Annotated in this window: 49 protein-coding genes and 5 tRNA genes (2 of these 54 running past the window's edge); 25 read left to right on the plus strand and 29 right to left on the minus strand. The window is 39.3% G+C overall.

Annotated features, from left to right (window positions below; translation table 11 throughout):
* The 4 genes from C4F40_RS08815 to dinB form a co-directional block, all read right to left on the minus strand.
* On the minus strand, positions 1 to 1,556 hold the 5' portion of the coding sequence (locus tag C4F40_RS08815; RefSeq protein ID WP_196938960.1) for a glycoside hydrolase family 97 protein. It extends 355 nt beyond the left edge of the window; 1,556 of the gene's 1,911 nt are visible here — the first part of the coding sequence; it begins with the start codon at positions 1,554 to 1,556; its stop codon lies beyond the left edge, outside the window.
* A 141-nt stretch (positions 1,557 to 1,697) separates the two neighbouring features.
* A complete protein-coding gene (locus tag C4F40_RS08820) occupies positions 1,698 to 3,662 on the minus strand; it encodes an alpha-L-arabinofuranosidase C-terminal domain-containing protein (RefSeq protein ID WP_196938961.1) in 1,965 nt (654 codons plus the stop codon).
* Positions 3,663 to 3,884: 222 nt separating this feature from the next.
* A complete protein-coding gene (locus C4F40_RS08825; protein WP_196938962.1) occupies positions 3,885 to 5,429 on the minus strand; it encodes an alpha-N-arabinofuranosidase in 1,545 nt (514 codons plus the stop codon).
* Between the two features lie 76 nt (positions 5,430 to 5,505).
* Entirely contained in the window at positions 5,506 to 6,552 is a 1,047-nt protein-coding gene (dinB, locus tag C4F40_RS08830) for a DNA polymerase IV (RefSeq protein WP_196939304.1), read from the minus strand.
* A 197-nt stretch (positions 6,553 to 6,749) separates the two neighbouring features.
* Between dinB and C4F40_RS08835 the strand changes: the two genes are divergently transcribed.
* From C4F40_RS08835 to C4F40_RS08855, 5 genes are all read left to right on the plus strand, one after another.
* On the plus strand, positions 6,750 to 7,625 hold the full coding sequence (locus C4F40_RS08835; protein ID WP_196938963.1) for a carbon-nitrogen hydrolase: 876 nt from the start codon (positions 6,750 to 6,752) through the stop codon (positions 7,623 to 7,625).
* Between the two features lie 40 nt (positions 7,626 to 7,665).
* Positions 7,666 to 8,712, plus strand: a complete 1,047-nt coding sequence (locus C4F40_RS08840) for an agmatine deiminase family protein (RefSeq protein ID WP_196938964.1) — start codon at positions 7,666 to 7,668, stop codon at positions 8,710 to 8,712.
* A 17-nt stretch (positions 8,713 to 8,729) separates the two neighbouring features.
* A complete protein-coding gene (locus tag C4F40_RS08845; RefSeq protein ID WP_196938965.1) occupies positions 8,730 to 9,932 on the plus strand; it encodes a porin in 1,203 nt (400 codons plus the stop codon).
* A gap of 128 nt (positions 9,933 to 10,060) precedes the next feature.
* Positions 10,061 to 11,176: a lipid-A-disaccharide synthase gene (lpxB, locus tag C4F40_RS08850; protein WP_196938966.1), complete on the plus strand. Its 1,116-nt coding sequence runs from the start codon at positions 10,061 to 10,063 to the stop codon at positions 11,174 to 11,176.
* 112 nt (positions 11,177 to 11,288) lie between these two features.
* Positions 11,289 to 11,924 carry a hypothetical protein gene (locus C4F40_RS08855; RefSeq protein ID WP_196938967.1) on the plus strand — a complete coding sequence of 212 codons (636 nt, stop codon included), beginning with the start codon at positions 11,289 to 11,291 and terminating at the stop codon, positions 11,922 to 11,924.
* An 89-nt stretch (positions 11,925 to 12,013) separates the two neighbouring features.
* On the opposite strand, the gene mnmA is transcribed toward C4F40_RS08855, so the two are convergent.
* A complete protein-coding gene (mnmA, locus tag C4F40_RS08860; RefSeq protein ID WP_196938968.1) occupies positions 12,014 to 13,105 on the minus strand; it encodes a tRNA 2-thiouridine(34) synthase MnmA in 1,092 nt (363 codons plus the stop codon).
* A gap of 181 nt (positions 13,106 to 13,286) precedes the next feature.
* Here mnmA and C4F40_RS08865 point away from each other — a divergent pair.
* The 4 genes from C4F40_RS08865 (at position 13,287) to C4F40_RS08880 (ending at position 15,095) form a co-directional block, all read left to right on the plus strand.
* Positions 13,287 to 13,362: transfer RNA gene (locus C4F40_RS08865), tRNA-Phe, on the plus strand.
* Positions 13,363 to 13,400: 38 nt separating this feature from the next.
* Positions 13,401 to 13,476, plus strand: a tRNA-Phe gene (locus C4F40_RS08870).
* A 289-nt stretch (positions 13,477 to 13,765) separates the two neighbouring features.
* Positions 13,766 to 14,119 carry an ISAon1 family transposase N-terminal region protein gene (locus C4F40_RS08875; protein ID WP_196937956.1) on the plus strand — a complete coding sequence of 118 codons (354 nt, stop codon included), beginning with the start codon at positions 13,766 to 13,768 and terminating at the stop codon, positions 14,117 to 14,119.
* Entirely contained in the window at positions 14,112 to 15,095 is a 984-nt protein-coding gene (locus tag C4F40_RS08880; RefSeq protein ID WP_196937955.1) for an ISAon1 family transposase, read from the plus strand. The genes C4F40_RS08875 and C4F40_RS08880 overlap by 8 nt, the downstream gene beginning before the upstream one ends.
* Positions 15,096 to 15,130: 35 nt before the next feature.
* On the opposite strand, the gene C4F40_RS08885 is transcribed toward C4F40_RS08880, so the two are convergent.
* The 7 genes from C4F40_RS08885 to C4F40_RS08915 form a co-directional block, all read right to left on the minus strand.
* A complete protein-coding gene (locus tag C4F40_RS08885; RefSeq protein ID WP_196938969.1) occupies positions 15,131 to 16,090 on the minus strand; it encodes an MBL fold metallo-hydrolase in 960 nt (319 codons plus the stop codon).
* On the minus strand, positions 16,090 to 16,674 hold the full coding sequence (gene coaE / locus C4F40_RS08890) for a dephospho-CoA kinase (RefSeq protein WP_196938970.1): 585 nt from the start codon (positions 16,672 to 16,674) through the stop codon (positions 16,090 to 16,092). The genes C4F40_RS08885 and coaE overlap by 1 nt, the downstream gene beginning before the upstream one ends.
* Before the next feature lie 4 nt (positions 16,675 to 16,678).
* The gene (locus C4F40_RS08895) at positions 16,679 to 17,626 is read right to left on the minus strand and encodes a YbbR-like domain-containing protein (RefSeq protein WP_196938971.1); all 948 of its coding nucleotides are present in this window, start codon (positions 17,624 to 17,626) and stop codon (positions 16,679 to 16,681) included.
* 168 nt (positions 17,627 to 17,794) lie between these two features.
* Positions 17,795 to 18,121, minus strand: a complete 327-nt coding sequence (gene yajC / locus C4F40_RS08900) for a preprotein translocase subunit YajC (RefSeq protein WP_390881627.1) — start codon at positions 18,119 to 18,121, stop codon at positions 17,795 to 17,797.
* A 20-nt stretch (positions 18,122 to 18,141) separates the two neighbouring features.
* Positions 18,142 to 18,603, minus strand: coding sequence for a DUF1573 domain-containing protein (locus tag C4F40_RS08905; protein ID WP_196938973.1), 462 nt, complete (start codon positions 18,601 to 18,603; stop codon positions 18,142 to 18,144).
* A gap of 75 nt (positions 18,604 to 18,678) precedes the next feature.
* Positions 18,679 to 19,626, minus strand: coding sequence for a transcription antitermination factor NusB (gene nusB, locus C4F40_RS08910; RefSeq protein WP_196938974.1), 948 nt, complete (start codon positions 19,624 to 19,626; stop codon positions 18,679 to 18,681).
* A 46-nt stretch (positions 19,627 to 19,672) separates the two neighbouring features.
* Positions 19,673 to 20,740 (minus strand): Leu/Phe/Val dehydrogenase, encoded by a 1,068-nt coding sequence (locus tag C4F40_RS08915; RefSeq protein WP_196938975.1) that lies wholly within the window; start codon positions 20,738 to 20,740, stop codon positions 19,673 to 19,675.
* A gap of 426 nt (positions 20,741 to 21,166) precedes the next feature.
* On the opposite strand from C4F40_RS08915, the gene C4F40_RS08920 reads away from it, so the two are divergent.
* The 4 genes from C4F40_RS08920 (at position 21,167) to C4F40_RS08935 (ending at position 27,052) form a co-directional block, all read left to right on the plus strand.
* Positions 21,167 to 22,945: an ABC transporter ATP-binding protein gene (locus C4F40_RS08920; protein ID WP_196938976.1), complete on the plus strand. Its 1,779-nt coding sequence runs from the start codon at positions 21,167 to 21,169 to the stop codon at positions 22,943 to 22,945.
* Positions 22,946 to 23,013: 68 nt separating this feature from the next.
* Positions 23,014 to 24,993 (plus strand): DUF3857 domain-containing protein, encoded by a 1,980-nt coding sequence (locus tag C4F40_RS08925; RefSeq protein ID WP_196938977.1) that lies wholly within the window; start codon positions 23,014 to 23,016, stop codon positions 24,991 to 24,993.
* The gene (locus C4F40_RS08930) at positions 24,986 to 26,899 is read left to right on the plus strand and encodes a DUF3857 domain-containing protein (protein ID WP_196938978.1); all 1,914 of its coding nucleotides are present in this window, start codon (positions 24,986 to 24,988) and stop codon (positions 26,897 to 26,899) included. Before C4F40_RS08925 ends, C4F40_RS08930 begins: the two co-directional genes overlap by 8 nt.
* Positions 26,900 to 26,978: 79 nt before the next feature.
* Positions 26,979 to 27,052, plus strand: a tRNA-Ala gene (locus C4F40_RS08935).
* 85 nt (positions 27,053 to 27,137) lie between these two features.
* On the opposite strand, the gene C4F40_RS08940 is transcribed toward C4F40_RS08935, so the two are convergent.
* The 5 genes from C4F40_RS08940 to folB all read right to left on the minus strand — a co-directional run bounded on the left by C4F40_RS08940 (position 27,138) and on the right by folB (position 30,281).
* On the minus strand, positions 27,138 to 28,418 hold the full coding sequence (locus C4F40_RS08940; RefSeq protein WP_196938979.1) for a DEAD/DEAH box helicase: 1,281 nt from the start codon (positions 28,416 to 28,418) through the stop codon (positions 27,138 to 27,140).
* A 151-nt stretch (positions 28,419 to 28,569) separates the two neighbouring features.
* Entirely contained in the window at positions 28,570 to 28,833 is a 264-nt protein-coding gene (gene rpmA / locus C4F40_RS08945) for a 50S ribosomal protein L27 (protein WP_136820188.1), read from the minus strand.
* 43 nt (positions 28,834 to 28,876) lie between these two features.
* Positions 28,877 to 29,188, minus strand: coding sequence for a 50S ribosomal protein L21 (gene rplU / locus C4F40_RS08950; protein WP_196938980.1), 312 nt, complete (start codon positions 29,186 to 29,188; stop codon positions 28,877 to 28,879).
* A 145-nt stretch (positions 29,189 to 29,333) separates the two neighbouring features.
* Positions 29,334 to 29,777: an Hsp20/alpha crystallin family protein gene (locus C4F40_RS08955; RefSeq protein ID WP_196938981.1), complete on the minus strand. Its 444-nt coding sequence runs from the start codon at positions 29,775 to 29,777 to the stop codon at positions 29,334 to 29,336.
* Positions 29,778 to 29,918: 141 nt separating this feature from the next.
* Positions 29,919 to 30,281 carry a dihydroneopterin aldolase gene (folB, locus tag C4F40_RS08960; RefSeq protein ID WP_196938982.1) on the minus strand — a complete coding sequence of 121 codons (363 nt, stop codon included), beginning with the start codon at positions 30,279 to 30,281 and terminating at the stop codon, positions 29,919 to 29,921.
* Positions 30,282 to 30,614: 333 nt separating this feature from the next.
* Here folB and C4F40_RS08965 point away from each other — a divergent pair, with 333 nt between their 5' ends.
* Positions 30,615 to 31,355 (plus strand): 3-keto-disaccharide hydrolase, encoded by a 741-nt coding sequence (locus tag C4F40_RS08965; RefSeq protein WP_196938983.1) that lies wholly within the window; start codon positions 30,615 to 30,617, stop codon positions 31,353 to 31,355.
* 44 nt (positions 31,356 to 31,399) lie between these two features.
* Positions 31,400 to 33,571, plus strand: coding sequence for a S9 family peptidase (locus C4F40_RS08970; RefSeq protein ID WP_196938984.1), 2,172 nt, complete (start codon positions 31,400 to 31,402; stop codon positions 33,569 to 33,571).
* 47 nt (positions 33,572 to 33,618) lie between these two features.
* Here the strand turns inward: C4F40_RS08970 and C4F40_RS08975 are convergent, their stop codons facing one another.
* Together C4F40_RS08975 and C4F40_RS08980 are read right to left on the minus strand one after the other, a co-directional pair.
* Positions 33,619 to 35,313: a protein-disulfide reductase DsbD family protein gene (locus tag C4F40_RS08975; RefSeq protein ID WP_196939305.1), complete on the minus strand. Its 1,695-nt coding sequence runs from the start codon at positions 35,311 to 35,313 to the stop codon at positions 33,619 to 33,621.
* A 127-nt stretch (positions 35,314 to 35,440) separates the two neighbouring features.
* A complete protein-coding gene (locus C4F40_RS08980) occupies positions 35,441 to 36,508 on the minus strand; it encodes a PLP-dependent cysteine synthase family protein (protein WP_196938985.1) in 1,068 nt (355 codons plus the stop codon).
* A gap of 184 nt (positions 36,509 to 36,692) precedes the next feature.
* Here C4F40_RS08980 and C4F40_RS08985 point away from each other — a divergent pair, with 184 nt between their 5' ends.
* Entirely contained in the window at positions 36,693 to 37,151 is a 459-nt protein-coding gene (locus C4F40_RS08985) for an Lrp/AsnC family transcriptional regulator (protein WP_196938986.1), read from the plus strand.
* A 270-nt stretch (positions 37,152 to 37,421) separates the two neighbouring features.
* Here C4F40_RS08985 and C4F40_RS08990 read toward each other — a convergent pair.
* A tRNA-Pro gene (locus C4F40_RS08990) sits at positions 37,422 to 37,495 on the minus strand.
* A gap of 302 nt (positions 37,496 to 37,797) precedes the next feature.
* Between C4F40_RS08990 and rplS the strand changes: the two genes are divergently transcribed.
* Positions 37,798 to 38,145 (plus strand): 50S ribosomal protein L19, encoded by a 348-nt coding sequence (gene rplS, locus C4F40_RS08995; RefSeq protein ID WP_196938987.1) that lies wholly within the window; start codon positions 37,798 to 37,800, stop codon positions 38,143 to 38,145.
* Between the two features lie 90 nt (positions 38,146 to 38,235).
* Here the strand turns inward: rplS and C4F40_RS09000 are convergent, their stop codons facing one another.
* Positions 38,236 to 39,222 carry a potassium channel beta subunit family protein gene (locus C4F40_RS09000; RefSeq protein ID WP_196938988.1) on the minus strand — a complete coding sequence of 329 codons (987 nt, stop codon included), beginning with the start codon at positions 39,220 to 39,222 and terminating at the stop codon, positions 38,236 to 38,238.
* 694 nt (positions 39,223 to 39,916) lie between these two features.
* Here C4F40_RS09000 and C4F40_RS09005 point away from each other — a divergent pair.
* Together C4F40_RS09005 and yidC are read left to right on the plus strand one after the other, a co-directional pair.
* The gene (locus C4F40_RS09005; RefSeq protein ID WP_196938989.1) at positions 39,917 to 41,521 is read left to right on the plus strand and encodes a CTP synthase; all 1,605 of its coding nucleotides are present in this window, start codon (positions 39,917 to 39,919) and stop codon (positions 41,519 to 41,521) included.
* Between the two features lie 41 nt (positions 41,522 to 41,562).
* Complete coding sequence (gene yidC, locus C4F40_RS09010) at positions 41,563 to 43,362, plus strand: membrane protein insertase YidC (protein WP_196938990.1); 1,800 nt, start codon at positions 41,563 to 41,565, stop codon at positions 43,360 to 43,362.
* Between the two features lie 46 nt (positions 43,363 to 43,408).
* On the opposite strand, the gene C4F40_RS09015 is transcribed toward yidC, so the two are convergent.
* The 3 genes from C4F40_RS09015 to C4F40_RS09025 form a co-directional block, all read right to left on the minus strand.
* The gene (locus tag C4F40_RS09015; RefSeq protein WP_231389974.1) at positions 43,409 to 44,389 is read right to left on the minus strand and encodes a pectinesterase family protein; all 981 of its coding nucleotides are present in this window, start codon (positions 44,387 to 44,389) and stop codon (positions 43,409 to 43,411) included.
* A 79-nt stretch (positions 44,390 to 44,468) separates the two neighbouring features.
* A complete protein-coding gene (locus tag C4F40_RS09020; protein WP_196938992.1) occupies positions 44,469 to 46,091 on the minus strand; it encodes a glycoside hydrolase family 43 protein in 1,623 nt (540 codons plus the stop codon).
* Between the two features lie 175 nt (positions 46,092 to 46,266).
* Positions 46,267 to 47,619, minus strand: coding sequence for an acyl-CoA dehydrogenase family protein (locus tag C4F40_RS09025; protein WP_196938993.1), 1,353 nt, complete (start codon positions 47,617 to 47,619; stop codon positions 46,267 to 46,269).
* A 236-nt stretch (positions 47,620 to 47,855) separates the two neighbouring features.
* Between C4F40_RS09025 and C4F40_RS09030 the strand changes: the two genes are divergently transcribed.
* The 4 genes from C4F40_RS09030 to C4F40_RS09045 all read left to right on the plus strand — a co-directional run bounded on the left by C4F40_RS09030 (position 47,856) and on the right by C4F40_RS09045 (position 52,081).
* Complete coding sequence (locus tag C4F40_RS09030; RefSeq protein ID WP_196938994.1) at positions 47,856 to 48,068, plus strand: hypothetical protein; 213 nt, start codon at positions 47,856 to 47,858, stop codon at positions 48,066 to 48,068.
* A gap of 196 nt (positions 48,069 to 48,264) precedes the next feature.
* Positions 48,265 to 49,614 (plus strand): adenylosuccinate lyase, encoded by a 1,350-nt coding sequence (gene purB / locus C4F40_RS09035; protein ID WP_196938995.1) that lies wholly within the window; start codon positions 48,265 to 48,267, stop codon positions 49,612 to 49,614.
* A 66-nt stretch (positions 49,615 to 49,680) separates the two neighbouring features.
* Positions 49,681 to 50,235, plus strand: coding sequence for a NifU family protein (locus tag C4F40_RS09040; RefSeq protein ID WP_196938996.1), 555 nt, complete (start codon positions 49,681 to 49,683; stop codon positions 50,233 to 50,235).
* Between the two features lie 196 nt (positions 50,236 to 50,431).
* Positions 50,432 to 52,081 (plus strand): amidohydrolase, encoded by a 1,650-nt coding sequence (locus tag C4F40_RS09045; RefSeq protein WP_231389975.1) that lies wholly within the window; start codon positions 50,432 to 50,434, stop codon positions 52,079 to 52,081.
* A 9-nt stretch (positions 52,082 to 52,090) separates the two neighbouring features.
* On the opposite strand, the gene C4F40_RS09050 is transcribed toward C4F40_RS09045, so the two are convergent.
* From C4F40_RS09050 to C4F40_RS09060, 3 genes are all read right to left on the minus strand, one after another.
* Positions 52,091 to 52,708 carry a hypothetical protein gene (locus tag C4F40_RS09050; RefSeq protein WP_196938997.1) on the minus strand — a complete coding sequence of 206 codons (618 nt, stop codon included), beginning with the start codon at positions 52,706 to 52,708 and terminating at the stop codon, positions 52,091 to 52,093.
* Positions 52,709 to 52,724: 16 nt separating this feature from the next.
* Positions 52,725 to 53,606 carry a lipoyl synthase gene (lipA, locus tag C4F40_RS09055; protein WP_196938998.1) on the minus strand — a complete coding sequence of 294 codons (882 nt, stop codon included), beginning with the start codon at positions 53,604 to 53,606 and terminating at the stop codon, positions 52,725 to 52,727.
* Positions 53,607 to 53,734: 128 nt separating this feature from the next.
* Positions 53,735 to 54,361 carry a porin family protein gene (locus C4F40_RS09060; protein WP_196938999.1) on the minus strand — a complete coding sequence of 209 codons (627 nt, stop codon included), beginning with the start codon at positions 54,359 to 54,361 and terminating at the stop codon, positions 53,735 to 53,737.
* Between the two features lie 308 nt (positions 54,362 to 54,669).
* Between C4F40_RS09060 and C4F40_RS09065 the strand changes: the two genes are divergently transcribed.
* Positions 54,670 to 54,740: transfer RNA gene (locus tag C4F40_RS09065), tRNA-Cys, on the plus strand.
* 35 nt (positions 54,741 to 54,775) lie between these two features.
* Positions 54,776 to 54,955, plus strand: a complete 180-nt coding sequence (locus C4F40_RS09070; protein ID WP_196939000.1) for a spore protein — start codon at positions 54,776 to 54,778, stop codon at positions 54,953 to 54,955.
* Between the two features lie 120 nt (positions 54,956 to 55,075).
* Here C4F40_RS09070 and C4F40_RS09075 read toward each other — a convergent pair whose 3' ends face one another.
* On the minus strand, positions 55,076 to 56,266 hold the full coding sequence (locus C4F40_RS09075) for a phosphoglycerate kinase (protein ID WP_270049217.1): 1,191 nt from the start codon (positions 56,264 to 56,266) through the stop codon (positions 55,076 to 55,078).
* 60 nt (positions 56,267 to 56,326) lie between these two features.
* Positions 56,327 to 57,671 carry the 3' portion of a signal peptide peptidase SppA gene (gene sppA, locus C4F40_RS09080; protein WP_196939001.1) on the minus strand. It continues 419 nt past the right edge of the window, so only the last 1,345 of its 1,764 coding nucleotides appear in the window; its start codon lies off the right edge, out of view; the stop codon is at positions 56,327 to 56,329.

Genomic DNA, 57,671 nt, shown 5'->3' on the forward strand with positions numbered 1-57,671 from the left:
GATTGAAATAATACAGCTGTTGCCAGTTCAAAAGCAGAACTCGTTCTACGTGTTACATGGGTAGGAATTTTATATAAATTCATTGGCGTGAAATCCATTGGATCATACAGGTTGCGAGTGAAAGGCAGCATGGTACTATGTTTAGCCTGCCGATCCGCTTCTTTTTGCTCAAATGTCACCATCTCAAACCCCTTCACGGCTTCTACAGTTACTAAATTTGGATAGGTTCTAGACCATGACCTAGGCAACGTAGCGCCATGAAAATTTACCAGAATATTGTATTTAGCCGCATCTTTCAGAATTTCGTGATAGTAAGCAATCACACGTCGTCCATCACCACCGAAAAAATCTATTTTAACACCTTTCACTCCCATCTCTTTTAGCAAAGCGAATTCCTTTCTACGAACCTTGGAGGTGAGCATTTTATTTTTAGGAGAATATTGAACCGTGTTCCAATCACCTGCTGAATTATACCAAAGAATCAGATCTACATTTTTCGTCTTACCATATTCGGCCAACTCTTTTATCTTATCATACCCTATTTTAGTATCCCAATTAACATCGATAAGACAATATTCCCAGTTCATGGCGTGTGCAAAATCTATATATTTCTTTTGCTCGTCGTAAACTATAAAATTATCTTTTGAATTAATCCAGCTCCAAGAAGCCTTCCCCGTTTTCACAAAAGACGTATTTTTTACGCGAGAAGGAGCTGCTAAATCCGAACCAATACTTGATTCTACAATATTTGCGAGCGATCCTACTCCAATTACACGCCAAGGCGAATAAAATTTCTTGCTTGATTTTGGATTGATCCGTTCGCCACCCATAGTTTCCCTCTCATCAGGAAAAGCGATAGCATAAACCCCATTTGGAGATAAATGAGATAAACGTGTAGCACAGTAATCCCCTTCAAGACCGGATTCTGTTATGGAGACCCAGGTATCTTTGTGTTGAAAGAGTGCCGGATACACCCATCCTGATTTCGTTCTCTCGAGCTCTCCTACAGCAACACCGTACACATAATTTTCTTCGTAAGAAGGATTAGTTTGTTCCCAACCGGATTTCGCTACCGCAACTGGTTGCAGCCACGCTTTTGTTTCGCCGTGGAAATGATAAGACGTTATCTCACGTTCTACATAAGTTTCTTTCTTAATATCCGGGAAGAAATACCTAAAGGCCAACCCATTGTCCGACAATTGAAAAGTGACATCCAATAACCTACCACTTTCATTTTTCAAGTGGATGATTTGCTTACGCGCGCTGTATACATTGTGAAAACGCTTTCCGTTGATATAATCATAGGTATCCAACACATCTTGAGGTCTCATCGTCTTTATCACCTGAAGGCTCTGCGACAAATCTGTATCGGATAACACAACACCCAATTTCGATTCCTTAATAACGCTATTGCCTAATCTATAAAGTTCATATACTAATGTACCATTTTTAACTTCATACCGAAGCTCTAATGAATTGTCTGGGCTCCAAAGTGAGTTGGCTATAGCGAGCTGACTAACCCATATTCCTAAAATTAAAATGCTGACCCTTTTCATCTAGTTATTATTCATTAACGATTTAATCTCTTAAAGCACTATTCCTTTTTACTTTCAAAAAATAATGCTTTATGTAAATAATTTCAATGCATCGTTTGCATGAGACTTATCCCATTTAAAACATCCGCTTCACTATTTCTATTATTTAACCGGAATTTTAATAACGGTAAAAGAATAGGGCAAGAAAGATTCCTTAATTACCTTTCCGGAGTAATTCACTGCCGATTCCTGCGGCTTTATTTTCAACGGATCCGCTATGCTATTATAGGCAGTCATATCATTGCTGTTTATTGTAATTTTAACAGCTTTCCCATTTATTTTTTTCTTCGAATCAAGCTGAAAAGCTGCGTTTACAACGGTGCTATTGTGATTGACAAACTTGAGGATGAGTTCGTTTGACGCCTCGTCATACACGGTTGAAGCGTATAAACTATCTTGACCGACAACATTGCTATCGTTCCGTTTTACTGGGATAATATCGGTTCCTTTGTTCGTTGAATATAATTTTTGAACGTGATAGCTCGGTGTACCGTATACATTCAGGTTATCTACCCAAATGAGATCTGGTGTCCACTGCCATCCGTCTACATGTCCAAATAGTGGCGCGTAAGATGCCATCGTCACCACATCTCCATTACGTTCCAAGCCAGTCAAAAAAGCAGCTTCTGAAAGTGCCGCATCCCACGAGTTTTTGTTAGGTCCATTCGGACGGGTGGTATGCGATGCGTACTCACCCGCAAATATTTTTGGCCCGTTCCGGTCGTAATCATCATAGCGCGCGGCACTAGACAAAAACCAGGAAGGTGGACGATAGTAATGCTCATCGATAACATCAATCTTCAACTCTCTTAGCTTTTCGTCTAGGTAGTCAAACCGTTCGCCATCCGGCCCTGTCCCTGAACTCGCTATAATTGCAATTTCAGGATGTTTTGATTTTAAAACATCTTTAAATGCGGCTAGTCGTTCAATGTACTGCGGACCCCAATTTTCATTTCCGACGCCCAACATCTTAAGATTAAATTTTGCAGGATGCCCCATATCTGCGCGTAATTTACCCCACCGCGTATGGACCTCACCATTCGCAAATTCAATCAGATCTAATGCGTCTTGAATATAGGTATCCAGTTGGTCTAAGGGCACTACTTCTCCTGTATTAAACTGACATGCCATTCCACAATTTAAGATGGGCAAGGGTTCAGCGCCGATATCTTCGGACATCAAAAAATATTCGTAAAATCCCAAACCGAAAGTTTGAAAATAATCGGGCGTTAAACGATGATTAAATTCGGTATTCCACCGATTGATAATCAACTCTCTTTCTTCGATAGGTCCTACCGTTTTTTTCCATTGAAAGCGATTTGCTAGGTCCCGACCTTCTACAATGCATCCTCCCGGGAAACGGATAAATCCAGGTTTCATATCGGCTAAAATTTGAACCATATCTTTCCGTAATCCTTTGGGCCTTCCCATCCAGGTATCTTCGGGAAATAAAGAGAGCATATCTACTTCTGCGTGCCCCGTCCCTTGTATCCAAATATTGAGCTTACCATTTTTGGTTTCGCCAACGGATTCAAATTTAACAGTTCCATATTTCCATGTTGCGGTTTGAGTCAAACTTAAGTTAGAGCTACCCAATACCTTATCCGTCTCATCGAGTAGTTCCACATGGAGAGTTAAACCGGGTTTGGTAGTCCTAAATAAAAGAGAAAATTCATATGCTATTCCGTTCTTAATCCCCATACCTCTAAACCCTTCATTTTGTAACCCCAATGAAAAGTCGGTTAATTTATTAATTAGTAAAGAGCGTGCGTTTCCTTTTCTTTTCGAATCATTTTGGATGATCAACGTTCCCTCTGGCACATTTTTACCTAGTGTTTTCCACCCCATAAAGGGAGTACTGAATTCGAAAGAGCGATTTTTAACCAACTCTGCATATACACCACCGTCCGCTCCGAGATTAATATCTTCGAAAAAGATCCCCCACATGCTGGACGAAATTTTACCAGAAGGATTGTCCAAACCAACTTTAAAAGTAGGTATACTTTGCGCCATAGAAATGGAGCAGCATATCGTCAGAATCGTGCACAGAGAAAATAGTTTTTTCATATGTATATAATTTATCTTTTAACGGCCATATGGAATATCCAAACTATACTCATTCGTGTTTGTGTAGCCATTGCTACATGGATATTTCATATATAAATACTTTGTGAGCTCGCAAGCTCGGTTATTCATTAATAGTTACCTCATCGATATTTATTCGTACGTACCTATTTCAAAAGCATCATGAGATCGCTTCGCCAAATTTTATGAACGCGCGTATTACGATTAATTCACTTGTAACACAATAACAGAGAATGGCGGAATCTCAACTTCTATCTTTCCGCCGTTTAATACTGCTGCGGTAAACTGCTGCGGGGAAATCTTTTGAGGTTCCAGAAATGAATTATAATCGCGCAATTTTTTAGCGGTGAGTATACGTCCGTTAACAGCTTTCGCGTTAATTTCACCCATATCTACACTTATTTTCTTAGCAACTTTAGGGTCGATGTTAACCAATGAAATATGCGTTTGTCCAGACGAATTCTGGGAAGCAGACACCGATACTGCCGGAATATGTTCATCTTTAAATGTAAAGTCTTCTGATGTAAGTTTTAGTGGGATAAGCGTTGCATCCTGGTGTACTTTATACATCTCCATTACATGATACGTAGGTGTTAAAAGCATCTTTTCCCCTTCAGTAAGGATTACGGCCTGTAGCACATTAATTGTCTGAGCAAGGTTAGCCATCTTAACCCTACGCGCATGATTATTAAAAATATTTAGGGTCATTCCAGCGATCATTGCATCACGCATTGTATTTTGTTGGTACAAAAACCCTGGATTAGTCCCTGGTTCCACCTCATACCATCCCCCCCATTCATCTACCACAAGATCGATTTTCCCCTTAGGATCATATTTATCCATTATAGCGGAATGCTTTTCCACGAGTTCATTCATAAACCAAGCCGATTTCATTGTTTTAAAATATTGCTCCTCGGTAAAGTCGATCGAAGGCCCCTTTTTACTCCAATCGATGACAGCATAATGGTGTAACGCAACTCCTTTCATGAGGCTGCTTGGAATTTTCTTCATTAACGTCTCAGTCCAGTTATAATCATCGCTACTCGCTCCCGAAGCCACACGATATAAACCTCCACTATTGCCCCAATCCGACATAAACGTCGCGTACTTGCGATAAATGTCCGAATAGTAATCCGCTGTCATATTCCCACCGCATCCCCATGCCTCATTTCCTACTCCCCAAAACTTTACACTCCACGGCTCTTGGCGGCCATTTAATTTCCTGAGATCGGACATAGGTCCTCGGCCTGAAAAATTGACGTACTGTACCCAATCTGCCAATTCCTGTACTTCGCCACTACCAACATTTCCTGCTAGATAAGGCTCGGTCTCCAGTAACTCGCACATGTCTAAAAAATCGTGCGTGCCAAAAGAATTATCTTCAGTTACTCCTCCCCACCAATTATTCACAATAGTGGGACGAGATTCCTTTGATCCTATTCCATCCTTCCAATGGTAGGTATCCGCAAAACAGCCTCCCGGCCATCTCAAATTAGGTATTTGCAGTTTTTTCAACGCTTCCACCACATCGTTTCTAATGCCCTTAGTATGAGGCACAGTGGTATTACTTTCTCCCACATAGAAGCCTTCATAAATACATCGGCCGAGATGCTCGGCGAAATGCCCATAGATATGCTTATTAATGACGATGGTTTGCTTGGAATCGAATTCCAATTGAACTGTGTTTTGCCCTATGCAAAGAATACTTGCAGACAGTAGGATACTTCCTAAGAAAAATTGTTTTATCATATTATAACTGGTTATTACAGCTCTAAATTACAAATAAATGTTACGATAACAATTAAAAAAGAAAAAAAACTAAATTTTAGAACAACGACAACTGGTTGCTTTCCAGTCGTTTTACATCTTCTTCATAAAAATTGGAAAGGGAGATACCAAGAAGTCTGATTTTCTTATCATCCAAATGGAGACTATCGAATAATTTCTCGGCTTGCAGATAAATATCTGCATATGAGTTTATGTAATAAGTTGAAGTATGACTACGGGTGATCTGGGTAAAGTCTGAAAACTTGACTTTTAAAGTCACTGTCCGTCCCATTTTAGATTTGCTACCTATTCTCCTTTCCACTTTTAGCACCAGACTTTGCAACTCAGATTTTAGCAACATGATATCCGACATATCTGTTTCAAAGGTATCTTCTGATCCGATGGATTTACTGATCCGGTTAGGTTGAACCGGTCTATTATCTTCACCTCGTACAATATGGAAATAAAACTTACCAGACTTCCCAAATTGCCGGATGAGTTCCTCCTCCGAGTATTTTTTTAGATCACTACCATAATGAATCCCCTTTCCTTTCATTTTTTGCGCAGTAACTTTTCCTACTCCGAAAAATTTATCAATAGGTAATGCGTCCATAAACGGAATTATTTTAGACGGCCCGATGAAGGTGAGTCCGTCAGGCTTGTTGTAATCCGACGCAATTTTCGCAATAAATTTATTGGTCGATACACCTGCCGAAGCGGTAAGATTTAATTCTTTGCGAATAGCTTCTTTTATTTGCTTCGCGATTTCTATAGCTGACCCTATTTTTAATTTATCTTCTGTAACATCCAGATAAGCTTCATCCAAAGACAAGGGTTCGATCATATCCGTATAACGCTGGAAGATAACACGTATGTGAGCAGAAACATCTTTATATATATCAAAACGAGGTGGAGTAAACAACAAATGAGGACATAGCTGAAGAGCGTGCCGTGACGACATCGCCGACCGTACACCATACTTACGCGCTTCATAGCTTGCAGTAGCAACTACCCCTCTCCCATCTGGAGATCCCCCAACCGCTAACGGGAGGTTGCGGAATTTTGGAAAATCACGTTGCTCCACCGAAGCATAGAACGCATCCATGTCGATATGTATAATTTTACGCAAAATGAATGTTATGGTTTATTTTGCAACTAACTACTATTTTGCGGGTATTGATTAACATAACTACTGTTTTAGATATGTAAATTTATACAATAAATAGTGGAGTTTATACCCCCTTTAGATATAATTAATGCAATAATCTTATCTTTGCATCGTACAATCATAATTCAGGAAAAATGAGCAAAGTAAACATTGGTATAGTCCAAATGTCGTGTGTAAAAGACAAGCAGCAAAATTTGGACAAAGCAATAAATAAGGTTAGAGAAGCTGCTGCCAAAGGAGCGCAAATCATATGTCTTCAAGAATTATTTACTTCGTTGTATTTTTGTGACGTCGAAGATTATAACAACTTCGACTTGGCAGAACCTATCCCCGGCCCATCGACAGATGCGTTATCAGCTGTTGCCAAAGAATTGAATGTTGTTATAATTGCCTCCTTATTCGAAAAACGCGCACAGGGTTTATATCACAACACCACTGCTGTACTAGATGCCGATGGCAGCTATTTAGGAAAATATCGGAAAATGCATATTCCCGATGATCCGTCGTTTTATGAAAAATTCTATTTTACCCCGGGCGATTTAGGTTACAAAGTATTCCCTACTAAATTCGGGAAAATAGGTGTATTGATTTGTTGGGATCAATGGTATCCAGAAGCCTCACGTATTACAGCTTTAATGGGTGCTGAAATTTTATTCTACCCCACCGCAATTGGCTGGGCAACGGACCAAGATGAAGAAACGAACCAAGATCAGTACGACGCTTGGCAAACTATCCAACGCTCTCACGCAATAGCTAATGGCTTACCAGTTGTATCGGTAAATCGTGTTGGATTTGAACAAGATGGTGCCATGAAATTTTGGGGAGGAAGCTTCGTTACAAATCCTCAAGGTAAACTATTATATCTCGCCTCACATGATAGCGAAGAAGTGGACGTGGTAGAGGTCGATCTACAACAATCGGATTACTTCCGTAAGCACTGGCCCTTTTTACGAGACAGACGTATCGAAACCTATGCGCCAATAACAAAGCGATTTTTGGATGAAGATTGAAATATCAATAGCACATTAGAATCACTAAACACGCGATAAATTGAATAATTTAAATACACCAAAAGAGGAGGGTTTCAGCTTCCCTGCGGAATGGGAAAAACAGGATGCGATGTGGCTTAGTTGGCCGCACAAAGAAGGATCGTGGCCGGGCAAAATTGAATCGATTTTCAAACCTTATTCTGAGTTTATTAAAGCTGTAGCTGAAGGTCAAAAAGTACGAATTAATGTAAGAGACGAAGAGATGAAATCTTTTGCATTAAAATACCTTACAGAAGTATCTACACATTTAGAAAACATTGAATTCTTTTTTCTTCCGACTAATGACGCCTGGTGTAGGGATCACGGCCCCGCTTTTTTATTGAATAAACAAACTGGAGAAAAGGCCGTGGTAGATTGGGGTTATAATGCTTGGGGGGATAAATACCCTCCTTACGACTTAGACGATGTTATTCCGACTAAAATAGCCGATTATTTTGGACATAAACTCTTCACACCTCCTGTTGTTATGGAGGGCGGCTCTGTCGAATTTAATGGCAGTGGAACAGTTATGACAACTACTGCTTGTCTGCTTAACAAAAATCGGAACCCTCATTTGAATCAGCAGCAAATTGAAACTTATTTAAAGGAATATTACGGACAAAAACAAGTGCTATGGCTCGGAGATGGCATAGTGGGAGACGATACGGATGGCCATATTGACGATATCACACGTTTTGTGAACGAAGACACCGTATTGACTGTTGTAGAAGAAAATCGGGAAGATGAGAATTACATCATTCTCCAGCACAACCTCGCAATGCTGAAAAGTATGCGGTTATTGGATGGACGCCCTCTAAATATTATCGAACTGCCTATGCCCCGCCCCATCGTTTATGACGAAACGAGACTTCCGGCTTCATATGCAAATTTTTATATCGCTAATAAAGTAGTGATAGTTCCTACTTTTGCAGATCAAAATGATCGAAAAGCTTTGGATATTATTCAAAGCTGCTTTCCCGACAGAAAAGTTGTTGGTATCAATTCGGTAGATATCATATGGGGATTAGGAAGTTTCCATTGTTTAAGCCAACAAGAACCATCTATTTAAACCTACGAATTACACCCATGAAGCGAATTAAAAAGGCGTCAATAGCCCTACTTTCCATATTAAGTTTATCGGATTTTGCAAAAGCCCAAGAACGTGATGATCGCGCCACTATCTTGAATTTCAAAGGTATTCAATACACTTCTAAAGACTCGTTATTCTATACAAACTTTAGGTTTAGAATGCAAAATCGCTTAAAGTTCACCAATGTTCTCGATGGCGAATCCAACAACGATATAGAAGCTCGGATCAGAAGACTTCGTATGCGTATGGACGGCTATATTTATACCCCAAAAATTTCGTATACAGTACAGTTGGCTTTTACACGCGGTGACCAAGATTTTGATGATTCTGGAATTCCCAATATTGTAAGGGATGCTGTTATATTCTATAACTTTACAGATGATTTCTACATTTCATTCGGTCAAAATAAATTACCCGGAAACCGTCAACGCGTCACATCCTCGGGCTCACAACAATTTGCAGAACGATCACTAGTCAATGCCTCTTTTAATGTAGACCGCGACTTTGGACTTAGCTTAAATCTAAGTAAAAAAATTGGTGATATGCCCTTCAATGCTAAAGCCGCTCTTTCGACAGGCGAAGGCCGAGCCGTAAACTCTACGGATGACGGTTTTGCCTATACGGGAAGGGTTGAGTTTTTACCACTTGGTCAGTTCACAAACGACGGAGACTACTCTGAGGGTGATATCGAACGTGAAGAGAAGCCAAAACTTTCCATTGGAGTCGGATATAGCTACAACGACCGCACAACGCGTGAAGCAGGGCAGACCGGAAAATTCGTACAAAACCCTTTTACCTTAGAAACTGCATTTGCAGATGCTATTTTCAAATATCAGGGCTTTGCTTATCAAGCGGAATACATGCAACGTGATGTAGATAACCCTCTAAATACGGTAGATGACGATGATGCCGAAGAAACTTACGCTTATAAAGGTTGGGGACTTAATCAACAAACGTCCTATTTATTGAATCATGGCTATGAAATTGCCGGAAGATATACATTGCTTCAGCCCCACAGCCATATTCGCGCATTCGAAAGTCAAACCGAAGTAATAGAGTTAGGACTCACAAAGTATATGAAAGCGCATCGACTGAAATTTCAGCTTAATAGCAATTACACCTTTAAAGATGGGCATTTCAATAATACAAAACAAAAAAATGCCTGGGGCGGAACTTTCCAGATAGAATTAGGAATTTAAAAAAAAGAGCTTGAAAAATTTTTCAAGCTCTTTTTTATTTATTTTACTACGCGTTATGGAATTTCTTCTTTTGCCGCATCATGTTGCAAAGTTTCCGTAATTTTAAAGTTTTCTAACATCCGAATATAATGAAATACTATATAATAGCAGGCGAAACCTCCGGCGATCTACATGGCTCCAATCTTATAAAGGCACTCCGCGCAGAAGATCCATTCGCAGAATTCAAAATTGTTGGAGGTGACTTGATGGAAGCAGCGGCACAGCAAAAGCCATTGATACATACTTCGGAAATGGCATTTATGGGATTTGTAGAAGTTCTAAAAAATTTAAAAACCATATCTCAAAATCTCAAAGCAGTAAAGCGGGATATAATTGAATACTATCCAGATACTATTATATTAATTGATTTCCCAGGGTTCAATTTGAAAATTGCCGCATTTGCTAAAAAACATAACATTAAAGTGTGTTATTATATTTCTCCTAAAATATGGGCCTGGAATCAGGGCAGGGTACACAAGATCAAAAGAATTGTGGACCATATGTTCTGTATACTTCCTTTCGAAGTTGATTTTTATAAGCGATTTGGAGTAAAGGTTGACTATGTGGGAAATCCACTTTTAGATGCTATCTCCACCTACTCCTTTAATCCAAACTTTCTCGCAGACAATAATTTAGGATCAGAACCGATTATAGCACTGTTGCCGGGGAGTCGCAAGATGGAAATCGATCAAATCTTGCCCAATATGATAGAACTTTATTACGCATTCCCTGGACATCAGCTCGTGATTGCCGGTGCACCTAATTTCGATGATTCTTACTATAGAAAATATACAAATGACCTACCAATTCCAATCATTTTTAACCAAACCTACGACTTATTAAAGCTTGCGCAAGCAGCAGTCGTGACGAGTGGTACAGCGACATTAGAAACAGGGATTTTGAGAGTACCCCAAGTGGTCGTCTATAAAGCCAATGCTATTACTATTATGATCGCGCGCAAGTTGATTAAAGTACGTTTTATTTCTTTAGTAAATCTGATCAACGATTTTTTATCGGTAAGAGAACTCATACAACAAGACTGTAATCCTGAGGTTATCCGAGATGAACTTAAAGAATTGATTATGAACCCTGAGCACCGTATGAGTGTATTGGAAAATTATGATCTCTTGGCTGAAAAGCTTGGTACCCCTGGGGCCTCGCAGAAAACAGCTAAACTAATTGTAACATATTTAGATAGCAATTAAACCTTTGGATTTAATCGAAGTTAAACTTTAAAGCAAGTCGTATGAATCTGGCTTGCTAGCACATTAAAAGAAAAACGCGGACTTCTTAAGGAGCCGATAAAAATTTATAAGAATGAAATCAAAAATCATATTAAGTGTATTTGTAGCTGTACTCAGTTTCGTTAATTCCCAAGCTCAGGTTAACAAGCAGCATTTTGATAAACTGGTACTCAACAAAAAAGAAAGGAAAGTCTTTTCTGACCGCGATTCTTCGGCTGTTATTTATATTGACACCTTAATCATGAAGGATAATTCTTCTTTACAATTCTTAGGTAAAAAAGATGTAAAACTTATCGTAAAGCATGCTGAAATAGGAAATAAGGCGCTGATCAGCGGACAGGCTGGCCAAAATAATGCATCAGACTTCGACATCACGATAAATTTTCAAAAATTAGGATCTTTATATGTGGTAGCCCGTGGCATAGATGCATTCAATGGGACCAAAACATTCCCTAACGGTGATGCCGGAAATGTAAAGATTAATTATAACAAGGTCGGGGTTTCTCCGCAAACAACGCACAAAAAAGATAAAAATTATTTATTCGTAGATGTGACTCCCGGTGGCCTTCACGTAACACCAAGTTCTGAAATAACAAATATTTATAGTCGTATCACGACGTCAGCCCCTGGCTTAAGAGGACTTCCGCAAGGTCAAATCTATTCAGGTTCCCCGGGAAAGGAAGGAAAAGTAACTATTACGGGTAATTAGAATTTATTCTAAAAATGCAAAGGGTACCGAGAAATCTCAGCACCTTTTGCTATAATAAATAGAACTACTTGTTCAAAAAATAAGCGTTGTTACTTCATTAAAAAACCACCACCAATCAAATCATTGCCTTCATAGAAAACGGCAGACTGACCGGGTGCAATTCCTTTTACATTATGCGGGAAATCAACGTGCATAACATTTCCTTGTTGTGTGAGAATAGATTGTGCTCCCGCATCTTTATAACGGATTTTCGTGATTGCATCCATCGGCTCCCCCAAAGAAGCATATTTAATTAAATTAATATCCCTTACAAAAGCCTCTGCCTTCTCCAGTTCATATTCTTCGCCTAACACAACCGAATTACTTTCAGGTAAAATTTCGATAACATACATGGGTTTACCAAATGCAATACCTAATCCCTTTCGTTGTCCTATTGTAAAGTAAGGGTAACCAATATGTTTTCCGACTACGGTGCCATCGGAAAGAATAAAATTACCTGGACCGATCTCTTGGTCCAATGTAGGTTTCTTGTGTCTTAAAAATGCTCGATAATCGTTCTCCGGCACAAAACAAATTTCATAGCTCTCTGATTTATTGGCAAGCTCCTGTTGTCCCATTTCCAATGCCATCTGGCGAATTTCCTTTTTCGTAAAGTTTCCCAATGGAAACTGCGTCCGCGCTAAGTTTTCCTGAGAAACTCCCCACAACACATACGATTGATCTTTATTTTCGTCGCGCCCTTTTGAGATTACATACCGTCCATTATCATGCATGCGAATATTTGCATAATGTCCCGTCGCTATAAATTCACAATCCAACTTGTCTGCTCGTTTCATTAAAGCAGACCATTTTATGTGTGTGTTGCACAGTACACATGGATTTGGCGTACGTCCGGCGATATACTCGTCCACAAAATTATCAATTACAAAATCGCCAAATTCATCTCTTATATCTAAAATATAATGTGGAAATCCATAACCTACAGCTAGAGCTCGTGCGTCATTAATACTATCTAGACTGCAACATCCTGTTTCTTTTGAAGAACCTCCCGAACTCGCATAGTCCCAGGTCTTCATGGTAATTCCAATGACTTCGTATCCTTGCTCGTGTAACATTACAGCCGCCACAGAACTATCCACTCCTCCACTCATTGCGACCAATACTCTACCCCTTTTACTCATAACAATTCAATAAAGTGCAAAGATACCCTAATTCGCCGATTCAAGTGTTTATTTGATGTAATTTTATCTCAATCAGAATCAAGGTATTGGGTTTTCCTACGAAAATATTTACTTTAAAAGTTTTAGAATTAAAAAAAAGAAACTACATTTGCATCGCAACAACGGTAAAAGTTAAGCAAAAGGTGCCATAGCTCAGTTGGTAGAGCAAAGGACTGAAAATCCTTGTGTCGCTGGTTCGAATCCAGCTGGCACCACCAAAAAATCTGAAAGTAACAGATTCAAATCAAAAACTTGAGGTGCCATAGCTCAGTTGGTAGAGCAAAGGACTGAAAATCCTTGTGTCGCTGGTTCGAATCCAGCTGGCACCACCAAAAAAGGACTTATTTAAATAATAAGTCCTTTTTTTTATTACCCTAAATATCCCAAAAGGTAATAAATTATGATAAAAATAATGATGGTTCCGAAACAACCAAATCCCATTTTCTTCGCGCCCCATCCGGCAATTAACGCTCTAAAAAATTTATTCATAATCCTATCTTTTTAATTAAGTCTATTAATGTAGACAACAACAAGAAATGACTAAGGTTTTAAAAGGATCAAGCTGAATCTTTGGGGAGAGATAAATAAATTCTTAGTTTAGCAGTCTTAAAACATATTACCTTGCAAGACGCTGAACGTAGACTATTGGCCTTATTAATGCCCGAAGGGCTGTTAGATTATTTCGATATCATGGAAGTTGTCCAGAAGGACAAAGAACTTCACATCCATTTGGATGAAAAAAATATTGCTCCTTCAGGATATGAAAACACTAAACTAGCATCCAAGGGCTTTATGCCTGTTTCAGAGATTAAAGACTTTCCGATTCGGGGTCAGAAAGTTACTCTTCACATTAAACGCAGGCGTTGGACGGTGTCAGATACCCGGAAAATCATTACCCGGGATTGGAACCTGGTTCGTGAAGGTGCTCGAATGACTACGGAATTCGGGCTTTTTTTAAAGGGAATATTTGGATAACTATCCGATCAGTGCCCATCTTCTTGGGCTTCTGTTTCAGCTGGATGGCAAACAACTTCAAGATCAGTATAAGAATCACTTGAGCGACTTTCATGATTGGGACCAAAAACCTCATGCGGAGTACTGGACTGTATTTCCTGGCAATATATCCCCACAGCTCAGTATTGATGAAACCAGTTTTAGCAATGGCGAACTTTATACTATCGTCACCAGCAAAGCCTCCAAAGGCAAAAAGGGGACTATTCTAGCCACCATTAGAGGAACAAAGGCAGAAGATATTATCACCGTATTAGAGCGTATTCCACTCAGGCTAAGAAACAAAGTTAAAGAAGTAACGATGGATATGGCTCCCAATATGGCAAAAGCTATCCGTAGGTGTTTTCGGAATGCTCGAAGGGTTATCGATCGGTTTCATGTACAAAAACTTGCTTATGATGCTGTTCAGGAACTTCGTATCAGATACCGCTGGCAGGTGTTAGATGAGGAAAGTAAAAAGATTGCCCAGGCACGTAAATGCGGTATTCCTTATGACCCTGGAGTGCTATCCAACGGTGATACCCTTAAACAATTGTTGGCAAGGTCTAGATATCTGTTATTCAAGCATCCCACAAGATGGACCGAGAGTCAAAAGCACCGGGCAGAACTCTTATTTCTACGATTCCCTCTTCTCAAAAAAGCACATGATCTGGGAATAGCATTGGGAGATATCTTCCAGAAATGCAAAGACAAGAAAGTCGCTTTTACCAAACTTGGTCTATGGCATAATCAGGTAGAAGCTTCAGGAATAGCATCTTTTGAAAGCGTGGCCAGATCTATCGCTGCCCATCATCCCTATATCCTACATTACTTCGATAACAAAAGTACAAACGCTTCTGCAGAATCCTTTAATGCTAAACTAAAAGCATTCAGAAGTATCTTCCGTGGGGTTAGAGATACCCAATTCTTTCTTTATAGGGTAATGAAATTATATGCTTAAAAAGGATTACCCCCCAAACTTTCGGTATGATCCTTTTAAAACGTCGAAGTTTTCGCCATATTTCGAACAACAATCTTTCCTTCAAAATAGCTTTTTAGCATGGCGCCGTCTCCATGTACAGTCCATATCTCTCTTGGATTAGATGCTTCAATACATTGAAGTAAATCTTCCCAATCCACATGATCTGAGATGTAAAGAGACAAATCGTTATTGTGTTGTAATCTTTTCCAACCGGAAGCAAAAACCCGTATAACATTCTTTGCTCGGAAGTAACTGTTAAAAGTCAATGGTGGAACCAAATATACCTTGTTTACACCATCCTTCATCACTTTACGGTTATAGATCTCATATTTTAAAGGCACGAAACCGTGGGTATCGTAGATCCGATGAATCGGAGCAATGTTGTGATGTACATATATCACCTTTTCAGGGCAATACACGTTTAAGAGATGGGTTAACCTCTGCGCCTTACCGAGAGAATAACACCCCAGCATCATGTTATGATTTGTCGTAGCCAGTTTAGAAATTTCTTCCACCGGATCCGGATGAACAACATTCGGATTAGCAAAAGTCGTTTCCGTTATGAGTACGTCAGTCTTTACAAAAACAAAGGGTTCACATGTGGCATCGCCCTGTAGTTTATAATCCCCCGTATACAGGTATCTCGTTCCGTTGTATTCCATCAGTATTTGTGCAGAACCCAAAATATGACCAGCCGGAAAAAAAGTAATCTTTACTTCAGCCAAAAAGAAAGATTCGTTATACCCTATCGCTTTATAAGACCCCAGTTCTTGCTTTGCAAAACGGTGCCGCATAAAGATCGTGGTCGTATTAGTCGCTATGATGTGGTGATGCCCAGGTCGTGCATGATCGCCATGGGCATGAGAAATTAATGCGGTCTGCACAGGCATTAAGGGATCAACGTAGAAATCACCATACGAACAGTAGTAACCTTTTGACGTTTCCACCAAAAAATCAGCGATAATTTCACCCATTATATTTCCAATAACTTACGGTGGATAGCCAACACCTGCGGTAACAAAGGTGTAACTTCATCATTAACAATAATAAAATCTGCATATCCTTTCTTCTCTTCTTCGGGCATCTGTCTACTCATCCTATCCAGTACCTCTTCTTTGGATACATGATCTCTTTTCATTACTCTCTTTAAACGAAGATCCAGTGATGCGGCAACTAATATCGTATAATCTAGTGATTTATACGAACCGCTTTCATAAAGCAATGCTGCTTCTTTGAGGCTATACGCTCCCCTTTGCTTTTCTGTCCAGTCTAACGCATCTTGGATTACAACAGGGTGAACAATTCCATTCAGTAGCTCAAGCTTTTCAGGATCCTTAAATACCTTATCAGCTAGCCATTTTCGATTCAAGGCGCCATCTTCACCGTAGGTTTCTGATCCGAATTCATTAATCAGACCTTTACGTATAATATCACTTTTAACCATGATGTCTTTCGCTTCCTTATCTGCGTCATAAAATGCGATTCCCATACTTTTGAAAATTTTGCTAACAAAACTTTTTCCGGTACCTATACCTCCTGTTATTCCAATTTTTAGCATATTATTACTTTCTCACGAAAAAATCCACATTTTGAGGTTCAATCTTAATAATCTTACAAAAATCAGGAACCTGCGTTAATATCACAGGAAGGCTAGTAACGCTGTGTTCTATCCAACTTTCCAAATCGACAACTGCTTCAAAATCTCTTGCCGACCACTTATTATAATCTTTTAACGACACCAAGGTGGTGATGGAGACCTTACTAGGAACAGTTCGCACTGAGGTAAACTTCCTTGCATTCTCAATCTTCAGAGGTATCTCTATAACCTTTTCTGTAAGCTCTCCCACTGGAATTACAATCTCAGCTATCGTAGGATAGATTGTGATATTCGTACGTTGATTGCGATTGATGTTTGCTACCGTTCGTACATCCGTTTGGATCTGCATTCCGCGAATAGTATCCGTCTCCAAAAACTCAATATTTGCCACGTCTTCCAATGGACCTGTAATGGTTACATAGGCCGGATTTGCTTTAGTTTCTCCTGTAATGCCGTACTGTTTACGAAAGGTAATATTGTAAGGTACCTTGACCGGTACTTTTCGTTGGGTTTGTTTCGAAAAATCGAAGTAAAGCGTATCTGGGACAACATGAATAATCTGCTTATTTGCTGGAAATTGTCGATTGATGAATCCCAATTGACTGCTGAATACAATAAAGTTTCTAGTCTTTAAATTACTTAGGTCTACCTGAATATTAGAACTGTCGGGCTTAAATTTACTGAGTAACAAGTCCCAACCACTCATTTTCACGCGTACCTTAACGGTATCCGATTGTAACGGATGAAAGGCCCTTTTTTCCGGAATATTTATATATTCTATTCCGGCTTTTAATGTAACCGTATATTTATTAGAAATAGCTATTAATGTCCAAGCAATGAATGAAATAATAACACAACGTAAAAAGATCGAAATCTTCCGACGTTGGTTCTTATTAAATCTTCTTTGCTTCATTACACAAAGTTAATAAATAGTCTGAGATCAATCTTAAAAAGTACGAGTATAATAAAATCCTTCCTTTAGCATCACCAAAAACCATCTATTCGCCCCATAGTCTGCTACAAAACAACAAAGCCATTCAACATACTGAATGGCTTTAAAATAGTATTTTTCAAAAATAACTTACGCTTTTTTCGCGCCTTCTCCATTGGCCAAACGCGATGCATCTAAAGAGATCGCAGATTTGTCAAAACGCATTTTCACACCTGAGCCTACATCTACCAAAAACGTAGTATCACTTACTTCCACTATTCTTCCGTGGATACCTGCTGTCGTTACGACCTTTGAATTCACGCCTAGCTCTTCAATATATTTTTTGTGATCTTTTTGTTTCTTCATTTGCGGTCTGATCATGAAGAAATAAAATACCACGACAATTAAAATCATTGGTAAGAAGCTCATGATATTGCTTCCGCCTGTTGCTGCTTGTAATAAAACTGTTGACATTATTTACTTTTTTTATTGATTACTTATTTATTTTTCACTACTGTACCTTTAATCTGAACGGTAGTTACTTTATTTGTAGCATTAGAACTCACTGTAATTATCTTTTGCTGTGTCCCTACCTGTCCTTCACTATTGAAAGCTACTTTTATCTCACCTTCTTTACCGGGTAATACGGGATCTTTCGTATAATCCGGAGTTGTACATCCACAAGAAGCACTTACTGCAGAAATGATAACGGGCTCTTCTCCTGTATTTTTAAATTCGAAGACATGATCTACCACCTCACCCTCTTTAACGGTACCAAAATCAAAAGCGTCTTCTTCAAATTCGATCTTACCTTTACCAGACAACGACTTAGTATTCTCCGACGGTGTACTCACTTCGGTAGGATCCACTTTACTCGCTTCCTCTGTCTTTGGTTGATTGCTACAAGCTGCAAAGAAAACGACTGCAGCTAAACCTATACCCAATTGTTTAAATTTCATCTGTATACTAATTATATTTATTTACTATATGATTCCTTATCTCCGTAGCTAACAGACACGGAGATACATATATACTTAATCTTTTAAGCCCCGACCTACCTTGCGGATACGCCCCTGTTTAGTCAGATCCGCTAAAATTTTGTCAAGTATACCATTTATAAATGTGTTACTTTTTAGCGTACTGAAAGATTTTGACAATTCAATATACTCATTTATCGTCACTTTCACAGGGATACTTGGAAAATTTATCAGTTCACTGATAGCCATACGCATTAATAACGTATCCATCAATGCAATACGATCTGCTTCCCAGTTTTTCGTTTTATCCGAAATAAGTTGCTGGTACTCCGGAGTATGACGAATAGTCATCTTCAATAATTCCTCAATAAACTCGCTATCTTCGGCCCAATTAGGTGTCAAATCTGCTAGTTTATTTTGTGATGGATTTTCCGAACTAAAATTTTTGAATGTCTTAGCAACCATCGCTTGAAGAACTTCCTTATCCACAGACCAATTGATAAATTTCTCTTCAAAAACCTGTTCAATTTCTACCGTTTTAAGGATAATTTTTTTAAATATATATTTAATGATATCCTTCTCGCCCCCAATACTACGGTCGTCACCTGATAGGTACTCCAAATAAGCTTCTGAATTTTTCAGTTGGGCAAATATCGACCGTACAATCTCCGGGTCAAACTCCCAAGACACCTTATATTTTTTGACCAGCTCCAAGTATTCTCTATTTTGACGAAGCGATTCAATAAAGGTGTTCGAGTTTAATTTTGTAGTAAGAATTTTATCCTTTTCCGTAGGTAAAAATTTTGCAGCGCGACTTTCCGCATCCAACACCACATATTCAGCCACCTCATCCAATAGATTTAGTGTCCAAATGTACATCTCATTTACTTCCTCTACACTTTTGAAAAGTGCCTTTTGAAATTCTTTAACTTGTTTATCTTCTGACAAGCTGTGCGCATAAAGCGTCTGCATTACTTTCACCCTAAGGTGTCTTCTATTAAGCATATATATTTAAAGAACGATTTTTTAATAAAGAACGATTTTGTATTTATTATCTTTTTAATTTCCCGATATCCCTAATGCGTTTTTCTGCAATTTGTTGAGCAGCTTCAAACGTGGTAATTCCCTCTTCTCTGGACTTTTGTATTACATGTCGGGTGGCACTGTATATGTTCCTAATCAAAGATTCGGTACGCTCAACACCATAACCTTCCAATTCCGAGAAACAGCTAATTAATGCACCTGAATTAATCAAGAAATCTGGTGTATAGAGGATATTGTATTCCTTCAATGCTTGAATAGTAGCCTCCTCATCCTTCAACTGATTATTTGCTGAACCCGCTATTATTTTACAGCGCATCTTCGGAATTGTCTCTATATTAACAGTACCTCCTAACGCACATGGCGCATATACATCTACATCCAACTCGTAACTTGTCGAATACTGAATAGGTTCGGCTTTATACTTAGCCGCAATTTTCATTTTACGCTCTTCGGTCATATCCGACACATATACACGTGCATTTTCCGCCCGTAACATCGCTACTAATTGTTCACCCACACTTCCTACACCCTGCACCGCAACTTTGCGTCCCGCTAATGAATCATCACCGTAGAGTTCTTTAATGGCAGCTTTGATACCATAAAAAACACCTTTCGCTGCAAAAATGGTAGTGTCCCCTCCTCCATTAAGCGCAGTAGGTAACCCCGCTACATAGTTGGTTTCTGCATGAATATATTCTAAATCTTTTTGAGAAGTACCTACGTCAATGGAGGCAATAAAGTTTCCATTTAGACCTTCAATAAATCTACCAAAACGGCGCATCAATAATTCCGTTTTATCTGTTCTATTATTACCGATAATAATAGCGCAGCCTCCTCCTAAATTTAATCCAGCCAAAGAAGCTTTATATGTGATTGCCTGTGACAGGCGCAACGCGTCTTCAATAGCTTCCGCCTCTGACGTATAGGGCAACATCCGCACTCCGCCGATAGCAGGGCCTAATGTTGTATCGTGAATAGCGACAATGGCTTTCAATCCAATCTCCGGATCATGGCAAAAGAAAAGATTTTGGTGTCCTAAGGGACGCATTAAATCAAAAATAGAAGTATTTTGCATATCTAATAACACAAATTATGGCCGCTATGACTTTGCAAAAATACAAATAAAATCCTTCTCCATTGTAATTATTCCAACATAAAATATCCATGGATATTCCGTATAGTAACTTGAAGATCAAACCAAGCTTGCTAGACTCTGCAGAACAGGCAAGCACCGGCGAATTGATAAATCAGGCAGTGCTCATTCATACATTTAAGCTTGCAGGCATGAACTTAAGCAAAACATTCTTGAACATAGCAAAGCAATCTCTCATGAGTACCACTAAAAATGAACACAAATGAATAATACCTCATAAAGTAAACTCAGATGAATAATCCGGTGAAGTGAACATGAATCAATAACGCAAGAAACAAACATATCATGAAAAATAATGTGCTTTTATATGCAAAGCAATTTATCTAAGTTTGTAGACTTAAAGCACAAATGAAAGAACTCGCATACCTCAATAAATACTTTTATAAATATCGCTGGCATTTGGTTCCCGGTGTTATTTTCGTCATTATTTCCAATTATTTTGGCATTCTTCCTGCAAAAGTAATACGAGAGGCCTTCGATTTAGTGAAAGAAAACATTGACTTATACAGACTGTACAACGGTTTTGAAAGACAAGATATCATCTACAATATATTTGGCAGTAGTTTACTTTTCTTTGGTGCAGTAGTACTTTTCCTCTCATTACTTCGCGGAATTTTTCTATTCTTAATGCGTCAAACTATTATCTTAACCTCAAGACGTATAGAATACGATTTGAAAAATGAGATTTATGCACACTATCAAGATTTAGATTTTTCATTTTTCAGAAAAAACAACACCGGAGATTTAATGAATAGGGCTACAGAAGACGTAAATCAAGTACGAAACTATCTTGGCCCGGCTATTATGTACGCCATTAATACCATTGTACTTTCCGTCATGATCATCTACGCCATGTACGATGTCAACCCTACTTTAGCCACTTACGCATTACTGCCAATTCCTATTATCTCTGTAGTTATTTTATTTGTAAATCGCATCATAAACAAAAGAAGCACGCACATTCAGGCACAGCTTTCCAAATTATCTTCTTTCGTACAAGAAACTTTTTCTGGTATCCGTGTTATAAAAACCTACAATCGCGAAGAAGATAAAATGGATGAGTTTGCAAAAGAAAGTAATATATACCGCGCCACGTCCCTAGATTTAGTACGCATACAGGCGGTCTTCTTTCCCTTAATTATCTTTTTAGTAGGGTTCAGTACAATTATCACCGTGTATATTGGAGGTATCGAAGTAAATAAGGGAACTATTACAGCCGGCAACATTGCGGAATTTATCATGTACGTAAATCAATTGACATTTCCTGCGATGGCTTTGGCTTGGGTTACTTCTCTTATCCAACGCGCAGCTGCATCGCAAAAACGAATAAATGAATTCTTAAAAACAAAGCCCGAAATAAAAAATGGCACGATCAATCGTACTTTACATGGTGATATTGTTATAGAGAACCTTTCTTTCACCTATCCCGAAACAGGAATAACAGCTATAAACAACCTGAGTGTACATATCCCTGCCGGAAAAACTTTAGCCGTAATTGGCAAAACAGGCTCCGGCAAATCGACCTTAGCCAATTTATTGCTCCGTATGTACGATGCAGATCAAGGGACGATCAGATACGACAACACACCTATTGAACAGTATGACTTTAAAAGCCTACGTCAGCAAATGGGATTCGTACCGCAACAAGTATTTCTATTCTCTGATACTATTGCCAATAACATTGCTTTTGGATTGGACGAATGTGAAGATGAACGTATTGCGCAATCGGCTAGAGATGCCGCAGTATACGAAAACATCATGGCATTTGACGAAGGATTCCAGACGCATATCGGCGAAAGAGGCATCACGCTTTCAGGAGGTCAAAAACAACGTGTTTCGATCGCCCGCGCCTTAGCGAAGAATCCCGAAATATTAATATTTGACGATTGCCTATCCGCTGTTGACACCAAAACCGAAGAAGAAATACTTCATAATCTCGGTCGTATCATGCGGGGAAAAACTTCTATTTTCATAGCACACCGCGTTTCAACGATAAAGAATGCAGATCATATTATCGTACTCGACAACGGCAGAATTATTGAAGAAGGCAAACACGATGAGCTACTTGCGTTAGGGGGTGCATATGCAGAACTCCATGAAATGCAATTACTTCAAAGTGCAGATTAGAACTTCTTGTTTGACCGATAAATAATTCTTATCTTTCCTCCTCATTATTAACTTATGTTAGAACCTGTATGAGGATTATATCTCTCCTTTTAGGCGTATTATTTAGCCATTCTTCTTTCGGACAACTTGTCGAGCTTGATCCAATTAGACACCGCGATTTTTCGGTCGATTACACACAGCTCGATAGCAATGCACGCGCTGTAGTCATTTCAGAATTGGGAAAAACAACAATAGACCTAGTAGAAGCCGAGAGATCCATACGTGTCTTGCACCGCTATGCTATCCGAATTAAAATAAACAAAAAGGAAGGTTACGATAAGGCCAATTTTTCACTTCCCCTTTATAAATATGGCGGCGACTTCGAGACAATACAAGATATAAAAGCGAAAACGTACAACCTAACAGAAAATAAGATTAACATTTCTGAGCTTAAGAATAAGGATATCTATACAGAAAATAAAACTCCATTCGTCAAACTTAGCAAATTCACATTACCTGATGTACGCGAAGGATCAGTTATTGATATCGAATATACTATTATATCACCCAATATTTTCAATTATAAAAAATGGGAATTTCAGTCCGATATTCCAAAACTTAAAAGTACCTATACTGCAATAATTCCGGCATTGTACAAATACAATGTGACCCTTCGGGGAGCCCTGAAGTTGGAAGATGTAAAATCCAAAGTGCTGCGGGAATGTTTTCGGGTCGGAGGAGCAAAAGCCGATTGTTCTGAATTGACTTACTCCATGAAAAATATACCCGCCTTTGAAGAAGAGGACTATATGCTATCTCCGCAAAACTACATTTCTGCCATCAATTTTGAAATGGAAGAAGCGCAGCATTTGAATGGCGCTAAACAAACCTATACGAAAAAATGGAGCGACGTAGACCGCGAATTGATGACCGAGAAGGAATTTGGTGGCCAAATCAAAAAAACTAAATTCTTTCTTGAAGCTCTTCCCGACTCTATACTATCACAAACAGACCTACGCCTGAAAGCGAAATCGATCTACTCCCATATACAGGCCAGGATAAAATGGAATAACATGTATGGGAAATATAGTCAATTCGGTGTGGAAGAAAGTTACGAAAAAAGATCAGGCAATGTCGCTGACATAAATTTTTCGCTTATAGCAGCCTTAAATGCCGCAAATATAGAAGCTTACCCTGTACTTGTTTCCACACGTGAAAATAGCCTTCCAAATTCGCTTCATCCAGTTCTGACCGATTTTAACTATGTTATTGTAGGCGTCAAACTCGACAATGAGACCATTCTCGCAGATGCGAGCGAAAATTTCCTGCCCTTTGGCGAATTACCCCTACGCTGTATCAATGAAAAAGGACGTATCATTTTTTCACGGAAATCATCAGAGTGGATACCCCTAGAAAACAAGACTAAATCCCTAACGTCCTATTCTTTCGATGGTGAATTAGACCTCTCCACAAAACTGATTGGTAGTCTGACAATAACATACGATGGGTTAGATGCACTTCGTAAGAGAAAAGAAATATCAGGCTATCCATCCGTTACGGAGTACGAAGAAAAATTGGACGAACGATTGACCAATATATCGTTAACAAATTTAAATATACAGAACCTGGAAAATCTGGATCTGCTATTATCCGAGCAATTTGATGTAATAGTCGACGTTGGAAACGGCCACATCCAACCTAAAACTGTTTTCAACCTCAATCCCATCTTTATCGATCGTATTACACGAAATCCATTTAATTTAGACGATCGAACATACCCCGTAGATCTTGGTTCCCAACGGGAAGAAAAACATAATTTCAGTATCGTGCTACCCGAGGGAATCACGGTTCAATCCGGTCCAAAAACCGCTAATCTTACCCTCCCCGACGGCGCAGCTAGATATGTGTATAAAAACAGTATAGATAATAACGTGTTGATGATCCAACAGAGCCTTTCTTTAAACAAAGCCGTATTCAATACAGACGAATATTTCTTTTTAAAGGAACTATTTTCACGAGCTATCCAACATTTAAAAGTCGATTATATTTTAAAATACAACAATGAGTAACCAATCAATTTTAACCTTTTTATCACTTTTATTTATCCAGTATAATCTTGTCGGACAAGAGTATGCTATCGAAAAGATACCTATTGAATTAAAAAGTCGCGCCACGGCAATAGTACGACATGAATTCATCACTCTTGACATGAGAAACGAGACCAACATAATCGAATCCGTGACCCGGGCAATCACCATCCTAAATAAAGCCGGTGAAACCCATGCCGAATTGCTTTTGTTTTATGATAAAAGCAAATCTGTAAAAGAGGTGAAGGGTGCTGTGTACAATGAACTTGGTATTCAAATGAATAAATTTAGCTTAAAAGATTTTAAAGATTACAGCGCTACAGGACAAGTGAGCATGTATGATGATATTCGTGTAAAACATTATCAGCCATCCATATCGGTTTATCCATACACCGTTGTTTATTCATATGAAATAAAACATAGTCAGAATCTTTTTATTCCGTATTGGAGACCCAATTACTACTCCGATCTGGCTGTTGAGAAGAGCAGTTATCAATTTCAATGTCAACCCCAACAAGCGCTACGTATCAAAACAGAAAATATCCCTGCTGAGGCGAAGATAGAAACAACAGATAAATCCAAAACCTATATCTGGACAGCGACTAATCTTCCGGCACGTAAAGACGAACCATTTTCACCGATAGAATATGCTGAAGGAATATGTGTAAAAGTCGTGCCCGAACAGTTCAAATATTACAAAAAGGAAGGCCAAGTAAACGATTGGGAACAATTTGGAAAATGGGTATATGACGACCTATTAAAAGATAAAAAAGACCTTTCACAGATTGCGAAAAACAATGTACGAGATATCATCAAAAGTATTGAATCACCGAAAGCCAAGGCAAAAGCGCTGTACGAATACATGCAAAGCAAAACACGATACATTAGCATACAGGTGGGAATAGGTGGTTTAGAACCATTTCCGGCATCTTATGTGGAACGATTAGGTTATGGAGACTGTAAAGCCTTAGTAAACTATATGCAAGCCCTCTTGGACGAAGCAGACATCCCCTCCTACTACTGCATCGTAGAAGCAGGCAATACAAAGATGAGTCTAGATACCGAATTTGCAAATGCGGTAGACGGTAATCACATCATCCTATGTATACCTTTTGAGGGCGATACGACATGGCTTGAATGCACAAGCCAAAAACAACCTTTCGGGTTTCTTGGAGATTTTACCGATGACAGGCTCGTACTGGCTTGTACCGAAGAAGGGGGGAAAGTACTTCGCACACCGAAATACAATTGGACGCAAAATCTACAAATCAGAAATGCAGACCTCCGTGTGCAACCCGACGGAACAGTGACGGGACAAATCAAAACAACCTTTAGTGGGGCTCAGTTTGAAAATCATTTTAGCAACGTTTTCAAAAATCCGATTGATCAAAATAAAACGTTAAAAGAGTATTATGATGTAGACAATATATACTTCAATAAAGTAAATTACGAAATCAGCGATACAAATGGCCCGGTTGTAATCGAAAAACTGGATATCAACATTAAGAGTTATGTTGTAAAAAACGGTAACAACATCATTATACATCCAAATATTTTTAATATATCACGGTCGATTCCAGAATCTAGAAACCGCAAAAACCAACTTTATATTAATCGGGGGTACACCGATATTGATGAATTGACCTTCGAACTTTCAGAAGACATCAAAGGAAAAATCATGCCTGTAAATAAAGTTTTGGAAAGCCCAATGGGAGCATACAATCTTGCTATAAAACAAGAGAACAACCGTATTCATTTTTACAGAAAACTGGAAATCAAGGAAGGCCTCTATGCCACAGAAGATTACCAAAAATATTTCGATTTCATGAAAGAGGTTTCGGCATCGGACAAAGGAAAATACAATCTTCCTCTTGCTATAAACGAATAAGTAATCTGTGAATAATTTACTTTTATAAGGCAATCAACTTGCATATAAAATTGAATTTATCTATACTTGTAGAATATAAGGGGGATTAGCTCAGTTGGCTAGAGCGTTTGGCTGGCAGCCAAAAGGCCATCGGTTCGAATCCGATATTCTCCACCCCGTTTTAAAAGAGAAGAGGGATTGCTTTCGTAGCAATCCCTCTTCTCTTTTATATTACACACACATTTACCAAATAGCAAACCTATGCTTGTCTTCTTCTTCGTTCTTTACTCGTAGGCTTGTTTCTATGAGGTCGATTATCAGACCTTCCTCCCCCGGCTGGTTTATCTTTACCACCTTTGCCGCTCTTTACGTTTACGGACGATTTCGCCACAAAACTGGGTGACATCGTAACACCGTCCATCTCCATTACCATAAGTGCTATTCCTATTGTTTTTTCAATATCTTGAACATATGGAATTTCTTCTACATCACATAATGAGATCGCAAATCCCTCTGCCCCAGCTCTACCACTACGGCCAATACGATGCACATAAGATTCCGGCACATTCGGAATTTCATAATTGATAACATATTTCAATAAGTCAATGTCGATTCCCCGCGCCGCAATATCCGTAGCCACCAATACCTTTATTTTTTTATTCTTAAAATCTTCTAGTGCACGTTGACGTTGATTTTGAGATTTATTACCATGAATAGCCGCAGAAGAAATCTCATGCTTAAACAAAAACTTCACCAATTTGTCCGCACCATGTTTCGTACGCGTAAAAACCAAAACACTATCATTAACATCATTTTTCAACAATTGCAAAAGTGCCTTATTTTTATTCGCTTTCTCGACATAGTATAACGTTTGCTGAATAGTTTCAGCTGTTGTAGATTCCGGTGTCACTTCTACTTTTACAGGGTTGTGCAATATACTATCGGCAAGGCTTTGGATCGTCTTCGGCATCGTCGCCGAAAAAAACAAAGTTTGACGACGTTGCGGAATGACCTGCAATACTTTTTTCACATCGTGAATGAAGCCCATGTCCAGCATACGGTCTGCTTCATCTAACACGAAGATTTCAATTTGGTGAATAGACAGTACTTTCTGGTTCATCAAATCCAATAATCTTCCCGGAGTGGCTATTAAAATATCAACCCCCGCCTTTATTTGGTTAACTTGTGAAAATTGATTTACGCCACCGAAAATAACAGCATGTTTTAATTTTAGGTTTTCACCATATTCTTGAAAGGATTCATCAATCTGAATCGCCAATTCTCGGGTTGGGGTGAGTACCAGGGCACGAATAGTGCCTCTTTTTTGACCTTGCGGTTTTGTATTATTTAGTAGTTGCAGGATAGGAATGGCAAATGCCGCAGTTTTACCTGTTCCTGTCTGTGCACAGCCGAGTAAATCTCTCCCTTTTAGTACCTCCGGTATCGCTTCAGCCTGTATCGGTGTCGGCGTTTTGTACCCTAATGTGTCAAGTGCTGCAAGAATGGGCGCACTAACCTTTAAATCTTTGAAAGTTGTCATTCAATAATTTTAAGACAATATATATACTGTCTAGTGAATATTTACTTTCAAATCCGTGTGAAAGTGGCACGAAATAGCCTTTAAAGGCTATTCAAAAAAACAAAGCCGTTAAGCAAAAACTTAACGGCCTTAAATCGTATAGTATCTCTTCTTAGTTTTGTTCAACAGGAAGTACCGAAACATAAGATTTGTTATTCGCTTTTTTGCGAAAAACAACAGTACCTTCCACTAAAGCGTATAATGTATGGTCTTTACCGATACCTACGTTAGCATCAGGGTTATGTTGCGTACCGCGTTGACGAACAATAATGTTACCAGCGATAGCTCTTTGACCACCAAAAATTTTGATACCTAATCTCTTACTGTGTGACTCACGGCCGTTCTTAGAACTCCCCGCACCTTTTTTATGTGCCATTTTTTTATCTTAATTTATGACTTTCGTCAGATTAAAAATTCAATTATAAACTGATACCAGTAATCTGGATTTTGGAAAATTGTTGACGGTGACCGTTCTTCTTTTTGTAACCTTTACGACGTTTTTTCTTGAAAACGATAACTTTATCACCTTTTAAATGAGACAAAATCGTAGCCGAAACTTTAGCACCTGAGATACTTGGTGTACCTACAGTAAATTTACCACCATCTTCTGCTAACAATATGTTGTCAAATTCAATACTAGCGCCTTCTTCTCCTTGTAAACGGTGCACAAAAAGATATTGGTCTTTTGCAACCTTAAATTGCTGCCCTGCTATATTTACTATTGCGTACATTGTTATTAATATATTTTGTTAATATTTATTGAACGGCAAAGATAGAAGTTTATTTTTACAGTTGCAAGTATATTTTAAACTCCGTTTCCTGTATGTAAAAGGGCCTCTGCTTTTGCAGAGGCCCTTTCCTCCAATTACCTGCCCCTTATTTCACTTCAATCAATCTTTTTGCGACTATAGCGTCTTCTTTCTTTCCTATTTTAACATGGAGAATACCATCTGTATAACTCGCGTCTATGTGGCTGTAGTTTACCGTATCAGGCAAGGTAAAAGATCGAGTAAAAGATGTATAACTGTATTCCTTCTTACTGTACAATTTATCTTCTAGTTCATGCTCATCTTTCTTCTCTACAGAAATAGACATAACGTTTTTATCGACGTTAATTTTGAAATCCGATTTTTGCAAACCCGGAGCCGCCAATTCAATACTAAATGCGTCTTGTGTCTCTGTAATATTTACAGCAGGAACACGGGTTACTAAACGATCTGTGATAAATGAATCATTGAAGAGATTGTCGAATACACTGTTTACAAAAGGATTTACACCGTCTGTATTTACTGCTTTGGTTGGAAATTTGATTAATGCCATTTTATTATCCTCCTATTATTTTTATAAATTTAACAACGCTTGGAATCATTCAATTTATATACCAAATACATTTTTGTGAAAAAAAAATAGACAAAATGTCACTTTCAACCAAAAACAAAAGACAAATAGTCACACACTCCGCTAATCACGAGTATAATGCAAGGAGACTTTGGAGTTTGCTAAATCGCCTCCAAAAGGTGGATTTGTCTTTCGAATAGAAACGTCTACACCAGAGACGAAGTTATATTTTTTACGCACCAGATCTAGAATATCTTCAGCAGCAGACTCCAACAGCTTTCTCTTTGGAGACATCACCTCTACCAACACCTGATACAATTCTTCGTAATTGACCGTATTTTTCAAATCTTCGGCATCTGGATTTTCAAATGGAAAACAAACTTCCACATCTATATAAAATTCATTACCCAACAATTGCTCTTCTTCATAAAAGCCGATGGGCGAAAAAAAACGGACCTCAGTAAGGGCTACCTTTTGTATAACCATGATCTAATATACAAAAAATCCGAAAGCACCGCACAAAAATTCCTTGTATTCATGAAAAATGCATTTGAATTTTTCATGATTATTTTTATTGCCTGTCTAAATGCCTAAAGTATATCTCGGAAGGCGATAGCAGTAGAACGTTACCTGCTTCAAACCCACTTTTTCAAGGTAAGCGATTACTCACCGTTCGGCATAAAGGATGCCTCAATCTCGATGCAGTTCTTCGTAACCTCCATGTCGATTCGTACATTCAGATAATTTTTAATGTATTTCCACTCGATTATCATTGCCGATAAAAACAAAATTATCTAAGTTTATAAAAAATCAATCCATATGCATAATAAATCTTATTTTCTGACACTTATACTATCGGGGCTGTTTTTATGTGGTAGCGGACAGACCAAGTTCCAGCCCCAAGACACCGAGTTCTATGAGCCTAAAATCCGCACCGTCACGACCACCGCCAATCAGGCACCGAGCGATGCAATTACACTTTTCGATGGCACGGATCTTTCGCAATGGAGTAGTGAAAATGACAGCACAAAAGAAGCCAATTGGCAAATCGAAAAAGGGATTCTACAGGTGAGACCACGAACAGGAAACATTCGTACCAAGGAAAATTTTGAAGATTTTCAACTACATATCGAGTGGAAAAGTCCCGATGTAATCAAAGGCGAAGGGCAAGGACGAGGAAACAGTGGTATTTTCCTACAAGGATACTACGAAATTCAGGTTTTAGACAATTACAACAACCCAACCTATGTAAACGGGCAAGCAGGCTCGCTCTACAAGCAACAACCTCCTTTGGTCACCGCAGTGAAAAATCCCGGAGAATGGCACAGCTACGACATCTTATACACAGCACCCCGTTATAATAGTGACGGCATTCGGATCCAAAAAGGTAGCGTCACGGTAATCCACAACGGTGTTCTCGTCCAATACAATACAGAGATAGCCGGAACCACAGAATACATTGGAATGCCAAAGGTCGTTGCGCATGGTGCCGGCCCCATCGTATTGCAAGATCATGGCGACTTGGTGCAGTTTCGGAATATCTGGCTACGGAAACTATAAAACCGGAATAATTCTTAATTTCGTTCAGATTTTTAAAAGAATATATGAATAAACTCTTAATCCTGTTTTTAATAGGTCCAAGCATAGCCTATAGCCAACGAAACTTCACGATAGATGAAACCGTTTACGGTCCGGGAAAATTTTCTCCAAAAACATTAATAGCACAAAAATGGATGCACACGGAAGATGCATTCACACATCTTGATAGTACATACCAGAACTTGGTTATCCGCTCCTCTAAAGGAAATTGGTCGCCACAGAACATAGTTGCAACAGGCCAAATCCAGTCGGCCGTTACCTCCATTCTACCCAAAGAAAAAATTGAACTGAAATACATTCCTTTCGACTACTCCTGGACAGGAGATCAGGTATTATCCTTTTCCACGCAGGGAGCGAACAACTCGTATGTAATCGAGTACAATACCAAATCCCAAAAAGCTACAGTAAAAAGCAGTGTTCCTTCCGGCGTGTCCAATACAGAATACGGAAATGACGGCGGTAGCATAGCCTATCTGGTAGGCAATAACATTGAAATCATAGATGGAGCCGGAAGAAAGGTACAAGTAACAAAGGACACGGTAGATGGCTTTGTGAACGGAAGTGATTACACACATCGACAAGAATTTGGCATTAACAAAGGGATGTGGTGGAGCCCCGACAACAAAAAGCTACTGTACTACCGAAAAGATGAAACAATGGTATCTAAGTATCCTCTTCCGCAATGGGATTCACGCGTGGCAACTGTAAAAGACATCCGGTATCCGATGGCCGGAATGAAGAGTGAAGAAGTGACTCTTGTTATCTTCGACACGGATAAAAACGAACACATCACCCTGCAGACCGGAGAACCCAAAGAACAATATCTTACCATCGTCACCTGGGATCCAACCGGTCAGTTCATCTATGTTGGAGTATTAAATCGCGGGCAGGATCACTTAAAACTCAACCAGTACAACGCCAATACCGGAGCGTTTGTAAAAACACTATTTGAAGAGAAATCTTCCACTTGGGTTGAGCCTCAGCATCCGCTTACTTTTCTTCCAAAAAACAACACACAGTTTCTCTATCAAACCGATAAAGATGGCTACAACCAATTGTACCTCTATAATACAGACGGAACATTAGTCAGACACCTAGGGCATCAAGACATTATCGTCACCGATCTAAAAGGATTTGACGCTAAAAGCCAAAAGGCCTACTATGTAGGAGCAGCGAAGAACGGATTGGAAAGACATCTATTTGAAGTGGAGTTAAAATCGGGCAAAACTACCCAATTGACAACAGCAAATGGTGTACATCAAGCGTCAGTGAGCTCGAGCGGCAATTTTATTTTAGATCAGTATAGCAATTTAAATACACCAAATGTCGTTCAGGTTATTCAAACGAAAGACAAAAAGGAGCTCCCTATTATTAAGGCAGACAATCCATTTGTCGGAAAAATAAACCTACCCCACATTGAATTCAAAGAGTTCATCTCTCCGGATGGCAAGACACCCTTAAATGCAAGGATCACTTACCCGCTGAATTTTGATAAGACAAAAAAATACCCTGTTATGGTCTACCTATACGGGGGATCACATGCACAATTAGTTACCGATAGGTGGCTTGGAGGTGTAGGATATTTTGATCTCTACATGGCACAGAATGGATATGTCGTATTCACCTTAGACAATAGAGGATCGGATGCAAGAGGAAGAGATTTTACCCGTGTCACACACCGCAACCTGGGCGAAGCCGAGATGGAAGACCAACTAAAAGGCATCGAATACCTCAAGTCCCTCCCTTACGTAGACACGGAAAACATGGGTATATTCGGATGGAGCTATGGCGGCTATATGGCAACTTCTTTTACGACCAAGCACAACGAAACCTTTAAGGCTGCTGTCGCCGGTGGCCCAGTTATAGATTGGAAATATTATGAAGTGATGTATGGCGAGCGCTATATGGATACACCCCAGGAAAATCCTGAAGGCTACGCCGAGACTTCTCTCCTGAATAAGGCAGATCAATTAAAAGGCAATCTTTTAATTATCCACGGCGCACAAGATCCAGTAGTCGTGCAACAACATAGCATGGATTTCATTGAAAGATGCATCAAAGCGGGGAAGCAAGTGGATTACTTCCTCTACCCCAGCCATGAACACAACGTGGGCGGTAAGGATCGCATTCACCTCTATGAAAAAATAGCAAGGTATTTTGATTTACATCTTAAATAGAAAAAGCGAGCATAAGCTCGCTTTTTCTATTCCTCTCCGCACTATTATCAATTTCGATCTTGATATACCTTTATACCAGATTGCAGAAAAGCAGCATATTGATCAATAGCATAGTTTGCACCACTTGACGGCACAAGCAGCTCACCATCATTGCCCACCAACGCATATAACGGCTGAGAATTACTACCGAACTTACTGATCTGAAAGTCTGTATTCTTTTTACCAACTGTATTTATTTTCCTTCCAGTTTGTGGAGAAATATATTGTTCCGCTTCCGGAAGCTTTAAATCATGCTCATCCACATATAATTCTACTAGAATAAATTCCTGATTAATCAAATTTCTTATTTTTTGATCAGACCACACATCCGCCTCCATCTTACGACAATTGACGCAGGTCCATCCCGTAAAATCTATCATTAAGGGTTTGTTTTGCGCTTTCGCCGCAGCAAGGGCTTCCTCATAATCGTAATACGGATCAAACCCTTTAATCGTCGCCCTACTGTGAAAATGCGTATAATGTTTACGACCACTGGCATCTGCCGTATGCGTACCGCCCATGCTATGCACAGTCGAAATATCAAAATCCTGTGTACCTATCGGCGGCAAGAAAGCGGCTATTGATTTCAGTGGTGCTCCCCACATACCCGGCACCATATATACTACAAATGAAAAAACAACGATGGCCAGTATCGTTCGGGGAACGGACAAATAACTTAACGGACTATCGTGTGAAAATTTGATTTTACCAATAAGGTACAATCCCATCAATCCAAAGATGACAATCCATAACGAAAGAAACACTTCCCTATCCAATAATTGCCAATTGTACGCCAAGTCAACATTAGACAAAAATTTTAAAGCCAAGGCAAGCTCCAGGAATCCTAACACTACTTTCACACTATTGAGCCATCCACCTGACTTGGGCAGCGACTTCATCATGGAAGGAAACATGGCAAATAATACAAAAGGCACGGCCAATGCTAAAGAAAAACCGAACATACCAATTGCAGGACCTAGTCGCTCCCCTTTCGTAGCAGCTTCTACCAGCAACGTACCGATTATCGGCCCAGTACAAGAGAAGGAAACTACTGCTAGACTAGCCGACATAAAAAACAAACCTACCAAACCACCTTTGTCTGAATTAGCATCAATTTTATTGACAAAAGAACTAGGCAGGGTGATTTCAAATGCACCAAAAAAGGAAGCTGCGAAAACAACCAATAATAGAAAGAAAAGAAAATTAAAAACACCATTCGTAGAAAGTGCATTTAATGCATCGGCACCAAATGCCATGGTAATCAACATCCCTAAGGCAACATAAATAACAATAATAAATATACCATATAATAAAGCCTGAGAAACCGCCTTACCCTTACTACCTGACTTTTTAGTAAAAAAACTTACCGTCAACGGTACCATCGGAAAAATACAGGGCATCAGGAATGCCGCAAATCCGCCGATTAATCCCGCGATAAATATTGCCCACAATGATTGTTTCTCTGCCTGCTCAGTCGGCACCTGTGCAACCACCGCAGCATCACCTTCACCTTCATTGAACGACGCAGTATCAGCGCCATCGGAGAAAACCACCTCATCAGAAACATTGATCAGCCCTTCCGTATCCTGAACTCCCTCCGAAAATTCAATATCGTCAAACGAAACCAAACTATCCTCCTGCGCGAAAGCACCTCCCTGAAACAGAAAACTCACCGTTAATAAAATTTGAAAAACTATCTTCATCATAATATGCTTTTTTGGTTGATTTTATATTTTAAAAAAGAGGCACCGATCATACTCCTGATCGGATACCCCTCACACAAACAATACCTAAAAATTTGTAATTTTAGGTTGAAACAACGGTTATATATTATCGTACACCGATCAATGGTTTCTCCAGTCTACTAATCGGCAAATACCCTGTAAACGAAAGATCAGTAGACACATACCCCGGCTTAACCGGTTCTTCACGCACGAGATCAGTACTTAAATATTTTTTATTATCATCGCAGAGTAATGTTACCACTACGGCATCATCCCCAAGCTCTTCTTTTAATTTAATCGCACCGATAATATTAGCACCAGAGGAGATTCCTACAGCCAACCCCAGTTCCTTTGCTAATTTCTGCGCCATGATAATCGCATCACCGTCACAGGCTTTGATCACGTGATCTACTTCATCCAGCTTTACAATAGCAGGAATAAATTCATCTGAAATCCCCTGAATACGGTGAGAACCTACTTTATAGCCCGTCGTCAATGTCGGACTTTCCGCAGGTTCAAGTGGATGTATTCTAACAAACGGATTACTATTCCGGAGCTGCCTACCTACCCCCATCACCGTACCACCGGTACCTACTCCTGCCACAAAAGCATCTGCCGCCAGCCCGACCGACGAAAGCTGAGATACAATCTCTTTTCCTGTGGTCAATTCATGCGCCTCCACATTGAATTCATTCTCGAATTGTCTCGGCAAAAACACACCTCCCTTTGCGGCCAACTCCTCGCTTAACCTAATACTCCCAAGAAAACCTCCCTCTTCTTTACTGACTAGCTGTATATCAGCCCCCATACTTTTTATGATGTCGATACGCTCTTTACTCAGCCAATTCGGCATAATGATTTTTACCTGATGTCCCAATGCTTTACCAATCGCCGAAAAAGAAATACCCGTATTGCCGCTTGTTGCTTCCACAATCATATCCTTGGGGCTGATCTGACAGTTCATATATGCCTTATAGAGAATATATAAGGCCATACGATCCTTTATACTTCCCGTGAGATTATAGTTTTCACACTTTACGTATATCTTTCCAGCTTTCCCCTTATAGTGATACTGCAACTCCAACATAGGTGTATTACCCACCAAACACCACAAGTGTCTAAATCTACTATCCAATTCGGGAGAAAGACACTTACTTATCACTTCTTCTATCATTTGCGTTTTTATTTTAAATTACCAACACCCATTCCATTATATCGTCAACAAAATTGCAGTTTAACAAGACAATATTCAATATATACGCATATTTTCGATAATTTTTACGGAATAATTACCTTAATAAAGTAAATTATTCATAAAAAATATATAATTTAGTAGAGTACCAAGAAAAAATACATTTATGCCATTAGATGATACAGACATAAAGCTACTTCGTTTACTTCAGCAAGATGCCACACTAAGTAATAAAGAGTTGTCTTTCAAATTACACAAGTCAATAGCTGCTATTCATGAGCGGGTAAAAAAACTCAAAGTGCAAGGTTATATAAAAAGGACCGTAGCTATCGTGGATAGGCATAAGATAGGAATCGGCCTTATTTCTTTTTCGCAGGTCTTCCTTAAAGCACATACGGCCGAAGTACTAAATGAGTTTGAACGCGATGTTGCGAAGTTCCCTGAAGTAATGGAATGCTATCAAATGGCAGGATCCTATGATTTTATGCTGCGCATCGCTACGAAAGACATGGACGCCTACCACATGTTTCTCCGACATAAATTAGCAGTCTTGCCTCAGGTAAATACCGTACAAACCTATTTTGTACTCTCCGAAACTAAGAGCGAGACGGCTTATTCCATTTAAAAAAATAGCAGTATCTTCATTATTACCTTATCAAGCGATTACTAGCAATCATGCACCACCGGCCTTCTTCGGATCGAACCACCTGTTCGCATCGGCAAACTCAAAAACTAAAAAAGTCCGACTTTTCGTCAGACTTTTTTGTCGGGGTGGCAGGATTGGCTCAGCCCCCTCGGTTCCCCAACACGGCCTTGAAGCCTCCTGCCGATCGAACCACGGTTCTCATCCCGCCACAAACAAAAATAGTCCGACTTTCGTCAGACTATTTCTTTGTCGGGGTGGCAGGATTCGAACCTACGACCTCCTGCTCCCAAAGCAGGCGCGATACCGGGCTACGCTACACCCCGAAAGGTATCACTTTTTTTGTGTGGCACAAATATACAGCTAAAAATGATTTTGTCAAGCACAAAGACAAACATTCACATTAACACCCTGATTCATTGTAAAATATTTTTTTCAACGTTTCATTTACGATGTTGAAAACATATCATAATTATTTATAAAAAAAATATTTTTTTTCCTACCTTTGCAGTCGCTTCCAAAAGGGAGCGGAAAGTATTTTAAAATACATTTTTTAAATTAAAATAAAAGCTGTAATATTGCATTCCGATTTTTACAGGATGTAAATCGTTAATAATTACTCGAAATCATGGATTTAGTAAAATTTGTAGAAGAACAAGCGGTCGTAAGAAATGAAAATCCCGCTTTCAAAGCAGGAGATACCATCAGCGTTCATTATAAAATTCGCGAAGGCAATAAAGAGCGTGTTCAAGTGTATCAAGGTGTAGTACTCCAATTAAACAGCGAAGGTGCCAACGCCACTTTCACCGTTCGTAAAATTTCTAACGGCGTTGGTGTTGAACGTATTTTCCCTGTAAATTCGCCAAACATCGAAAAAATTATAGTAAATAGCTATGGTAAAGTACGTCGTGCTAAATTATTCTATTTGCGTGGTCTTACTGGTAAAGCTGCACGTATCAAAACTAGACGCGTTTAATTTTTAGTACGAAACTACTTCAAAATAAAAAAGGATGTAATCAATATTACATCCTTTTTTATTTTGAAAGTCATTATTATACCTACTTATCTAGCGAACTACCTCAGGTTTGGTCCCCATAATATCATCTATCTTTTCCATCACTTCTGTTGTCAATACGGATAAAACTTCCAAAGCCTTAAAGTTTTCCAACAGTTGGCTTTCTTTAGTTGCACCCAATATCGCAGTAGTTACGTTTGGGTTCCGAATACACCATGCAATGGATAGTGTCGACAAGGAAACGCCCAGTTCCTGTGAAAAATCACCCAATTCCCTCACTCGCAAAATCTTATCCTCCAGCAATGCCTTATCCTTCAACCATTCGTATCCCTCTAAAGACATACGTGATCCCTCAGGAATCCCGCTATTATATTTTCCGGTTAAGAGTCCCGAAGCCAACGGACTCCATATAGTAGTGCCCATCCCTATATTATCAAATATACTTAAGAATTCGGATTCCATCTTCCGCCGGTTAAACAAGTTATATTCTGGCTGTTCTACCGCAGGCCCTTCCAAGCCCAATTCCCTCGAGATCATATGTGCTTCCATAATTTCAGCCGCAGACCATTCACTTGTGCCCCAATAAAATATCTTACCTTGCTGTATCAGCGTATTCATCGTTCGCACCACTTCTTCGATCGGCACATTCTTATCTGCGCGATGACAATAATATAGATCAAGGTATTCCACCTGTAATCTTTGTAAAGCTTCATCACAGGCTTCCATTAAATGTTTTCGACTTAACCCGTGTTGGTTGGGCCTCTTACCCTCCCCCTTCCAACCAAAAAAAGCTTTACTAGAAAGCACAAAGGAACTCCTATCCCAGCCTTTCCTTTTCAATATTCTTCCCATCATTTCTTCCGACTTACCGGCGGAATACACTTCGGCATTATCAAAGAAGTTGACACCATTTTCATAAGCAATAGACATTAGTCTATCATTGATATTATCGTCGGTTTGTCGCGCAAAAGTAACCCATGAACCAAATGACAGTAAACTCAATTGCAGACCGCTCCTTCCCATTCTTCTATACTCCATATCTTGAATTTTTAGTGACCTAAATTTAGTATATTAAAATTAAAGGACTAATGCTTTTATAGAAAATATTATTACAATAGATACCCTAAATCATTTAAGCGGCATCTTCAAACATTATGAATAGCATCCGAATCTAACTCTTTATTTTATAGGCGTCAATAAACCTAGAGGAGTTGCCCAGTCCTCAATAGATAAAATCGCAGAAATGCAATACATACACTAAGAATATCGGGCCTTAAAAACGAATGAACGCATTTTCATAGACGGAAAAGCGGACGAAACGATTGGGGACAAGTGCTATGGCCGTCCGATTTTGTAGATTATTATAGATTCCTCCGTCCTTCACACCCGGATGTCCCGAAATATCTTGAAAATAAATCCCGGGCTCAAAACTGCCTTTCTAAAAGAAAAAGGAGATGAACTAAGGAAAGCCATAAGGCTTTGAAAAAAACGGCATCGAAGGTATATCCCTATTCGGTGAAACAGATTTTACATCGGCCATACTAAATCTCTTGGAACCTTTCCACTAAGCAATTTTATAAAAAGATATCGCACTCGTGTATCATTCGTAAATGACAACAATATTGATTTGATTCAAAATATATCAAAAAAATACGTACCTTTGTATCCCGTACATAAGGCAGATGTTTGGAGCTCTAAAGCGCCAAACATTAGTTAAAAATCCATAATTGCTATGACTAAATATATCTTTGTTACGGGCGGCGTAACCTCGTCGTTAGGGAAAGGCATTATTGCTGCATCCTTAGCCAAACTTCTACAGGCACGTGGCTTTAAAGTAACCATTCAAAAATTCGACCCTTACATCAATATTGATCCAGGAACATTGAATCCCTACGAGCACGGGGAATGCTATGTAACCGAAGACGGTGCGGAAACAGATCTTGACTTGGGACACTACGAACGTTTTTTGAATGTACCTACTTCTCAGGCAAACAACGTCACGACAGGGCGTATCTATAAGCATGTCATCGAAAAAGAAAGAGAAGGTGCCTATTTGGGGAAAACGGTTCAAGTCATACCGCATATTACCGACGAAATCAAACGTCGCATGCAGCTTTTGGGTCAAACAGGTGAATACGACATCATAATTACCGAGTTGGGAGGAACAGTAGGCGATATCGAATCACTTCCTTTCATCGAAGCCGTGCGCCAGTTGCGTTGGGAACTAGGCAATAATGATTCGCTAGTTATCCACTTAACATTAGTTCCTTATTTGGCTGCTGCGGGCGAATTAAAAACAAAACCTACCCAACACTCTGTCAAAACTTTATTGGAATATGGTGTTCAACCCGATATTTTAGTATGCCGTACAGAGCACAAATTAACACCGGAAATTCGTAAAAAACTTGCGTTATTTTGTAACGTAAATATCAATGCGGTAGTAGAATCAATTGATGCGCGTACAATCTACGACGTTCCGTTATTAATGCTAAAAGAGCAATTGGATAAAACAGTATTATCTAAACTCAAATTATCTACCAAGAACGAACCTAATTTAGAAAACTGGAAAAATTTCTTAGGAAGATTAAAAAATCCAACAAACGAAGTCAATATTGCCTTAGTGGGCAAGTATGTTGAACTTCCGGATGCATATAAATCCATTGCGGAGGCATTTATACATGCCGGATCTGCTAACGAGACCAAAGTAAAAGTCCGATATATCGCAGCGGAAAGTATTAACGATGAAAATGTAGCCGATAAGTTAAAGAACCTAGATGGTGTTTTGGTAGCTCCCGGATTCGGAGAACGCGGACTAGATGGAAAATTATCAACGATTGAGTTCGTGCGTAAAAATAAAACACCTTTTTTTGGCATTTGTTTGGGCATGCAATGTGCCGTCATCGAGTTTGGCCGCAATGTATTAGGTCTTAAAGACGCAAACAGCTTCGAGATGAACGATAAAACAAAAAACCCTGTTATTAACTTGATGGAAGAACAAAAAAACATCAAAAATATGGGCGGCACTATGCGTTTAGGAGCTTATGACTGTGAAATCAAAAAAGGAACCAAAGCATTTGGCATTTATGGCAAAGCAAAAATTTCGGAAAGACACCGCCATCGCTATGAATTTAACAACGATTATTTAAAAGATTACGAAAAAGCAGGAATGATTGCCTCAGGCATCAATCCTGACACTGGATTGGTTGAAATAGTAGAATTAAAAGATCATCCGTTTTTCGTAGCAGGTCAATTTCACCCAGAATTAAAATCAACAGTGGCAAATCCTCACCCACTTTTTGTTAGCTTTGTAGCCGCATGTTTGGTAAATAAGAAGTAAACATTAATAAATATAAAGATATTAGAAATAAAAAATAGTAAATGGATAGAAATAATATCATAGGATTAGTACTCATTTTCGCAATTTTTGCGGGTTCATTTTACTTAATGAAACCTTCAGAACAGGAAATTAAGCAAGAACAAGTATTACAAGATTCGTTAAAAAACCTAAGGGAAGGTAACGTCGTTACCGATACCACACGTACCACTAATGCTGTAGCAACAGTAGACTCTGCGGCATTACAAAAACCTTTTGGTGCAACAAAAATTGGACAAGAACAACTTGTCAAATTGGAGAATGAATTGCTGGTAGCAGAAATTTCCACTAAAGGAGGTAAAGTAAAATCTGTACAGCTTAAGAATGAAACAAACTATAACGAAACCCCTTTGTATATTTTAGAGGGCGAAAACAACAAGTTTGGATTTATCTTCAAAGCCGATGGAGAAAACATCAATACAAACGATTTATACTTTACGGTAAGCAATCCCTCAGCCACTGCAGTAACTCTTCGACTAAATTACAATGAGAATCAATATATTGATTATACATACACTTTGCAACCTAATACCTACAACGTAGGACTTCAGGTAAACGCAGTAGGTATTCAAAATCTAGTTGATATCAAACAAAAATCGATTACGCTCAATTGGGAAGCTTCTCTTCTTCAAAAAGAACTTAATGTAAAATCGGAAAGGGAAAAATCAACTATATTCTATAAGGATTCCGAAGGTTCTGTAGACCATCTTTCCGAATCTGGAGATGATGACGAAAAAGTAGAAGAAAAAGTACAATGGATAGCGTTTAAACAGCATTTCTTTTCTGCTATTCTGTCTTCAAAACAATCTTTTGAAAATACGGAACTGAATGTAACGTTTAATACGGTCGATAGCGTAGTAAAGACGTACAAAACCTCAGCTGACTTGGTCTTTAATACACAGGGGAATAACCAGTATGATTTTAATTTCTTCTTTGGCCCCAATCAGTACAAGATCTTAAAAGCCGAAGGAAATGATTACCAAAATATTATCAATATGGGATGGGGACCTATATCGTGGATTAATAGATTCCTCACTGTTCCTCTTTTTGATTTTCTCGATGGATTCAAAATGAGTTACGGGATTGTCATCCTAATTCTAACCTTGCTGTTAAAAGGATTGATGTTTCCGTTGACCTACAAGTCTTATCTTTCGATGGCCAAAATGCGTGTCCTTAAACCGCAGCTTGATGTGATTAAAGAAAAAGTCGGTGATGATAATCCAATGCTTTTACAACAAGAGCAAATGAAACTGTACAAGCAGGCAGGAGTAAATCCCCTGGGTGGATGTCTACCAATGCTTTTACAGATGCCATTTACCTTAGCTTTTTTCTTTTTCTTCCCTAACCTGTTTGAATTGAGGGGAGAAAGTTTCTTATGGATGAAAGATTTGTCAACCTACGATGCGCCTATCACGTTCTCCCCAATTTTTGGAGTCGGTCACATCTCTTTAATGTGTATCTTAATGACATTGACCACATTATTAACCACTTGGTACAATAATGCAACTTCGGGAGCTGCTGCTAATAACCAAATGAAATATATAGGTTATGCCATGCCGTTGCTTTTCTTCTTCATGCTGAACAGTTTCCCTTCCGGATTAAATTATTATTATTTCCTCGGCGCCGTCTTTACGTTCCTAACACAGGTTCTTATTCGCTCATTCATTGATGATGACAAAATTTTAGCAAAATTAGAGAATAACAAGAAAAATCCGAAAGTTCAGAAGAAATCATCGTTCCAACAACGGATGGAAGATATGATGAGACAGCAGCAAGCTAATCAGCAAAAAAAAGTAAATAAGTAATATATATAAAAGAAAAAGGCTCTACGAGCCTTTTTCTTTTTAATAACTAATTTTGAGGTAGCCAATCTCCGAAAATACTACCGATGCTATAATGATCTTCTTCGGATCGTGACAACTGATGCGACCAATTTACCCTTTTTGACACATCGTTTCCGCCCGGGCCTGTGGATCCCAGTTCTGCGTAATAGGTCGTAAGTACTTTATCCGGAAACATCTTATCTCCCGTCCACGGATCCCATCCGTCTAGAAATATATGCCCTTCCATAAAACAGTCTATAAAAACTGTCTTTGCGTGAGGACGCCAAGGTCTTCCGAGATAAACTTTATTCACATTCGCATCCGCAGCCGTCAGTCGACATTTAACGAATACAAAACCGTAAGTACTTTCTTTGGTCGTTGACGCAGCAGTGATATAAGAATTGCGTAAGCTTTCAATTTGACATTCCTCAAAAAATGCAGTACTAGAACCAAAAATAAAATCCGTTGTACCCGCTATTTTACACCTATAGAAATAATTGCGGTTTCGATCTTTCCCCAGATACAAGGTATCTTGGTGTCCCAAAATTGTACAATTAACAACTGAAACTCGGTCTGCCTCGACATGCAGCGCAACCGCCTGTCCTACAGGACCGGCCGAATTGACAATCGTTAAATTCCTAATCGTAACATCATTTGCCAAAACAAGAAAACTGTATGAACTAAATGTTCCGAATTTTGTCAATCCACATTCATCCGGAGTAGGCCTTATTTTCCCCGAATAATCATCAAATGTGATTATCGTATTCGTGCGGTTTTCTCCTTCAAGAATAATATGCCGAAGATGAGATGGAATCACAACCTTCTCTTTATAAGTACCCGCTTTAATCCATATTTTGATCGGCTCCTCGCGAAAAGAACGAACAGAGTTAATGGCTTCTTGAATCGTTTTAAAATCTCCGTTACCTCCCTGATCGACCACAATCTGATCCGTTGTTGCTAATGCCACACTAGCGTAACACATCAGAAAAAAAACCATAAAACTTCGCATTTCCTTCATATTTTATATATACATATTATCCAACATCAATATTTTCCAACTAAGGCGCAATCTACTAAATAGATCTTTTCTATAATTTATCTACTCGAAACCAATCCACTTCGGCGAAACCAGAATCATTTATGGTTTGTTCACGCGTAGCATACAATCCCAATGTAGCACCAATCCATTTACCCGGCTTTGCTTTAAACGTTTCCCCCACTTTGTTGTACTTCTTATTATCTACACTATAATACCAATTGCAGTTTATGCCATCCGTCACCCTTACCTGCAGGTAAATGAATCCCGAGTCTATGGCCGTAACTTGCCTTACACTTTCGGCTTTTCCGGACAAGCCTTTCGTACACATACCGTGAAAAAGAGCATATCGATCGATAGTCCCTGCGATATATAATTGACTATAATCCTCCCCTACCACGATGAACCCCGCTTTTTCATTCAAATCCTTTTCATTGGCAACTAGTCTTACCTTGACTGTGGCCTTAAAATTCTCGGCCGGAAATTTCTGTGTCAATATATTTGGTACATCCAGCATATTCTTAAAATCAGTGGGAAGCTGCTGCGAATAAAGCCTGAGATAACCATTGTGGCTAGGGGTCAACCAGGTCCCATCTGGATTTGCCTGCCATTGCCATTGGAGTCCAAGTTGCTGTGTCTCAAATTCATCCGACTCGACCGGATTATTTATTGGATAGTCTTTCCCTACATTCGGCTTCTTATATTCCAGTACGGGGTTCCCTATTCCGTCGCCATCTTTGTCTTCACCTATCACCGGCCAGTCATCAACCCATTTCATGGGTTGCAAATGCACTACTCGACCCATGGCATCTTTATCTTGAAAATGGAAAAACCAGTCTTCACCCGATGGCGTATCTACCCACGCCCCCTGATGCGGACCGTTTACAACTGTTTTTCCTTGTTCCATCACCACTTTACGCTCGTAAGGCCCGTATATATTTTTAGATCGCAAAACCAATTGCCAGCCTGTAGCAACACCACCAGACGGAGCAAATAAGTAGTAATAACCGTTTCTTTTATGCACTTTCGGTCCCTCAATCGTAGGATCGATCACATGTCCATCGTACACGATCACTCCCCTATCCAGTACCTTGTCTCCGGTATCGTTTAACTTCGCAATAGCCAGCACGCTTTTGAGACCAGCCCTACTGCCAGCATAAGCAAAAGCAAGGTAATTTTTACCATCTTCATCCCAAAAAGGACAAGGATCAATAAGTCCTTTTCCCTCAAACACCAATATTGGATCTGACCAAGCTCCTGTTGGATCTGCTGCCTTCGTCATATAAATACCGTAGTCAGGATCTGGATAATAAATATAGAACTCGCCCTGGTGAAAACGTATTGCAGGCGCCCATACCCCATTACCATGTTGTACCTTTTTGAAGATATCTTCGGGGATCTGTCGCTGCAACGCATGGCCAATAATCCGCCAATTGATCATATCTTTGGAATGCAGAATCGGTAACCCAGGAGCATGGTTGAAACTAGAAGAGATCATATAATAATCATCACCTACCCTCGTCACATCAGGATCCGAATAATCGGCATCTATGACAGGGTTTTTGTACTTACCATTACCCAAATCAGGAGACCAGACCGGAGAAATATAGTTTTGAGAATAAACTGCTCCTGTGAGAAGCATACTTAAGGAACTTACTATTAATTTTATATTCATGACAACGTTGGTTTATAAAAAATGCAATCGGTTGCATCTCAAATTTAAATCAATAAGTTCTTATTCGCAATTAATTTTACGCAATCGTTGTCATCTGAATACAAAAAAGCCATACCACTCGGTATCGCTTCTCCAAAAATCATACATCATTATTTGTTTTGCGACTGTTAATAAGTTAGACGAAAGCACTAAAGCCCGTAATACTACGTCCCACTATTAACGAGTTAATTTCTTTAGTCCCTTCGTAGGAGTAGATAGCTTCCGCATCCGCCAAAAAACGTGCAACGTTATATTCTAATAATATGCCGTTTCCACCCATTACTTCTCGTGCCCTCGACACAATATCACGCGTTCGTAAGGTACAAAAGACTTTGGCTAACGAAGCGTGTTCATCTCGCAATTTGTCTTCATCCTGCAGTTCGGATAACCGAAAGACTAAGGTCTGCATGGATGTTAAATTAGACAACATTTCCACTAAGTGATTCTGGATCAACTGGAATGAGGCAATCGGCTTACCAAACTGTTTTCTTTTTAGCGTATATTCTAATGCATTCTCGTAAGCACCACGGGCACACCCCACAGCCATCCAAGCGACTCCAGCTCGTGTCATTTGCAACACCTTCGCAGTATCTTTGAAAGAATTCGCGTGCGGCAGGCGATCCGCCTCGGGTACAACGCAGTCCGTCAATGTAATTAGTCCATTTTGTACAATCCGCAACGCCATTTTCCCTTTAATCTTCTCTACATGAAACCCAGGATTTTCTTTTTTCACAATAAATCCTTTCACTTCGCCATCCCCCAAGTCTCTGGCCCATATAATGGTGATATCAGAAAAAGTAGCATTTCCAATCCATTTTTTTTGTCCATTGAGCACCCATCCATCGGCAGTTTGTTGACAGGTGGTAGTCAATCCCCCTGCCGCACCTGATCCCACTTCAGGTTCAGTAAGTCCAAATGCGCCGATTTTTTTGAACTGCTGCATTTGCGGTAACCATTCATTCTTTTGCTCTTCCGAGCCACAGGTATAGATAGATCCCATGGCAAGACCGCTCTGTACTCCTAAAAATGTAGCAATAGACGGATCTATCCGTCCAAATTCCGCAGCTATTATCCCATCCATCAATGATTTTCCACCAGCACAACCGTATCCCTCGAAGGTATAGCCGCATATATTTAATGCAGCGAGCTTAGGAATGATTTCAAACGGAAACTCATCATGCAACCAATAATTGTTGACCAAAGGTTTTATTTCAGTTTCAAGGAATGTCCGGATTTTTAACAATAGCGCCTGATCTTCCGCAGAAAGCTTATTTTCCATTCCGTAAAAATCCGCATTAATCGGCGGAAGTTCTTTTTTCCTGCCACTACCACCGGTGAGCATCTTCATTGCCATCTGCAACTGTTTTTCGTCCATTTTGGAAACAGCACCTAAAACTGCGCCCAAGTCAACCTTTTTTGAAATCTTATTAAGCTGCTCGAAATCAACGGATTTCAATAGTTTTAAAATATTTCTGATTTTATCTAACATAATTACGACTTATAAAGTGACAACATTTTTTTATCAATTTAGTTTTTTTACTGTTGTGAATCAATAAAACAATCTTATATTTGCAACAGAATAACTCTTCAATGACTTTAAAAAGCTGTTTTTCAGCTATTTACAAAAGAATAAAAAAAAGATTTATTTTTCGGGTTACCTTTTTGGAATACCGGTATTAAAGGATATAAAACAAAATTTGTTTCAATTAAATAGAAAATTAAAAGATGAAAAATTTATTCGCATTCGGATTTTTAGCATTAGCTTTAACAGTAGTTTCATGTGGTGGTGCAGAAACTAAAACTGACGCTACTACTGATTCATTAGCAAACGAAGTAGAAAACACTACTGAAAACGTTGCTGATTCATTAGAAAACGTTGCTGATTCAGTACGTTCAACTGGTGATTCTATCGCTGATTCATTACAAAACGTTCAATAATCCGAACAAGAGTTTAAAATACTCCATTAAAAGCCTGTGTTCATAAACACAGGCTTTTTTGTTTTTTTATATCTCCATTCTTGTTTATCGCAGCTGGTTTTCTTTGGTGGTCTAGCTGATATTGTCGGTGCATTCTCTGCGATTATAATTGCATATAAATGCAAATTTTTCTAAGTTTGAACAAATTACATACGACATGACATTATCTCCTTTAACAGCCGTAACTCCAGTAGACGGAAGATATCACAATAACACAAAAGAATTAGCAGCTTATTTTTCAGAATTTGCCTTAATAAAATACCGTGTACATGTAGAAGTGGAGTATTTTATTGCACTTACCGCTTCGGGCATTCCACAACTCGCTCATTTTGATGGCTCGTTAAATGAGAAATTAAGAGATATCTATCAGAATTTTTCATTAGCTGATGCTGAGTGGATCAAAAATACCGAAAAAGTAACCAATCACGATGTCAAAGCTGTAGAATACTTCTTAAAAGACCAATTCGAAAAATTAGGATTACATGATTCACTCGAATTTATCCATTTTGGATTAACGTCACAGGATATTAATAATACGGCGATTCCGTATTCGTGGAAAGAAGCCATACAAAATAGCTATATCCCAGCTATCAATGAATTACTGCAGGAGCTTAAAAGATTCTCTACTGAATGGAAAGAAATTCCTATGTTAGCCCGTACACATGGGCAGCCGGCCTCTCCAACCCGTTTAGGAAAAGAAATCCACGTATTTGTAGAACGTATTGAGAAACAATTGGAATTATTGACCCAAGTGCCTTATTCCGCAAAATTTGGTGGAGCTACAGGCAATTTCAATGCACATCAAGTCGCTTATCCGACGTACAATTGGGTCGACTTTGGAAATAAATTTGTCAATGAGCAGCTTGGTTTGAGCCGATCACAGACGACCACCCAAATTGAACACTACGACAATTTTGCAGCAAGCTGCGATGCCTTAAAGCGTATCAACAACATCATCATTGATCTTTGTCGCGACCTCTGGACATACATCTCCATGGAGTATTTCAAGCAAAAAATAACAGCCGGACAAGTAGGCTCTTCGGCTATGCCGCACAAAGTAAATCCAATCGACTTCGAAAATGCAGAAGGAAACCTGGGACTGGCAAATGCAATTTTTGAGCATTTATCGGCAAAGTTGCCTATCTCACGTTTGCAACGTGATTTAACAGATTCAACGGTCTTGCGCAATATAGGCGTTCCTTTTGCACATACCTTGATTGCTATCAAATCAACCTTAAGAGGTCTTCGCAAGTTAATTCTAAATGAATCTGCGTTAGCAAAGGATTTAGAAAATAACTGGGCGGTAGTTGCAGAAGCTATCCAAACTATTTTACGAAGAGAAGGCTATCCAAAACCATATGAAACATTGAAAGATCTGACACGTACAAATTCACATGTCACCCAGGAAACCATAGCCGTATTCGTAGACGGGCTTAATGTACCTGAAGAGGTGAAAGAAGAAATAAAAGCAGTAACGCCTGCTAATTATACAGGTGTTTCTTTCTAAGCTTTGACGAAAGAATGACGTGGATGAGTTGTATATCTGCTATATTTGAACATTAAATTTAAGAAAATGGCTACAATTAACGTATATACAGAATCAACGCCTAACCCGGCTACCATGAAGTTCTTGGTAAATAAGCTTCTTATAAATGGCAGCGTGGATTATCCCGATAGAGAAAAAGCACTATCATCTCCATTTGCAAAAGAATTATTTAAATTCAATTTTGTAAATGGGGTGTTTTTTGCGAGCAACTTTGTGACGGTCACCAAAAGTGACGATGCCGAATGGGAAGATATTGAAGCAATTTTGAAAGACTTTGTAAAAGGGGCGGTAGAATCTGAATTAAAAGTTCAGGAAGTCGTGTCAGATGAGAATGTGTCTTTTGAAGGTTCTGAAACTGAAGTTAAAATACAGCAAGTACTTCACGACTATGTTCGTCCAGCCGTAGAACAAGATGGAGGTGCTATAGCGTACAAATCATTCGAAAATGGCACAGTGACCGTCGAGTTAAGAGGTTCCTGCAGCGGGTGTCCATCTTCTACCATTACTCTTAAAGCTGGTATTGAAGGATTATTGAAAAGAATGGTACCCGAAGTGGAAGAAGTCGTTGCGGAAGCATTATAAAATACGATATGGTATTAAAGCACAAGCGGGTCGAAAATTTTCGACCCGCTTGTGCTTTAGGAAATCTACAGAAAACACTAACATATAGTACAGCTATTAAAAAACATCTTATTTTTTTAATAGCTGTACATCTTTGATAGATAAAATTTCATACAGTCCACAAAAAAAATTCTTAACTTCAACAAATTATGATTTTATGATGGCTTTTATCAATCGAATTTTCCCAATTTTACTGTGTATAAGTCTTTTTTCGAGCTGCACGACCAATACACAAGTTGATCTTATCGTCTTTAACGCAAAAATTTACACCGTCGATTCCACATTTACTACTGCGGAAGCATTTGCCGTGAAAAATGGAATTTTCATCGATATCGGCACCTCAGAAGTGATACTGAAGCGATATAAAGCAAAGGAAACGATTGATGCCAAGGGCAAGCCCGTCTACCCGGGATTTTATGATGCACATGCGCATTTTTTCATGTTTGCAGAATTGCTGGATCAGGCCGACCTGACCGGAGCTACCTCCATTGGAGAAGTTATCGATAAATTGAAGATCTATCATCTTTCACATCCAGAAAAAAAATGGATTGTCGGTGCGGGTTGGGATCAAAACCTATGGTCCGAAAAGGCATTCCCCACCAAAGATAGCCTCGACAAATATTTTCCTGATATACCTGTCTATTTATCCCGAATCGACTATCATGCCGCCTGGGTAAATTCCAAAGCATTGGGAATTGCACGATTAGACAGCGGAAAGACGGTAGAAGGTGGATTAATTATGATAGATAGCTTAGGTCATCCTGCAGGTATACTGGTGGATAATGCCACTTCTCTCGTATCCATGCATATTCCCGAAGAAGCAGAGATCAATTTATTAATGAGTTTGCGTCGCGCACAAGATTCCCTATTTTCTGTGGGTCTCACCACTATTGTCGATGCAGGTCTGAATCCCGATCAATTGGAAATTTTAACAAAATTTTATGCGCAGGATTCCTTAAAAATCAGAGATTATGCGATGATACTGGCCGAGCCTAATGATATTGAAAATTATATCCGCCAAGGTGTCTATGATTCCGACCGCCTAAGCATCAAATCCGTAAAGCTAATGGCAGATGGTGCTTTAGGTTCACGCGGAGCCTGTCTTTTAGAACATTACCATGATCATCCTTCTAAAGGTTTTTTACTTCGCAGCCCCGCCGAATTTGATGAAACGATTCGATTATTAGCAAACAGTCCGTTTCAGGTAAATACGCATGCCATTGGCGATTCTGCTAACCGGCTGATTCTGGATGCCTACGGCAAACATCTTAAAGACAGCAAAAGTCGTAGATGGCGGATCGAACATGCCCAGGTAATTGCTCCAGACGACTTTAAAAAATTTAATAAATTTCATATTATTCCATCCATCCAACCTACGCATGCCACCTCAGACATGTATTGGGCAGAAGAACGTTTAGGTGCCGAACGCATCAAAGGGGCATATGCCTATAAGGAATTATTGCAGCAATATGGTCTCGTCGCACTGGGAAGTGACTTTCCCGTGGAACACTTCAATCCCCTATACGGCTTCCATGCCGCTGTTGCCCGCGTGGATAAAACCGGATTTCCCGGTGGAGGATTCCAAATGGAAAATGCGCTCACTCGCGAAGAAGCCCTCCGTGGCATGACGATCTGGGCAGCATTTTCTTGTTTTCAGGAACGGAAAAGAGGATCGATTGAAAAGGGGAAAGATGCCGACTTTGTGATTCTGGAAGATGATATTATGACAGCACCGGATAATGCGTTACGGGACATCAAAACTTTACGAACAATAATAGCAGGAGAAACAGTCTTTTTAAGAGATTAAAGAACGATCTTAATCTGCCTTTACATTTTCAAATGCGGCCGATTCAAGTATCTCCATGTTTTTGGATAAAAATTTCTGCAAAGAAATATTTTCATCCAAAGCTTTTTCGTATTTATTTGTTTTCAGATTATATTTCCAATAAATCAATTTCAACAATTCTGTTGACTTGAGGCTTCCCCCTTTTCCAGGAATAACAGAAATAACATTTCCTTGCAAATCTCTTATAATAAAATACCGTGATAAATCGTGAAAATCCACCTGTTTTCCAGTCGTTGGAATAACACTCGGAAATATTTTCGTAATCCAAAAAGATTGAATGGTATTATTCGGCCCATAATAAAAAATAGCATGGTTACCATAATCGAATGGAACGACTTTATTTGAAGTAAACCTACTATAGATGCTTTCTGCTTTAATCGGAACCAACACAACGGCCTGTCCGTTACTTTTTGTCTGTACGGTATTAAAGTCCCAATAAAGCTGTGGATTTAGTTGCATTACCGTAGCCTTTCTCGTCGACGCTCCGATCGATTTTTCATAATGTGCTTTGGCAACATCCAATGTCATATCCTGTCCCGATACGGTAAAGCCAAACAACAGCAAAAAAATCAAAATAAGATTATTCATAAGCTCGCTCGCTTTTTTACTGCATATCAAACAAGTGCTTTTCAGCATGGTAAGACGAACGCACCAGCGGTCCTGATTCGACATATTTGAATCCCATTTCTAAACCGATTTGCTTGTATTTATCAAATTGAGCGGGTGTAATCCAATCCAGTACAGGATGATGTGCTTTTGTCGGTTGCAAATATTGTCCTAGCGTAAGGATATTAACACCTACATTATACAGATCCTGCATTGCTTCGATTACATCTGCTTCCGTTTCGCCTAATCCCAGCATGATTCCCGATTTTGTACGCAAGCCGGCTTCGGAAATGCGGCGCAGACATTCCAATGATCGATCATATTTGGCTTGAATACGCACCTCTTTGGTTAATCGACGAACAGTTTCCAAATTATGTGACACCACTTCCGGACGGACGGCGAGTACACGATCTAGATTATCCCAATGACCTTTAAAATCCGGGATTAATGTTTCCAAAGTCGTTTCCGGACTTTCGCGACGTATCGCATTGATGGTTTCGGCCCAGATGGTAGAACCACCATCTTTCAGGTCATCGCGATCTACAGAAGTAATCACACAATGTTTTACCTGCATTAATTTGACAGACTGCGCTACACGATTTGGTTCGTCCATGTCCACAGCCAACGGTCTACCTGTTGCTACTGCACAGAAGGAACAAGAGCGTGTACATATATTACCTAATATCATAAATGTAGCCGTACCAGCACCCCAACATTCGCCCATATTAGGACAATTACCACTTTCACAGATGGTATGCAATTTATGCTCGTCTACCAAACTACGAACATGGCGGTACTCTTTACCGACCGGTAATTTAACACGTAACCAATCTGGTTTACGCTGCGTCTCAGTAACAGGTATTACAGGTAGTTCTATCATGCTACAAAGTTAACGATAATTCACATATGCTGTAATAGAATTATTGTTATTCCATTATCATAATTCCATAAAATGCACAAAGCCCCTTGCATAAGCAAGAGGCTTCATATAACATCTAAATTCTCACACTAGAACTGGAAACCAACTCCGAATGACCAAACCCTGTTGGACACTGTTTCATCAGCGTTAGGAGCAAGTTGAGTAAGACCAAGATTATAACCAGCGTTCAGTAAAAAACCATTTGCCAATTTATAACCGGCCATAAAATTTGCACCAGCATCAATCACATTCATATCTTTATCATCGCCTGAAAATTCTAAATCCCAGTCTGTCTCGCCGGCATAGTCTCCTAAATTCCCTTTTAACTTATCTTTTCCACTGACGTTAAACCCAATATAAGGTCCAGCTCCGAGGAAAACGCTGCCAGATCCCGCAGGAATCCAATACACCGCATTAACAGGGATTTCCACAGACATCACGTTGCGAGCAAACTCCGCTTCTGCCATACCTTCATAATTCTCATAATATTTAGTACCTTTTCCCTGCAACGATACGCCTGGTTGAATAGAAAAATTCGTTGCTACTGGAAGATCAGCAAAACCCGTAACGTGAAACGACGTATTATTCTTTTGATCATCTCCTAAATTACTGTATTTACCTAAGTTCACACCAGCTTTTAAACCGTAACTTACTTGAGCTTGTACCCCTGCAGCTAATAACATTGCCGCGCCAAAAGAAAGTAATAATTTTTTCATAATAATCTTTTTAAATTTTAAAACTGTTTATGCCTACACTACGTAGGACAGGTAGTATCTATCAAGTATTAGACCAAAAAGCAAATACAGCTACAAATTAAAAAATAAAACACTACTAATCAATAAATTAAAAGAAAACAAAGAAGCCTCCAAGCAATTTTTGAAGAAAGGGCTGGCCTACCTGATAACAAAAACAAAAAACACCTTCACCATAATTAGCAAACGAAATTCAATGCTCAAATAATTTCCAATTAATATTTGCCATTTTAAAAATTAAGCGTTACTTTTGCATGCCCACGATGGGAAAAGGTCGGATGGCCGAGTGGCTAGGCAGAGGTCTGCAAAACCTCGTACAGCGGTTCGAATCCGCTTCCGACCTCGTTTAGATTTTGTACAAAAAAAATATTAAATAAAATGGGAGTTACACGTTTAAAAAGAAAAGACAGAAGAAACAAAACTGTTTCACGTGTTGAAGTTCAGTTTCTGAACCTAGGCCGTAATATCGAATTAGGAAGTCGTTCGAAAATGCCTAAACACAGTCAAATTGTGAAAAACAACGCGATATTAGCCACATTAGCTACAGAAGCGGAGTAAACTAATAAAATATAAGAAAGAGATCTGTGAAAATAGATCTCTTTTTTTTTGTGCCTTATAAATTCCATAAAAAACAGGTAGCCGCTAAGACTACCCATTTATAAGATCCCAACGTATAAACTAGTCTTGAATAGCTTTTACACCAGGCAATACTTTACCTTCCATATATTCCAATAATGCCCCTCCACCTGTGCTTACGTAGCTCACGTGCTCCGTCATGCCAAATTTAGATACCGCAGCAGCAGAATCTCCACCGCCTATTAAAGAGAATGCACCACGTTCCGTAGCAGCGACTATCGCATCGGCCACAGCCCGTGTCCCTTTTGCAAACGTATCAAATTCGAATACACCCATTGGTCCATTCCACAATATCGTGTTAGACGCGCTAATTACCTCTGCAAAATGAACTCCCGATTCAGCTCCAATATCTAGCCCTTGTCTATCTGCGGGAATTTCGTCGTTAGGTCCGTCGTATACTTCCGCATCATTCGCAAAGCGATCTGCGATCTGTGCATCCGTAGGCAATACTAAATTAACACCTTTTTGTTCCGCTTTTTTCACCAGCTCATTTGCCAGGTCTAATTTATCCAACTCCACCAACGATTTACCAATTTCGCCACCTTTGGCCTTCACAAAGGTGTAGGCCATACCACCGCCTATAATCAAGTTATCTACTTTGTCCAACAAAGCATCGATTAATTCCAATTTATCAGACACCTTGGCACCACCCATTATAGCCGTAAATGGTCTCTGTGGATCATTTAATACTTTCTCTGCATTGTTAATCTCCGCAGCCATCAAGTATCCAACATACTTCGCTTCTGGAAAAAATTGTGCTATTACCGCAGTAGAAGCATGTGCTCTATGCGCTGTTCCGAATGCATCATTCACATATACATCGGCCAATTGAGCAAGCTTTTCAGCAAAATCTTTATCTCCTTTTTCTTCCTCTTTGTAAAAACGAAGGTTTTCCAACAACAGAACTTCTCCTGACTTCAACCCCGCCGCTTTTTGTAAGGCCTCCTCACCGATACAATCGTTCGCAAATTTAACATCCACACCAACAACATCCGAAAGGTAAGAGACGATGTGTTTTAAAGAGTATTTGTCCGTTGGCCCCTCTTTAGGCCTTCCCAAATGAGACATCAAAATCACCGATCCACCATCATTCAAAATTTTCTTTATAGTTGGTAAAGCGCCTTGAATACGATTGTCATCCGTAATATTAAAATTGTCATCCAAGGGAACATTAAAATCCACACGAACTAATGCTTTTTTTCCGTTGAAGTCCAAACTATCAATTGTTTTCATCTTATTTATTTTTTATTGCTGTATTTATTTTTTTGTTACGATCTATGAATTTGCTTACGACTAATATATCTCTATAGTATAAGGTATCCGTGCTTGCATACCCGTATTTTGTAATGCATTTCGGATTTCAAATATGTATTTATGGTAATCCCCTATCTCTTCCGCAAATAACCATGTCTTTATTTTTTCTTTTGATGTCGAAAGGATGCTGCTCAATGGATCCTCTTTTTCCGGAAGTTCAATAATGGCGTAATCTTTCAATTTAGCCTTATATGCCGCAGCCTGTACCGCTCGCTGTACATCGCCGATCTTATCAACCAATCCCAACTCCAACGCTTGACTTCCCGTCCACACCCTTCCTTGACCTATACTATCCACCCGCTCCACCGAAATCTTCCTTCCATCAGCTACCCGTTGCATAAAGGTATTATATACCCGTCCAACTTCCATCTGCACGATAGATCGTTCTTCCGCTGTCATGGGTCTATCCACATCCGACATTAAGTTTGAAAATTTACCGGTTGATACTTCATCCACATGTATCCCCAGTTTATCATTCAATAACCCTTTAAAATTAGGAATTACACCAAATACTCCGATGGAACCCGTAAGGGTGTTTTCTTCGGCAAAAATAGAATCTGCGGCAGCTGCTATATAATATCCTCCTGAAGCAGCATAATCTCCCATCGAAATCATGACCGGTTTTGTCTTCCTGGTTAGATCAACCTCTCTCCAGATAACGTCCGACGCCAAAGCGGATCCTCCCGGTGAATTCACCCGCAGTACGACCCCTTTGATATCATCATCCTTTCTCAATTTACGCAGTTCCCTTGATAATTTATCCCCACCTATCGAACCGATGGATCCTTCTCCATCCACGATATTTCCATAGGCATACAATACGGCTATCTTGCTTTTGGAGCTGTTTGCTTTTCCTTTTGGCGAATAAGCAAGCAGCGACACCGCTGAAATGTCCTTATCTTTCGCAATCTTTAAGCGGTCTTTGATTTCATCCAACAATTCATCCTTATATAGTTTTGCATCCGCAAACTTATAATTAACAGCATCATCTGCATTACGCACGAGATAAGCATCAGCGATATGGCCCAAAGAATCAATAGAAATCTTTCTTCCTTCTGCTATATCTTTTAAAAATGAAGAATAAATACTACTCAAGTAAGATGTTACCTGTTCGCGATTCGCAGGGCTCATTTCATTTAGCATGAACGGTTCCACAGCAGACTTGTACGTACCTACCTTTACAACCTGCATCTCTACCCCCAATTTATCCAATGCATCTTTCATAAATACGACGGAAGAACTTAATCCTCTAAAATCTATTGCTCCTTGCGGATTAACATAAATTTTATCTGCTACCGATGCCAGATAATAAGCCTTTTGCGAA

It is taken from the genome of Sphingobacterium pedocola (assembly GCF_015209965.1).
GTDB classification, from domain to species: Bacteria; Bacteroidota; Bacteroidia; order Sphingobacteriales; family Sphingobacteriaceae; genus Sphingobacterium; species Sphingobacterium pedocola.

Bases quoted from the DNA above. Each gene is read 5' to 3' on its own strand.
- C4F40_RS08820 (WP_196938961.1), bottom strand. From the start codon at position 3,662: ATGAAAAAACTATTTTCTCTGTGCACGATTCTGACGATATGCTGCTCC.
- C4F40_RS08825 (WP_196938962.1), bottom strand. From the start codon at position 5,429: ATGATAAAACAATTTTTCTTAGGAAGTATCCTACTGTCTGCAAGTATT.
- dinB (WP_196939304.1), bottom strand. From the start codon at position 6,552: ATGGATGCGTTCTATGCTTCGGTGGAGCAACGTGATTTTCCAAAATTC.
- C4F40_RS08835 (WP_196938963.1), top strand. From the start codon at position 6,750: ATGAGCAAAGTAAACATTGGTATAGTCCAAATGTCGTGTGTAAAAGAC.
- C4F40_RS08845 (WP_196938965.1), top strand. From the start codon at position 8,730: ATGAAGCGAATTAAAAAGGCGTCAATAGCCCTACTTTCCATATTAAGT.
- lpxB (WP_196938966.1), top strand. From the start codon at position 10,061: ATGAAATACTATATAATAGCAGGCGAAACCTCCGGCGATCTACATGGC.
- C4F40_RS08855 (WP_196938967.1), top strand. From the start codon at position 11,289: ATGAAATCAAAAATCATATTAAGTGTATTTGTAGCTGTACTCAGTTTC.
- mnmA (WP_196938968.1), bottom strand. From the start codon at position 13,105: ATGAGTAAAAGGGGTAGAGTATTGGTCGCAATGAGTGGAGGAGTGGAT.
- C4F40_RS08885 (WP_196938969.1), bottom strand. From the start codon at position 16,090: ATGGGTGAAATTATCGCTGATTTTTTGGTGGAAACGTCAAAAGGTTAC.
- coaE (WP_196938970.1), bottom strand. From the start codon at position 16,674: ATGCTAAAAATTGGAATAACAGGAGGTATAGGTACCGGAAAAAGTTTT.
- C4F40_RS08895 (WP_196938971.1), bottom strand. From the start codon at position 17,626: ATGAAGCAAAGAAGATTTAATAAGAACCAACGTCGGAAGATTTCGATC.
- C4F40_RS08905 (WP_196938973.1), bottom strand. From the start codon at position 18,603: ATGAAATTTAAACAATTGGGTATAGGTTTAGCTGCAGTCGTTTTCTTT.
- nusB (WP_196938974.1), bottom strand. From the start codon at position 19,626: ATGCTTAATAGAAGACACCTTAGGGTGAAAGTAATGCAGACGCTTTAT.
- C4F40_RS08915 (WP_196938975.1), bottom strand. From the start codon at position 20,740: ATGCAAAATACTTCTATTTTTGATTTAATGCGTCCCTTAGGACACCAA.
- C4F40_RS08920 (WP_196938976.1), top strand. From the start codon at position 21,167: ATGAAAGAACTCGCATACCTCAATAAATACTTTTATAAATATCGCTGG.
- C4F40_RS08925 (WP_196938977.1), top strand. From the start codon at position 23,014: ATGAGGATTATATCTCTCCTTTTAGGCGTATTATTTAGCCATTCTTCT.
- C4F40_RS08930 (WP_196938978.1), top strand. From the start codon at position 24,986: ATGAGTAACCAATCAATTTTAACCTTTTTATCACTTTTATTTATCCAG.
- C4F40_RS08940 (WP_196938979.1), bottom strand. From the start codon at position 28,418: ATGACAACTTTCAAAGATTTAAAGGTTAGTGCGCCCATTCTTGCAGCA.
- rpmA (WP_136820188.1), bottom strand. From the start codon at position 28,833: ATGGCACATAAAAAAGGTGCGGGGAGTTCTAAGAACGGCCGTGAGTCA.
- rplU (WP_196938980.1), bottom strand. From the start codon at position 29,188: ATGTACGCAATAGTAAATATAGCAGGGCAGCAATTTAAGGTTGCAAAA.
- C4F40_RS08955 (WP_196938981.1), bottom strand. From the start codon at position 29,777: ATGGCATTAATCAAATTTCCAACCAAAGCAGTAAATACAGACGGTGTA.
- folB (WP_196938982.1), bottom strand. From the start codon at position 30,281: ATGGTTATACAAAAGGTAGCCCTTACTGAGGTCCGTTTTTTTTCGCCC.
- C4F40_RS08965 (WP_196938983.1), top strand. From the start codon at position 30,615: ATGCATAATAAATCTTATTTTCTGACACTTATACTATCGGGGCTGTTT.
- C4F40_RS08970 (WP_196938984.1), top strand. From the start codon at position 31,400: ATGAATAAACTCTTAATCCTGTTTTTAATAGGTCCAAGCATAGCCTAT.
- C4F40_RS08975 (WP_196939305.1), bottom strand. From the start codon at position 35,313: ATGAAGATAGTTTTTCAAATTTTATTAACGGTGAGTTTTCTGTTTCAG.
- C4F40_RS08980 (WP_196938985.1), bottom strand. From the start codon at position 36,508: ATGATAGAAGAAGTGATAAGTAAGTGTCTTTCTCCCGAATTGGATAGT.
- C4F40_RS08985 (WP_196938986.1), top strand. From the start codon at position 36,693: ATGCCATTAGATGATACAGACATAAAGCTACTTCGTTTACTTCAGCAA.
- rplS (WP_196938987.1), top strand. From the start codon at position 37,798: ATGGATTTAGTAAAATTTGTAGAAGAACAAGCGGTCGTAAGAAATGAA.
- C4F40_RS09000 (WP_196938988.1), bottom strand. From the start codon at position 39,222: ATGGAGTATAGAAGAATGGGAAGGAGCGGTCTGCAATTGAGTTTACTG.
- C4F40_RS09005 (WP_196938989.1), top strand. From the start codon at position 39,917: ATGACTAAATATATCTTTGTTACGGGCGGCGTAACCTCGTCGTTAGGG.
- yidC (WP_196938990.1), top strand. From the start codon at position 41,563: ATGGATAGAAATAATATCATAGGATTAGTACTCATTTTCGCAATTTTT.
- C4F40_RS09015 (WP_231389974.1), bottom strand. From the start codon at position 44,389: ATGCGAAGTTTTATGGTTTTTTTTCTGATGTGTTACGCTAGTGTGGCA.
- C4F40_RS09020 (WP_196938992.1), bottom strand. From the start codon at position 46,091: ATGAATATAAAATTAATAGTAAGTTCCTTAAGTATGCTTCTCACAGGA.
- C4F40_RS09025 (WP_196938993.1), bottom strand. From the start codon at position 47,619: ATGTTAGATAAAATCAGAAATATTTTAAAACTATTGAAATCCGTTGAT.
- C4F40_RS09030 (WP_196938994.1), top strand. From the start codon at position 47,856: ATGAAAAATTTATTCGCATTCGGATTTTTAGCATTAGCTTTAACAGTA.
- purB (WP_196938995.1), top strand. From the start codon at position 48,265: ATGACATTATCTCCTTTAACAGCCGTAACTCCAGTAGACGGAAGATAT.
- C4F40_RS09040 (WP_196938996.1), top strand. From the start codon at position 49,681: ATGGCTACAATTAACGTATATACAGAATCAACGCCTAACCCGGCTACC.
- C4F40_RS09045 (WP_231389975.1), top strand. From the start codon at position 50,432: ATGATGGCTTTTATCAATCGAATTTTCCCAATTTTACTGTGTATAAGT.
- C4F40_RS09050 (WP_196938997.1), bottom strand. From the start codon at position 52,708: ATGAATAATCTTATTTTGATTTTTTTGCTGTTGTTTGGCTTTACCGTA.
- lipA (WP_196938998.1), bottom strand. From the start codon at position 53,606: ATGATAGAACTACCTGTAATACCTGTTACTGAGACGCAGCGTAAACCA.
- C4F40_RS09060 (WP_196938999.1), bottom strand. From the start codon at position 54,361: ATGAAAAAATTATTACTTTCTTTTGGCGCGGCAATGTTATTAGCTGCA.
- C4F40_RS09070 (WP_196939000.1), top strand. From the start codon at position 54,776: ATGGGAGTTACACGTTTAAAAAGAAAAGACAGAAGAAACAAAACTGTT.
- C4F40_RS09075 (WP_270049217.1), bottom strand. From the start codon at position 56,266: ATGAAAACAATTGATAGTTTGGACTTCAACGGAAAAAAAGCATTAGTT.